The following is a 57671-nucleotide window of genomic DNA, read 5'->3' as shown; positions in this document are numbered from 1 at the left end:
GTGAGCGCGGGATGGCTGGCCGGCCCGCGGCTGGGCAAGGAGGCCCAGGGCATCTACGACGCGGTGAGCGAGAAGTTCGCCCAGCGGTGATGAAGTTCGCCCAGCGGTGATGTCGGGCACGCGGTGACGGCCGTGTGCGACGACGGTTCGGCGGCTGTCGGAAGGCAGCCGCCGACGTGTTGTGGAGGAGGCGCGCGGAAATATCGGCCGCGCGCCCTGCGTGCGTCCCCCAGCGCCCCCGCATAGTGGGCGTGACACAAGGAGCAGTTCCGACGGGGGTCGAGAACCATGCGCTTCTCATATCGGCGGCAGCCCCTCCTCGCCGCCACCGCAGTGATCGCGGTGCTCGCGCTGACGGCGACCGCCTGCGGCTCGGCCGACCAGGGGACGAGCGACAAACCCGACGTCGCCGCGTCCCGCACCGCCGACAGGGACGGCGACGGGGTCCCCGATGTCATCGCCGACAGGCTCGAGGAGCACGGCGTCGATGTCGACGACTGGCAGGACGGCGGCTGGAAGGACTGGGACGAGGAACAGTGGCTCGGTGAGGCCGAGGAGTTCTTCAACCCGGTGATCGAGGACCTGTGGGACGCGGAGCGGATGCGCGAGGCCGAGGACCCGGCGAAGACGGTCACCTCGCAGGACGCCTCCGTCGACCAGGGCGTCAGTGACCCGCCTCCGGCACCGGTCGAGGCCACGCCCGAGAAGACGCCGTACCACGTGAACGCCGGTCCAGTCGGCAAGATCTTCTTCGACTCGCCCGAAGGCGTGATGGTCTGTTCGGGCACGGTCGTCTCGGACGACAACCGTCCGGGGAGGTCGAACCTGGTGTGGACGGCCGGCCACTGTGTGCACGCGGGCAGCGGCGGCGGCTGGTACCGCAACATCGTCTTCGTCCCGGCCTACAACGACTTCGGCAGGTCCGAGGAGGAGCTGGCCGCGGGTGCCCCCGCGGAGGAGGTCGCCCCGTTCGGCCAGTGGTGGGCGGACTGGGCCGCGACCTCGGACGAGTGGATCGCGGGCGGCTCCCAGGAGGGCGGCGCCGGCGCGGCGTACGACTACGCGGTCCTGCATGTGAAGCCGGAGGCGGGCTCCAAGTCGCTGGAGGAGACCGTCGGTTCGGCCCTGGACGTGGACTTCTCGGCGCCCGCCGCGGCCGGGATCGACTCGCTCGGCGCCTGGGGCTACCCGGCGGCACCGCCGTACAACGGCCTGACCATGTTCCGTTGCATCGACAGGCCCGGGCGGCTCTCCCTCGACGCGTCGCTGCCGACGATGTACCGCATCGGCTGCACGATGACGGGCGGTTCGTCGGGCGGCGGCTGGTTCCGGATGGTCGACGGCGCGCCCCGGCTCGTCTCGAACACGTCGATCGGCCCGGCCGACAACACCTGGCTGGCCGGACCCCGACTGGGCAAGGGCGCCAAGGCACTGTACGACGACCTGAGCATGTCGTACGGCGATCAGTGAGCGATGTCCGCAGGCCCCCGGTGAACGATCGTCGAAGGCCCGCCCCTCGGCCGAGGGGCGGGCCTTCCTGGCGTGACGGGTCAGGCCGTCGGCGCCGGTACGTACGGTGCCAGGTCCGCCGCCAGTTCCTCGTGCACCCGGGCCTTGAGCAGGGTGCCCTCCGGGGTGTGCTCCTCGGAGATCACCTCGCCCTCGGTGTGGGCGCGGGCGACGAGCTTGCCGTGCGTGTACGGCACGAGCGCCTCGATCTCGACCGACGGGCGAGGCAGTTCGTTGTCGATCAGGGCGAGCAGTTCCTCGATGCCCTGGCCGGAGCGGGCCGAGACCGCGATGGAGCGCTTCTCGATCCGCAGCAGGCGCTGCAACGTCAGCGGGTCGGCCGCGTCCGCCTTGTTGATCACCACGATCTCGGGGACGTTCGTCGCGCCCACGTCGCGGATGACCTCGCGCACGGCGGCCAGCTGCTCCTCCGGCGCCGGGTGCGAACCGTCGACCACGTGGAGGATCAGGTCGGAGTCGCCGACCTCCTCCATCGTGGAGCGGAACGCCTCGACGAGGTGGTGCGGCAGATGCCGTACGAAGCCGACGGTGTCCGCCAGCGTGTACAGCCGCCCGCTCGGGGTCTCGGCCCGGCGCACGGTCGGGTCGAGGGTCGCGAACAGGGCGTTCTCCACCAGGACGCCCGCGCCGGTGAGCCGGTTGAGCAGGGAGGACTTGCCCGCGTTGGTGTAACCGGCGATGGCGACCGACGGGACCTTGTTCCGCCTGCGCTCCTGGCGCTTGATCTCGCGGCCGGTCTTCATGTCCGCGATCTCCCGGCGCATCTTCGCCATCTTCTCGCGGATCCGTCGCCGGTCCGTCTCGATCTTGGTCTCACCGGGACCACGGGTGGCGAGGCCGCCGCCCTTGCCGCCGCCCATCTGCCGGGACAGCGACTGACCCCAGCCGCGCAGTCGCGGCAGCATGTACTGCATCTGCGCGAGCGCGACCTGGGCCTTGCCCTCTCGGGACTTGGCGTGCTGGGCGAAGATGTCGAGGATCAGGGCCGTACGGTCGATGACCTTGACCTTGACGACGTCTTCGAGGTGGATGAGCTGCCCCGGGCTCAGCTCACCGTCGCAGATGACAGTGTCGGCACCCGATTCGAGGACGATGTCCCGCAGCTCGCCGGCCTTGCCGGAACCGATGTAGGTGGCCGCGTCCGGCTTGTCGCGGCGCTGGATCACACCGTCGAGCACGAGCGCGCCCGCCGTCTCCGCGAGGGCGGCCAGCTCGGCCAGGGAGTTCTCCGCGTCCTGCGAGGTTCCCGTGGTCCAGACACCGACGAGCACGACCCGCTCCAGGCGGAGCTGGCGGTACTCGACCTCGGTGACGTCCTCGAGCTCGGTGGACAGGCCCGCGACGCGGCGCAGTGCCGCACGCTCGGAGCGGTCGAACTGGTCGCCGTCCCGCTCGCCGTCGATCTCGAAGCTCCAGGCGACGTCCTCTTCCATCAGGGCATCGGCCCGAAGACCCTCGGGGTTGTTCTGCGCGAAGGCGCGCTGTGCGGCCTGGGAAGGGGATGAAGAGGAGGTCATTGGATCCTTACGTCGATGGGGGTACCGAAGGGGTGACGGATCTCGATCCGTCCATGGCGACAACGCCCGGGCCTGCCCGGAGATTCCCGGATGCGGCCTCGGCCGACCCCGGACCAGCCCCTGGGGGCCGGTCCACGGCTGACCGGGAGTGGGCCGCGCCGCCGACTCGAAGATGGTCGCACGGCACGCCTCGTCTCGTCACGCGGGTTATTTTCCCTTCTACCCCTTCGCCGAAGCCTCGGCGGGGGCCGCCTTCCAGTCGCGGTGCCCCGGCATGGGAGGGGTCCGCTCGCTGTAGAGCCAGCCCTGGAAGAAGGCGTCCAGGTCGCGTCCGGCGATCTGGGTCGCGAGCTCCTGGAAGTCGGCGGTGGAGGCGACGCCGTCGCGGTGGACGGCGACCCAGGCGCGCTGGAGCCGTTCGAAGGCGGGGCGGCCGATCTCCTCGCGCAGGGCGTACAGGACGAGTGCGGCCCCGTCGTAGACGTTCGGCCGGAAGATGCCGATCTTGTGGTCGTCCTCGGGCACCTTGGGCGCCGCCGGCGGCCCCCCTGCGGCCCGCCAGCGGTCGGAGGCGCTGTAGGCGGCTTTCATACGGGCCTCCATGGGTCGGCCGGCCGTCTCCTCGGCGTAGAGGGCCTCGTACCAGGTGGCGTGCCCCTCGTTGAGCCACAGGTCGGACCAGGCGCGGGGGCTGACGCTGTTGCCGAACCACTGGTGGGCCAGTTCGTGCACCATGACCGACTCGGTGTACCACTTCGGGTACTCGGTGCCGACGAACAGCGCCCTCTCGAAGAGGGAGAGGGTCTGCGTCTCCAGCTCGAAACCGGTCTGGGCCTCGGCGATGAGGACCCCGTACGTCTCGAACGGGTAGCGGCCGATCTTGCCCTCCATCCACTCGATCTGGGCCGGGGTCTTCGCGAGCCACGGTTCGAGACGCTCGCGGTCCTTGGCGGGGACCACGTCGCGGACGGGCAGACCGTCCGGTCCCGAGCGGCGTACGACGGCGGAGCGGCCGATGGACACCTGGGCCAGTTCGGTGGCCATGGGGTGTTCGGTGCGGTACGTCCAGGTGGTGGTGCCGGGGTCGCGGCGCGTCCCGGTGTCCAGCCCGTTGGAGACGGCCGTGTAGCCGTCGGGCACGGTGACGCGGACGGTGAACAGGGCCTTGTCGGAGGGGTGGTCGTTGCAGGGGAACACGACGTGGGCGGCGTCGGCCTGGTTGGCCATGGCGAGTCCGTCGGCGGTCCGCACCCAGCCGCCCTCCTCGCCCTCGGCGTACACGGGGTCACTGGTGTGCCGCACGGTGATGCGTGTCCGGCTGCCCGCGGGGAGCGGCTGCCGGGGCGTGATCACCAGGTCCTCGCCCGCGGTGGTGAAGGTGGCGGGCGTCCCGTCGACCTCGACGGAGCTGACCTTGCCGTGGGTGAAGTCGAGGTTGACCAGGTCCAGGGAGGAGGTCGTGAGGGCGTCGATCGTGGTGACGGCCGTCAGGGGCTTGAGGTTGTCGCCGGGGTAGGTGAAGGCGAGGTCGTACGACTGCACGTCGTAGCCGGGGTTGCCGAGGTGCGGGAAGAGACGGTCACCGACGCCGAGCGGGACGGCGGGCGAGGGGGCGCTCGCGGCGATCAGGCAGACGGAGACGGCGGAGGTGAGCAGCGCCTTGGTACGGCGGGCCCTGAGGCGTGGGGTGAGCGGCATGGACCACCGCTACCAGCGCGCCGCCTGTCCGCGCCGCCGACGCGCAGCCGTCCCACCCGAACGAGCGGCCCGGCGGTCCGCCGAGCCGCCCGGCACGCCGGTGGCTACTGGGCGGCCGCCTGGTGCTGGGGCCGCGCCACGTCGTAGACGCCCGCCACGTCGCGCATGGCGCGCATCAGGTTCGGGAGGAGGGCGGCGTCCGGGAGCTGCACCGTGTACGTGTGCCGGACGCGCTGCTGGGTCGGGGGTTCGACGGTGGCGGAGACGATGGCGACGCCCTCCAGCGCGATGGCCTCGGTGAGGTCGGCGAGGAGGTGGGGGCGCTGGAACGACTCGGCGACGAGGGTGACCCGGAACTCGGTGGTGTCCCCCCAGTGCACGGCGATCTCCGCGCGCCCGAGGCCCTTCATGCGTGTCACGGCGGCGCACTCGACCCGGTGCACGGTCACCACTCCCCCGCGGACGGCGAAGCCGGTGACCTCGTCGGGCGGTACGGGGGTGCAGCAGCCGGCGAGGCGGACGTTGGCGTCGGGCTGGTCGGCGACGACCACGGCGTTCGCGGTGTCCGAGGGCGCGGCGGGTTCGTCGTGGGCGGGGCGGGGGGCCGGCGCCCCTTCCTTGCGTTCGGCGTCGAGGGCGTCCGGCTCGTCTGCGGCGGACGAGGGGTGGGTGGCGAGCCAGCGCTGGATGGCGATGCGCGCGGCGGGGGTGTGGGCGTGCTCCAGCCACTCCCTGGAGGGCTCGGAGGCGGGGTCCTGGCCCATGAGGAGCTGGACGGTGTCGCCGTCCCTCAGGACCGTGCTGAGTGTCGCCAGACGGCCGTTGACGCGGGCGCCGATGCAGGCGTGCGCGTCCTCGCCGTACTGGGCGTAGGCGGCGTCCACGCAACTGGCGCCCTCGGGGAGGCCCAGGGTGCCGCCGTCGGGCCGGAAGACGGTGATCTCGCGGTCCTGGGCGAGGTCCTCGCGCAGGGTGGACCAGAACATGTCGGCGTCGGGCGCGGCCTGCTGCCAGTCGAGGAGGCGGGAGAGCCAGCCGGGACGGGTGGGGTCGACGCGCTCGCCGTCGCCGTCGGCCCGCTCGCCGTCGGTCTGGTCCTCGGCGGGGGCGGCGTAGGGGTTGCCGAGCGCGACGACTCCGGCCTCGGCGACCTTGTGCATCTGGTGGGTGCGGATGAGCACTTCGGCGACCTGCCCGTCGCCGCGGGCGACGGCCGTGTGCAGCGACTGGTACAGGTTGAACTTCGGTACGGCGATGAAGTCCTTGAACTCCGAGACCACCGGGGTGAGACAGGTGTGCAGTTCGCCGAGGACGGCGTAGCAGTCGGCGTCCTCGTTGACGAGGACGAGGAGCCGTCCGAAGTCGGTGCCGCGCAGCTGGCCGCGTTTTCGCGAGACCCGGTGCAGGGAGACGAAGTGGCGGGGCCGGATGAGGACTTCGGCCTGGATGCCGGCCTCACGCAGCACCCCGCGCACCTCTTCGGCGATCTCGGCGAGCGGGTCGCTCTCCCGGGCGTCGTTGTCCGCGATCAGTTCACGGGTGTGGGCGTACTCCTCGGGGTGGAGGATCGCGAAGACGAGGTCCTCCAGTTCGGTCTTGAGTGCCTGGACGCCGAGGCGTTCGGCGAGCGGGATCAGCACGTCCCGGGTGACCTTGGCGATGCGTTCCTGCTTCTCGGGGCGCATCACGCCGAGGGTGCGCATGTTGTGCAGCCGGTCGGCGAGTTTGATCGACATCACACGGACGTCGTTGCCGGTGGCGACGAGCATCTTGCGGAAGGTCTCGGACTCGGCGGCGGCGCCGTAGTCGACCTTCTCCAACTTGGTCACGCCGTCGACGAGGTAGCGCACCTCCTCGCCGAACTGCTCGCGCACCTGATCGAGCGTCACGTCCGTGTCCTCGACGGTGTCGTGCAGCAGAGAGGCCGTCAGGGTCGTCGTCTCCGCGCCGAGTTCGGCGAGGATCAGGGTCACGGCGAGCGGGTGGGTGATGTACGGCTCGCCGCTCTTGCGCATCTGGCCGCGGTGCGAGGACTCGGCGAGGACGTACGCCCGGCGCAGCGGTTCCAGGTCGGCGTCGGGGTGGTGGGCGCGGTGGGCCTCGGCGACATGGCTGATGGCGTCGGGCAACCGGTCACGGGTGGCCGGCCCCAGCAGTGCGGCACGGCCCAGACGGCGCAGGTCGATACGAGGCCGGCCCTTCCTGCGGTGCGCTGCGGGCGGCGCAGGGGCGGGCGATACGGCGGGGTTCGTGGCCTCCGCGCTCATGGGCACCTCCGGCTGCGTGGACCGGCGGACGGGTGCCCCATGGCGTGCGGCGGCTCAGGGATCGTGTCGTTCCCCCGTCCGTGCCGGTGCTTGATGCTACCGAGCCCATCACGCCCACCTGACCGCCTCTCGGCGAGCGTGAAACGGATCACCCATTAGAGCGAAGGGTCCGGCGTTTGCGGTTTCGAGCCACGCGACCCCGGCCCTGCCTGGGATTCGCACCTCTCAGCAGGGGTTCGGCTCGCACACCAGCGGCATCCGGGACCCTCATACCACTGTGTCGAGCCTCACATGACTCAACGCGCGGCGTTTTCGAGCCAGTTGGCGTCGAGCTCGCCTTCGGCGACGATCACGGCGGGGCCGGTCATCTCGATCTCCCCGTCGGGCCGTTCGGTGATGACCAGGGTCCCGCCGGGCACGTCGACCGTGTACGTGGCGGGGGCGCCGGTGACGGCCGGGTCGGCGCCGTCGCGGCGGGCCGTGGCGACGGCGACGGCGCACGCGCCCGTGCCGCACGACCGGGTCTCGCCGGAGCCGCGCTCATGGACGCGCATCGCCACATGGCGCGGGCCCCGGTCGACGACGAACTCGACGTTGACCCCGTCCGGGTAGGCGGCGGCCGGGCTGAACGGGGGCGGGGCGTACAGGTCGCCGGCGTCGGAGAGGTCGTCGACGAAGGCCACGGCGTGCGGGTTGCCCATGTTCACGTTGCGCGCGGGCCAGCTGCGGTCGCCGACGCTCACGGTGACGTCCCCCTCGGGGAGGCGTGCCGTGCCCATGCCGACGGTGACGTCGCCGTCCTTGGCGATGTGGACGCTCTTGACGCCCCCGCGTGTGGCGACGGCGAGGTCGCCCTCGGTGACGTGACCGGCGTGCTGGAGGTAGCGGGCGAAGACCCGCACGCCGTTCCCGCACATCTCGGCGATCGATCCGTCGCCGTTGCGGTAGTCCATGAACCACTCGGCCTCGGCGGCCAGCCCCGCGGCCTCCGGGTGCGCGGCCGACCGTACGACGTGCAGCACGCCGTCGCCCCCGATGCCCGCGCGGCGGTCGCACAGCGCGGCGACGGCGGCGGGAGTGAGGTCGATGAGGTTCTCGGGGTCGGGGACGATCACGAAGTCGTTCTCGGTCCCGTGCCCCTTGAGGAAGGCGATCCGCGTGCTCATTCCTCGATCGTACGGGGTGGAGGGGGCCTCCCCGCCGGTCACCGGCTCCGGGGGCGCCCGTCCGTCGGCCTGCGGGCCCTACTAGCGCAGCCGGGCCACGCGCCAGACGGCCAGGACGACCACGGCGGCGAGCACCAGGGCGTACCCGAGGACGACCCGCCAGTCCGGGCGGCGTCCGGAGCCCCGCGCGGGCAGGCCTGGCCACGTGTAACCCACGCGGCGTGCGGCCATCATGCCCCAGCCGCCGGCGGTGGAGCAGATCAGCAGACCGAGCATGGCGACCACGGCGCCGCCGTCGCCGAACTCGAAGGCGAGGGGGAAGGCGAACATCAGGGAGCCGACCGCGCCGAGGCCCACGATGGGCGCCAGCTGCCACAGACGGAGCCTGCGCTGGGGGCGCAGCTCGACCTCGACCTCCGGTGCGGACATCTCGTCCGGTTCCGGTCCGTCGTCGGTCACGCCGTCCGGAGCCTGGTCGTCCGGCCCGTCGGGGCTCAGCGGACCGCTGTCGAGGTCCAGTGCGTACCCCTCGGTAACCAGCTGGTCCGCGTCGTCCGCGGTGCCGTGCTCCGCGCCTTGTGCGGTGTCGCGAGGGCCGGCCTCCATCGCCACGCGCCCTCCCAACTCGGACTCCACTTGGTCGATCGAAGCTCGATGATGGCACGCTCCCGGAGGCCGGGATGACCGCCGGGGCGACCCGATGCCATGACGTGATCAGGCTGTGACCGGTCGTTCGATCAACGCCACTGCGAGCTGCGGGAGTTCCGCCCGGTCCGCGACACCCCCCTTGAGCCAATGCACCCGCGGGTCGCGCCTGAACCATGAATCCTGACGGCGCGCGAAGCGCTTGGTGGCACGGACCGTCTCGGCACGCGCCTCGTCCATGGTGCACTGTCCGGCGAGGGCCGCGAGGACCTGCTGGTAGCCGAGCGCCCGCGACGCCGTACGCCCCTCGCGCAACCCCTGCGCCTCCAGTGCGCGCACTTCGTCGACCAGTCCGGCGTCCCACATGCGGTCGACGCGGGCCGCGATGCGCTCGTCGAGTTCGGGGCGGGCCACGTCGACACCGATCTGCACGGTGTCGTAGACCGAGTCGTGGCCCGGCAGGTTGGCGGTGAAGGGCTTCCCGGTGAGCTCGATCACCTCGAGGGCCCGGACGATACGGCGGCCGTTGCTGGGCAGGATGGCGTGGGCGGCCCCGGGGTCGGCGGCGGCGAGCCGGGCGTGCAGGGCGCCGGAGCCGCGCAGGGTCAGCTCCTCCTCCAGACGGGCCCTGACCTCGGGATCCGTGCCGGGGAACTCCAGGTTGTCGACGGCGCCCCGTACGTACAGGCCGGAACCGCCCACCAGGATGGGCCAGCGCCCCTCGGCGAGGAGCGCGTCCATGCGGGCCCTGGCGAGCCGCTGGTACTCGGCGACGCTGGCGGCGACCGTGACGTCCCAGATGTCCAGGAGATGGTGCGGGACTCCGTCGCGCTCCTCGGGGGTCAGCTTGGCGGTGCCGATGTCCATCCCCCGGTAGAGCTGCATGGAATCGGCGTTGACGACCTCGCCGCCGAGGCGCTGGGCCAGAAAGACACCCAGATCGGATTTGCCCGCCGCGGTCGGGCCGACGACGGCGATGACCCGAGGTGCGGGAACTGCGCTACTCACTTCCCCAGTCTCGCAAACCTCGGGGCCTCATCTCGAATGAGCTACGTGACGCGAGGCGGGCGGGGTCGTTGCGTGTTGCGTGTTCTGAGCGCCGGTTTCAAGTGCCGGCGACCCGGTTGACGCAATCGGACGCTCCGGGAAGGCGCGGCAATTAGTCCGCATGAGTAGCATTGAGGTTGATATGGGCGTTTTTTCGCTGTTCCGTCGCAAGGCGAAGGGCTCGGAGGAGGCCGTCGAGGCGACCCCCGCGGCGACCACCGGGGCCGGGACGGAAGAGTCGGACGAGGCGAAGGGATCTGCTGAGGCCGCCCAGCCGCAAGCCGACACCGAGGACGAGGCGAAGGACGCCGTGGCGGAGGTGGTCGACGCGGCGGACGACGTCGAGATCCCCCAGCAGCAGACCGCCGAGAAGGCCGCCGACAACGAGGCCAGCGAGGGCGCCCGCAAGTGATGATCCGCGCGGGAAGGTGAACCATGGGTCTTCTGCACAGCATGAAAACCAGACTCTCCCCGGCCAAGGAGAAGGTCTCGCACCTCGCACAGAAGCACGAGGGCAGGATCCACCACGGTCTCGACAAGGCCGCACACGCGGTCGACAGGAAGACCAAGGGCAAGTACAGCCACAAGATCCAGTCGGGCACGGGCAAGGCGAAGCACGCCATGGACCGACTCGCGCACAAGGAAGACGGCGGCGGCACCCCGCCCCCGGCCGGCGGGGCCACGCCACCACCGCCTCCGACTTCCTGACCACCTTCACCTCGACGGACGGCCGCGGAGCACCTCGCTCCCGGCCGTCCGCCGTGTCACGACCAGGTCGCCACGAGGTAGCCCACGCCGTAGGGCGCGTCGTCGTACAGCAGGCTGCCGCTCAGGTCCGCCTCCTCGGCGGCGCCGGCCAGCACCTGCCAGGGGGCGCGGCCGGAGACCAGCAGTTCCCCGGCGAGCCCGGCGTCCAGTGCCTTCAGGGCGGCGATGTCCACCGTGGCGAGGGCGCGGGCGACCGCCGCGTCGAAACCGGCGGCGCGCTCGTCCAGATACCCGGGCGCCTTGAGGGTCCGGCAGGCGCTGGCGTCGCCCATCACCAGCAGGGCCACGCGCTCGGCCGCCCCGGCGATGTCCCGTCCGAGGGAGATGCACGGCTCGGCGGCGAGCGGTTCCGCCACGGCCGCGGCTTCCACGGGGACGGACCGCTCGGCGCGGTCGAGCAGCCAGGCGGCCACCGCGAGGGACGCCGGCAGCGCACCCTCCGGCGCCTCCCGCTCGGCCCCGCCCTGCCCGAGCCGGACGTCGAGATCCACGCCGAAGCCGCGGAACGATCCGCGGGCGCCCTGCGGGTACCGGCCGCCCCGGTCGGCGGGCCCGACGACCACCAGGCGTCCGGGCCGGGCCGCCGCGAGCACCCCGAGCGCGTCCGCGCAGGCCTCCCGCGCACGGTCCAACTCGGGCGCGGCCCCCGCGGCAACCTCGGGCACGATCAGCGGAGGACAGGGACAGACAGCGGCGGCGACAAGCATGATCCGCAGGGTAACCGCCACGTCTGCGCGAAGCACGAAGTGGACCGGGGAGGCATGCGGCGGATCAGAGATGCCTGCCGGGGGCCCGAGAGGCACGCGGTGGGCCGAAGAACCGCACAGCCGGGCCGGGAGAGACCCGTGCGGGCTCCCCCACCGTCGGACAGCGGGCTGGGGTCAGTGCCCTCCGCAGCCGCCCGTCGTCGCCACCGGCAGAGGCTCCGGGACGCCGATCCTCGGCAGCCCGAGCAGCACCCCGGCCGGCTTGGCCTCGGGGGCGGCGTTCCGCTTCTCCCAGGCGTCACCGGCGCGCGTCCGGCGCACCTCGAGGACGGCGCCCTCGGCGAGGAGGTGGTGCGGGGCGGCGTACGTGATCTCGACGGTCACGACGTCACCGGGGCGCACCCCCTGGTCCGGCTTGGTGAAGTGGACGAGGCGGTTGTCGGGGGCACGGCCGGACAGCCGGCGGGTGGCGCCGTCCTTGCGGCCCTCGCCCTCGGCGACCATCAGCTCCAGGGTGCGCCCGACCTGCTTCTTGTTCTCCTCCCAGGAGATCTCCTCCTGGAGGGCGACGAGACGCTCGTAGCGCTTCTGCACGACCGCCTTGGGGATCTGGTCCTCCATGGTGGCCGCGGGGGTGCCGGGGCGCTTGGAGTACTGGAAGGTGAACGCCTGTGCGAAGCGGGCCTCACGCACCACGTGCAGCGTCTGCTCGAAGTCCTCCTCGGTCTCGCCGGGGAAGCCCACGATGATGTCGGTGGTGATCGCCGCGTGCGGGATGGCGGCGCGGACCTTCTCGATGATGCCCAGGTAGCGCTCCTGCCGGTACGAGCGGCGCATCGCCTTGAGGACGGTGTCCGAGCCGGACTGGAGCGGCATGTGCAGCTGCGGCATCACGTTCGGCGTCTCGGCCATGGCGGCGATCACGTCGTCGGTGAAGTCACGGGGGTGCGGCGAGGTGAACCGGACGCGCTCCAGGCCCTCGATCGTCCCGCAGGCCCGCAGCAGCTTGCTGAACGCCTCACGGTCGCCGATGTCGGAGCCGTACGCGTTGACGTTCTGGCCGAGGAGCGTGATCTCGGAGACGCCCTCGCCGACCAGCGCCTCGATCTCGGCGAGGATGTCGCCGGTACGGCGGTCCTTCTCCTTGCCGCGCAGCGCCGGGACGATGCAGAAGGTGCAGGTGTTGTTGCAGCCGACGGAGATCGAGACCCACGCGGCGTAGGCGCTCTCGCGGCGGGTGGGCAGGGTGGAGGGGAACGCCTCCAGGGACTCGGCGATCTCGACCTGCGCCTCGTCCTGGATCCGGGCGCGCTCCAGCAGGACCGGCAGCTTGCCGATGTTGTGCGTGCCGAAGACGACGTCCACCCAGGGCGCCTTCTTGACGATGGTGTCGCGGTCCTTCTGCGCGAGACAGCCACCGACTGCGATCTGCATGCCGGGCCGGGACGCCTTCATGGGGGCGAGGCGGCCGAGGTTGCCGTAGAGGCGGTTGTCGGCGTTCTCACGTACGGCGCAGGTGTTGAAGACGACGACGTCGGCGTCGCCCTCGCCGGCGTCCTCGGGCGCGCGCACGTAGCCGGCCTCCTCCAGGAGACCGGACAGGCGCTCGGAGTCGTGGACGTTCATCTGACACCCGTAGGTGCGTACTTCGTATGTCTTGACGCCCACTGCCTGGCTCCGGTCGCTGCTGGTCATGTCACCAGGGTAGGCGCTCCGCGCAGTACGTCCCGCCCCTCACCCCGTGCACGCCCGTCTCAGCCGGTCCAGCCCTGCTCACGCAGGACGGCGGCGACGTCGGGCGCCCGGTAGTGGTCGCCCTTGAGGACCTTGCCGTCGGCGCGGCGGGCGACGCGGCCGTCGGGGCCCAGCTTGGTCATGTTGGAGCGGTGGATCTCGGCGATCACCGCGTCGAGGTCGATGCCGTGGACGAGGGCGGTGCCGTACGCCACGTACACGACGTCGGCGAGTTCGTGCGCCAGCCGGTCGAGCGGGCCGCCGACCGCCACCTCGGCGACCTCGGCCGCCTCCTCCGCCAGCAGTTCGCCGCGGTGCGCGGCCAGCTCGGGTGAGACCTCGGTCGGCTCGGTACGGACATCGAGCCCGAAGGCGCGATGGAACTCACGGACGAGACGGGCGGGAGAGGAACTCATCCGCCGACCCTACCGACCACCGGCCGACGCCTCCGCACGTCCGGCACCCGGGCCACCATCGGCGACTGGTCATACCCGTCCGGCTCCGCACGTCGGCGCCGCCGTAACGACGCCCGGCCCCGGTGTCACAGGGCTGGGCGGCCCGCGCGAGGTGGTCCTCGGGGGCGCGCTCGCATCACCCCCCGTGTCACGAGCTCGCACCGGATGGTCCCGATCCTGGCCGCCCGTCCGGTGACCTGGCAGGATCTCGCGCATGGTCCAGGTATTCCCCCGCATCGGCGGGCGTCGCGCGCTACTGGGCTCGGCGGCCTCGTTGGTGGTCCTCGGGCTGCTGGCGTGGTGGCTCTGGCCGCGCGAGACGCCCCCGAGCGGGACGATCACCCTCAGTACGGGAGCCCCGCAGGGCGTCTACCAGGAGTACGGCAAGCTGCTGCGGGACTCGGTCGGCGGGGACATGCCCGACCTGAGGATCGATCTGGAGGACAGCAACGGGTCCCAGACGAACGTCACCCGCGTCGCCACCGGGGAGAGCGACTTCGCCATCGCCGCCGCCGACGCCGTGCAGACCTATGTGGACCAGGGGAAGCCCGGTGCCGACAAGCTGCGCGGCCTCGCCCGGCTGTACGACGACTATGTGCAGCTGATCGTCCCCGCCACCTCGACCGTCCAGCGGGTCGCCGACCTGAAGGGCAAGCGGGTCGCCGTCGGACCCCAGGGCTCGGGGGTACGGCTGATAGCCGGGCGCGTGCTCTCCGCCGACGGACTGGACATCGACAAGGACATCGACGCGCGCAGCGACACCATCCGCACGGGCCCCGACGCCCTGCGCGAGGGCAGGCTCGACGCCTTCTTCTGGTCGGGCGGGCTGCCCACGAAGGGCATCACCGACCTGGCGAAGAAGTACCACTACGACTTCCGCTTCGTGCCGATCGAGAGCGACCTCGTGGCGAAGCTGCACGAACAGGGCTCCGTCTACAGCCACTACCGCGCGTCCGTGATGCCGGCCGACGCCTACCCGACCATCCTCAGGGGCTCCACCGTGCCCACGATCACCGTGGCGAACCTGCTGATCACCCGTGAGGACATGGACCCCCGGCTGACCCAGTGGCTGACCCGCATGGTCATCAAGAGCCGGGACAGGATCGGCAAGAAGGTCCACGCGGCCCAGCTGGTGGACCTGCGCACGGCGATCTACACGGACCCGCTGCCGCTGCACGAGGGCGCGGCACAGTACTACCAGTCCGTCAAGCCGTAGCCGCCGGTCGAGGGGCCCCTGCCGGGCCGGTCAGTTCTGCGGGCGGGTCCTCGGCACCGTCACCGTCACCCTGAGGCCGTGCGGCTTGTGGTGGGCGTACGCGATGGAGCCGCCGCCCGCGGCTATCAGGGCCCGGGAGATGGAGAGCCCGAGGCCCGAGCCCTTGATGTTCTGGTGCGCGGTGCTGCGCCAGAAGCGGTCGCCGACGCGCTCCAGCTCCTCGTCGCTGAGGCCGGGGCCTCCGTCGGTGACGACGACCGTGCAGTCCGGTCCGTTCGGGGCGACCTCGACCTCGACGCGCTCCCCGGCGGGCGTGAACTTGAGCGCGTTGTCGATCACCGCGTCCAGCGCGCTGGACAGGGCGACCGGGTCGACCCAGGCCGTGGTGGCCGGGCAGGTGCCGACCAGCGTCACGCCCTTGTCCTCGGCGAGCGGTGACCAGGAGGCGACCCGCTCCGCGGTCAGCTCCCCCACGTCGGTGAGCCGGAGATCGGACTCGGCGTGCTCGGCGAGCGCGAGGTCGAGCAGATCGTCGAGGACCTGCGCGAGGCGCTTGCCCTCGGTGCGGACGGACGCGATCTCCTCATTGCCCTCGGGCAGTTCCAGGGCCAGCAGGTCGATGCGCAGCAGCAGCGCGGCGAGCGGGTTGCGCAGTTGATGGGAGGCGTCGGCGACGAAGGCGCGCTGCTGTTCCAGGACGTCCTCGACGTTGTCGGCCATCTCGTTGAACGACCGTGCGAGGCGCCTGAGTTCGGGCGGTCCGCTGGCGACGGCGACCCGTGACTTCAGCCGTCCGGAGGCGATGGCGTGGGTGGTGGTGTCGAGGACGCGCACGGGCTTGAGGACCCAGCCCGTCAGCCGCAGGGCGGCGCCGAGGGCGAGGAGCATCGCGGCGATCTCGCCGGCGCCGATGATCAGCCAGCCGCGCAGGATCTTGGAGCGCATCTGGCCGGTGGGCGAGTCGGTGACGACGACGGCGACGACATCACCGTCGTGGATGACCGGGGAGGCGACCACGAGACGACCGCGCTGCCACGGCCACACCTGCTCCGGGTCGTGCGGGCGCCGCCCCAGCAGCGCCTCGTCGAACGCGTCCTTGCCCTCACCGGACTCGGGCACGTCCCAGCCGACGGGGGCGTTGGCCATGGGGCCCCGCTTGTCGTCGCGGTAGAAGACGCCGGCCTTGATCCCGTACACGCTGTGGTACTGCGCCAGCTCCCGCTGGAGGGTGTCCCGGCGGCCGTCGCCCGAGAGGTCGTCCGTCCGGGACCGGGTCGGGGACTCGGTGACGAACTGGGCGAGGGCCGCGAAGCGCGCGGTGTCGTCGATGCGGTCGACGACGACCTCCTGTTGGCGCGCCGCCGCCAGGCTCACCGCCAACGGGATGCCGAGGGCCAGCAGCACGGCGGCCATCAGGACGATGAGCAGCGGAAGAAGACGAGTGCGCACGCGGGAACGCTACGGCGTCGGGGTCACCAGCCGGTAGCCGACCCCGCGCACGGTCTCGATCAGGGCGGGCATGCGCAGCTTCGACCGCAGCGAGGCGACGTGTACTTCGAGGGTGCGTCCGGTCCCCTCCCAGCTGGTCCGCCACACCTCGCTGATGATCTGTTCCCGGCGGAACACGACGCCCGGGCGCTGGGCCAGCAACGCGAGGAGATCGAACTCCTTGCGGGTCAGCTGGACGACCGCGCCGTCCACACTTACCTGCCGGGTGGGCAGTTCGATGATCACGGGTCCGAGGCGCAGCCCGGTGTCGCCGGGGGTGGCGGACTCGTCGGGGACGCGGCGCCGGGCGACGGCGTGGATACGCGCGAGCAGTTCGCCGGTGTCGTACGGCTTGACCACGTAGTCGTCGGCCCCGAGGTTGAGGCCGTGGATGCGGGAGCGCACGTCGGAGCGGGCGGTCACCATGATCACGGGGATGCTGGTGCGCTTGCGGATCTTGCCGCAGACCTCGTAGCCGTCCTGGTCGGGCAGGCCGAGGTCGAGCAGGACGACGCCGAAGCCAGCGCCTTCCGGGACGAGTGCCTGGAGGGCCTCCTCGCCGCTGCGGGCATGGGTGACGTCGAAGCCGTGCCTGGCCAGGACCGCAGACAGCGCGGCCGCGACGTGGTTGTCGTCCTCGACGAGGAGCAGCCTCATTCCGGCCCCCTCCGGTTCGATCGGGCATACGTTTGTCGGGCGTACGTTCGGTCGTACATACGGTCTCGGCTGGCACACCTTACGCGCACCCAGGTCCCGCGTCGGGTTTCCGCACGCTCAGGGGTATGACGGGAACGCAAGCGGGGACCCGGCTGCCGTGGCCCGCCCACCTGGGCAGTGACACCAATGACTGAGGACGCCGTCAAGGCCGTACAGGTTCCGCGAGGGTTCCGTTACCCAGCCGAAAGACCCCCGCGCGGGTCCGCTACGCGCAGTGTCCGACTGCTACCAGATCGTTATGCTCAATTTCCCCTCAGATGTAATGACGCTGGTCGTCGCCGGTCACTACTGTCCTCCGAAACCGAGGAGGACGGAGCCAGAAAGCGATGACCGAAGTTTCGGTGGTCAAGGACGCGGTGCCCGCGGCCGACGACCTGGTCGTCCTGAAGAGCGTCAACAAGCACTTCGGCGCGTTGCACGTACTCCAGGACATCGATCTGACGATCACCAGGGGCGAGGTCGTCGTGGTGATCGGACCCTCCGGGTCCGGTAAGTCCACCCTGTGCCGCACCATCAACCGGCTGGAGTCGATCGACTCCGGCGACATTCTGATCGACGGCAAGCCGCTGCCCGCCGAGGGCAAGGCGCTCGCGCGACTGCGGGCCGACGTCGGCATGGTGTTCCAGTCTTTCAATCTCTTCGCGCACAAGACCGTGCTCGAGAACGTGATGCTGGGACAGCTCAAGGTCCGCAAGACCGACAAGAAGCAGGCCGAGGAGAAGGCGCGGACCCTGCTCGACCGGGTCGGTGTGGGCACGCAGGCGGACAAGTACCCCGCGCAGCTCTCCGGTGGTCAGCAGCAGCGCGTGGCGATCGCCCGGGCACTGGCGATGGACCCGAAGGTCATGCTGTTCGACGAGCCGACCTCGGCCCTCGACCCCGAGATGATCAACGAGGTCCTGGAGGTCATGCAGCAGCTCGCCCGCGACGGCATGACCATGGTCGTGGTCACCCACGAGATGGGCTTCGCCCGTTCGGCCGCCAACCGGGTGGTGTTCATGGCGGACGGCCGAATCGTCGAAGAGGCTGTGCCGGACCAGTTCTTCAGCAACCCCCGCAGCGACCGGGCCAAGGACTTCCTTTCCAAGATCCTGCACCACTGACCGCCCGACGAGGCCGGTCCCGGCCACAGGCACCCGCACCACGACGGTCCGCATCTTCACCAGTCAAAGGATGTTCACCATGAAGCTTCGCAAGGTCTCCGCCGCAGCGGCCACCGCCCTCGTCCTCGCCCTGACGGCCACCGCCTGCGGCGGCGGCGACAAGGACGACAACGGTTCGGACGGCGGTTCGGGCGGCGGCAAGACGATCAAGATCGGCATCAAGTACGACCAGCCCGGTCTCGGCCTGAAGGAGCCCGACGGCACGTTCTCCGGCTTCGACGTGGACGTGGCCACCTACGTAGCCAAGGAGCTCGGCTACAAGCCGAACCAGATCGAGTTCGTCGAGACCAAGAGCGCCGACCGCGAGAACGCGCTGGCCCGCGGCGACGTCAAGTTCATCGCGGCGACGTACTCGATCAACGACGAGCGCAAGAAGCTCGTCGACTTCGCCGGTCCCTACCTGCTGGCCCACCAGGACCTGCTGGTCAAGGCTGACTCGAAGATCGCCAAGGGTACGGACCTCAACGGCAAGACGCTCTGCTCGGTGACCGGTTCCACCTCGGCGGAGAACGTCAAGAAGGACATCGCTCCGAAGGCCCAGCTGAAGGAGTACGGCGGCTACTCGGAGTGCATCGCCGGTCTGCAGAGCGGTGCCGTGGACGCGGTCACCACCGACGACTCGATCCTCGCGGGCTTCGCCGCCCAGGAGAACTACAAGGGTCAGTTCAAGCTCGCGGGCCTGAAGCTCAGCAACGAGAACTACGGCATCGGTGTCAAGAAGGGCGACACCGCGACCGTGGACAAGATCAACGCCGCCCTGGAGAAGATGGTCAGCGACGGCGCCTGGGAGACCGCGGTCAAGGAGAACTTCGGCCCGGCCAACTACAAGAACGAGCCCGCCCCGAAGATCGGCAACATCGTCCAGTAAGCGGATATCCGCGAGCAGCGCCGAGATCCGCAAGCGCGCCGCCGCCCGCCGCAAGGCTCGGTGAGGGCGGCGGCGCGCCGCGCCTGCCACGTACGCCACACACCCGGAAGCGCGGGAGACAGTGTTCGACTTCCTTTCAAACTACAACGACCCAACCTTCTTGGGTGCGTTCTGGATGACGGTCAAACTCACCGTCTTCTCAGCCATCGGCTCCCTGGTCTGGGGAACCCTGCTGGCCGCGATGCGCGTCAGCCCCGTCCCCCTGATGCGCGGCTTCGGCACCGTCTACGTGAACGTCGTGCGGAACATCCCGCTGACCGTCATCATCGTCTTCACCTCGCTCGGCCTCGCCGACATCTTCCGGGTCACGATGGGCGCGGGCAACGACGTCAAGGCCACGGCCTTTCGGCTCGCCATTCTCGGTTTCGTGGCCTACACAGCGGCATTCGTCTGCGAGGCGCTGCGCTCGGGCATCAACACCGTGCCCGTCGGCCAGGCGGAGGCGGCTCGCGCCATCGGACTGAGTTTCACCCAGGTCCTCGGCCTCATCGTGCTGCCGCAGGCGTTCCGGGCCGTCATCGGACCGCTGGCCAACGTACTGATCGCGCTGACCAAGAACACGACCGTGGCGGCCGCGATCGGCGTCGCGGAGGCCGCCTACCTCATGAAGGGCATGATCGAGAAGGAGGCACAGACGCTGCTCATCGGCGCGATCTTCGCCTTCGGGTTCGTGGTACTGACCCTGCCCACCGGCCTGTTCCTCGGCTGGCTGAGCAAGCGACTGGCGGTGAAGCGATGAGTTCCGTTCTCTACGACGCCCCCGGCCCCCGGGCCAAACGGCGCAACGTCATCCTCACCGTGGTCTTCGTCGTACTGCTGGCCCTCCTCGCGTGGTGGCTCTGGCGGGCGCTGGACAGCAAGAACCAGCTGGAGTGGAAGCTGTGGGAGCCGTTCTTCACCTCCCAGGCCTGGACGACGTACCTGCTGCCCGGTCTCGCCAACACGCTCAAGGCCATGGGGCTCTCCATCGTGATCGCCCTGCCCCTCGGTGCGCTCTTCGGCATCGCGCGCCTCTCCGACCACGTGTGGGTCCGCATCCCGGCCGGTGCGGTGGTCGAGTTCTTCCGGGCCATCCCGGTCCTGCTGCTGATGCTGTTCGCCAACGAGGTCATCGCTCGTTCGTTTGAAGTCACCACCGATCAAAGGCGGTTCTACGCGGTCGTCACCGGTCTGGTGCTGTACAACGCCTCGGTCCTCGCCGAAGTCGTGCGCGCCGGTATCCTCGCCCTCCCCAAGGGCCAGACGGAGGCCGCCCAGGCGATCGGTCTGCGCAAGGGCCAGACGATGTCCTCCATCCTGCTGCCGCAGGCCGTCACGGTGATGCTGCCGGCCATCGTCAGCCAGCTCGTGGTCATCGTGAAGGACACCGCGCTCGGCGGCGTGATGATCGGGTTCACCGAACTGCTCAGCGGACGCGCGACGCTGGCGGCTGTCTACGCCAATCCCGTTCCCAGCTTCGTCGTCGTCGCGATCATCTACATCATCCTGAACTTCATCATCACCAGCTTCGCCGGCTGGCTGGAGCAGCGGCTGCGGCGAGGCAAGAAGTCGACCGGTGCGGTCATCCCGGCCGCCGCTGTCGGTGGCACGACGGCCACCGGCGGGGAAGGCGGCGGCCTTCCCGGCCTCGGCACCTACGTCGACAAGAAGGACACCTGACGCTTGATCAGGTGACATCCGCTCCGGATGCCACCCGAGTCGGGACGAGGGGAGGCAGTGGCATGAACAGCCACTGCCTCCCCTCACGTCCGAGACGGGAGGCGACGACGTCCGGCCTCCCGCTCCCGGGCGGGCGTCGACGCATCACCACAGGCCGACGGCCCTGAGCGATCCGAGTACACCTCGCCCCTCCCCACTTCGCCGTCACTTGACGCAAGCACCGGCAATGGGTTGCATACGTTCTGTGATCGTGCACCCTGCTCCAACTTCTTGTTCACCTACGTCCTCCGGGACGCCGCTGCGGGCAGGGGGCGCCGCGCCGTGGACCCGGTGATCATTGTCGGGGCGGGGCCCGTGGGGCTTGCGCTCGCTCTGGCGTTGGCTCGTCAGGAAGTGCCCTCCGTGGTCCTCGACGAGGGGCCGGGCAAGGACGAGCAGCGGCTCGCGCGAACGGTCGTGCTGCAGGAGGACACGGCCGCTCTGCTGGAACGATTGTCCGGCGTCCCCCTCACGGAAGGGGGATATCGCTGGACCGGATGGCGGTCCATGCGGCGCAAGCAGACGGTGCGTCAGGTCCGGTTCGGGGAGATCGGCCCCGACGAGCCGGACGGCTCCGCCCGGGACGCGGCGAGGGGCCCCCGCGGCGCCGCCGAGGACACCGTCGAGGGCTCCGCCGGCCTCCCCCCGCTCCACATCCCGCAGCACGTCCTGACCACCGCGCTGCGCGACGCGATCGCCGAGGAACGGCTCGTCAAGATCGCTGTGGAAAGCCGTGTGGACGCCATCGAGCAGGAGGCGTCCGGGGTCACGGCTCATACGCGCGGGCCCAAGAGCACCTGGTGGCGGGGCAGTTACCTGGTGGGGTGCGACGGACCGCGTTCCACCGTGCGCAAGCTCCAGGACATCCGCTTCCCGGGCCGTACGGCCGTGGAGCGGCATGCCGTGGCGGCACTGCGCGTGGAACTCCCCTGGCCGGGCGAAGCGTTGCTGCACCGTATGCCGCCCTGGCGGACGTCGGGTCCCTCCGGCGGTGAGGTCACCGCCCGGCCGCTCGACGACGGGGTCTGGCGCCTGGACTGGCTGTTGCCGCCGGGCAAGGATCTCGTCACCCCCGAACTCCTCGTGACCCGCGTCCGGGAGACCCTCGCGGGCTGGTCGGGGGGCGCCACACCGCCGTACGACCTGTTGGACACCGGTGTGCACACCGTTCACCACCGGCTCGCCCGGCGGTGGCGCGTCGGTCGGGTCTTCCTCGCCGGGGACGCCGCCCATCTGCTCGGCGCGCTCGGTACCCAGGGCCTCGACGAAGGGCTGCGCGACGCCGACAACCTCGCCTGGAAACTGGCACTGGCATGGCACCACGGCCCGCACGAGGCACTCCTCAACAGTTACCAGGCGGAGCGCCGCGCGGTCGTCGCCGCCCGGCTGCGCGCCGCCGACCAGGCGTTGCCCCTGCTGCGCGGCGGCAAGGGGCTGCGCTCCTACGTCCCCGGTTCGGGCCGGGGCCACGACGCGCTGCTCGCCGACGGACACCTGGGGCGCGGCCCGCTGGGCGCGCCGGGGGCGTACACCGACTCGCCGCTCATGGCTCCGCCCACCGCCTCCGAGGCCCCCATCGACACGCTTCCGGGTGCGCAGGTCGTCGATGTCCAGGTGACCGCCGAGGACGGCACGTTCGTACCGCTGCGGGACCGGCTGGGACGGGGGGCTCTACTGGTGGTGCTGATCGCGCCGGGTACCGGGGTGTGGGAGCGCAAGCACTGGGTGAGCGCCGGGATCATGCCCCGGCTCGCGGCGGCGGTGTCCGCCCTGCCGCACTCCGCCGAGCTACTGGTGGCCGAGAGCTACCCGGGCGCGGCCGCCCACACCGTGCTCCTCGTACGCCCCGACGGCCACCTCGTCACAGCCCTGAACGGCGTACGCCCAGCCGATCTGTATACCGCGGCGGAGGCGGCCCTGGGCGGGGCGAAGCAGCAGCCCGAGTCCACGGAGGCGACCGCGGCATCGCGTTGAGCCGGTGCGCCAATTACGCCGGGGGGCCGGTGCAGGCTCGTGTCAGGCCGCTTCTCGCGTGACGACCGTCACTGTGTGTCCACATAGTGACGGTCGGTTGACCGGTCCGCACGGTCGTGGTGTACTCCGGACCGTGACCGACACCTCTACGCGCCTGTGGCGGAGGGTCCACATGGACCTCGTCCGCTACGCGGGCTGCGTGTGTCGTCCGTCCTGCTGATTCGCATCTCTCTTCCCCGCGCGCGCCGCCGTTGTGCCGGCGTGCGTTCCCGCGAACCATTCGCCAGGACGGTCCCCGTGTCTGTGTCTCCCGCTGTCTCTTCCTCTGTGCCCTCTGCCTCCGCGACGTCCGCCTCCAGCACCTCCCCTGTTCCAGGTTCCTCCGCTCCCACGCAGGCCGAGCTGCTCGACTTCGCGCGCCGGGCCGCTGCCGACGCCGAGCTGGTCGCCTCGCTTCCGCTCGATCCCGAAGGGCGCACCTGGGTGCGGCTCGAAGGGCCCGGAGGTAGCGAGGCGTGGCTCATCGGGTGGCCGCCCGGCTCCGGAACCGGCTGGCACGATCACGCCGAATCAGTGGGCGCGTTCGTCACCGCCGCGGGTGAGCTGAAGGAGTACTCCCTCGCCGCCCGGCTGCCCACCGACGGCTGGAAGACCCTCGAACTCACCGATGGTGTCGACCGCGAACGCCGGTTGCCCAGCGGCAAGGGCCGTTCCTTCGGCCGCCATCATGTGCACGAGGTGCTCAACGAGTCCGCCGAGGAGCACGCCATCTCGGTGCACGCCTACTACCCGCCTCTGCCCCGCATCCGCCGCTACAGCCGCACGGGCCAGGTGCTGCGTCTCGAGCACGTCGAACGCCCGGAGGACTGGCAGTGAGCGCCCGCGGCCCCAGGTGCTGAGCGATCACCGGCCGCCCTCGCTCAGTACTCCTCCTCCAGCCCCTCCGTGTCCTCGCCCTCCTCCTCAAGCGCCTGTCGGACCACCCGGAGGGCCATCCCCTCGGGGTAGCCCTTACGGGCGAGCATGCCCGCCAGGCGGCGGAGGCGTTTGTCACGGTCGAGGCCCCGGGTGGAGCGCAGCTTGCGGGCCACGAGCTCGCGCGCGGTGGCCTCCTCCTGGTCGGAGTCGAGCTGGGCGACGGCCTCGTCGATGAGGGCGGAGTCGACGCCCTTGGTGCGCAGCTCCCGGGCGAGGGCCCGCCGGGCCAGGCCCCGGCCATGGTGGCGGGACTCCACCCAGGCGTCCGCGAACGCGCTGTCGTTGATCAGCCCGACCTCCTCGAACCGGGACAGCACCTCGTCCGCCACGTCGTCGGGTATCTCGCGCTTGCGCAGGGCGTCGGCGAGTTGCTTGCGGGTCCGCGGGGTCCCGGTGAGCAGGCGCAGGCAGATCGCCCGTGCCCGCTCAGCCGGGTCCCCTGAGGACTCCCCTTTCTCGGCCCTCGACGAGAAAGACGAACCCCCGTCCTGTGGCCCCCCGTCGTCATAGGGATCGCCGGCCGACTCCCCGAAGCCGCGCCGTCGCCCCCCGCGGCCTCGTCGGCCACGTGTCTCGCCGACCGCGCTGTCCGGTGAGACACCGCCGCCACGGTTACCGCCACCACGGCCACGGCCACCGCGCGGCGCGCCGCCCCCGGAGGTTCCGCCCTCCTCCGGGGGGCCGGCGACATGTTCCTCGTCGGCGTCGCCGGCGTACGGTCCGAACTCCTCTGCGGCGGATCCCCCGGTACCCCCACGCCCCCGGCTCTCAGGGGCACTGGGGTATGCGTAGTCGCCCCAGTCCATTCTGCGTGTCACGGACTAGCTCTTGGCCGCCGCGGCCTTGGTCTTGGCGGTCTTGGCAGCGGGGGCCGGCACCGCCTTCGCGTCGTCGGCGGGTGCTGCGGCGGCCGCGGCGTCCGCACTCGGTTCCGCGGCGGGTTCCTCGGGCCGTACACCGACGCCCAGCTTCACCTTGATCTTCTTCTCGATCTCGTTGGCGAGGTCGGGGTTGTCCTTGAGGAAGTTGCGGGCGTTCTCCTTGCCCTGGCCGAGCTGGTCGCCCTCGTACGTGTACCAGGCGCCGGCCTTGCGGACGAAGCCGTGCTCCACGCCCATGTCGATCAGACCGCCCTCGCGGCTGATGCCCTGGCCGTAGAGGATGTCGAACTCGGCCTGCTTGAAGGGCGGCGCGACCTTGTTCTTGACGACCTTGCAGCGGGTGCGGTTGCCGACCGCCTCCGTGCCGTCCTTCAGGGTCTCGATGCGGCGGATGTCGATACGCACCGAGGCGTAGAACTTCAGCGCGCGGCCACCGGTCGTGGTCTCCGGCGAGCCGAACATCACGCCGATCTTCTCGCGGAGCTGGTTGATGAAGATGGCGGTGGTCTTGGACTGGTTGAGCGCGCTGGTGATCTTCCGCAGGGCCTGGCTCATCAGTCGGGCCTGCAGACCCACGTGGCTGTCGCCCATCTCGCCCTCGATCTCCGCGCGCGGGACGAGCGCGGCGACGGAGTCGATGACGATGAGGTCGAGGGCACCGGAGCGGACCAGCATGTCCACGATCTCCAGGGCCTGCTCGCCGTTGTCCGGCTGCGACAGGATCAGGTTGTCGATGTCGACGCCGAGCTTCTTCGCGTACTCGGGGTCGAGGGCATGCTCGGCGTCCACGAACGCGACCTGGCCGCCGGCCTTCTGTGCGTTCGCCACCGCGTGGAGGGTCAGGGTCGTCTTACCGGAGGACTCGGGGCCGTAGATCTCCACCACTCGGCCACGCGGCAGGCCGCCGACACCGAGGGCCACGTCCAGCGCGGTCGACCCGGTCGGGATGACCTCGATGGGCTCCTGCGACCGCTCGCCCATGCGCATGACCGCGCCCTTGCCGAATTGTCGTTCAATCTGTGCGAGCGCGGCGTCGAGCGCCTTCTCGCGGTCGGTTCCTGCCATGGGTTCCACCCGATTTGCTTGAGTCGATCGCTTCACGTGAAAGACGCTAACGCCTGCCACTGACAATGGGCCCCGACGCCCGTCCGGCCTGTGGATAACTCGGGTACTTCTCCACCCAAACCCTGTCGAACTCCCCGTCGAGAGGCTCGCCGGAGCCTCCATAAGAATGGATGTTCGATTTTGGTGTCAAGCGCACCACGCGGTCCCCCAGGGTCTTCCGGAAGGGGGGATTCAGTTCGTCGGCGATGGCGATGGCCACGACCATGGCCGGGCACCCGAGCCGGCCGCCGCGCCCGCGAAGGGGGCGGAGCCAGGCCGCCCGGGCGTCAGTCCCTCGGAGTGCTGCCTTCGGACCCGGTGCTTCCCTAGGGGCCCGTGTCACGGCGCGGCCCCCGCGAACCGTCCTCCCCCTCGGGACCGCCCTCGTCCTGGGGACCGTCTCCCTCCTGCGGCTCGGCCTTCCCTTGCGGCCAGGCCTCCTCCTGCGTGGCGTCGTCCGACGGCCGCTTCGTGCCCCACTTGTGCTCCAGCCGCTCACGCACGCGCGTGAGGACGTCGCTTCCGGAGCCGTCCTCGCCCCGCTCCGTGCGTGGCCGGTTCCGGAGACGGGCGAGGAGGCTTCCGGAGCCGCCTCTGCGGTGGCCGTGGACGCGCGGGTCGTCCGTGACGGCGTACCGCTTCACGTACGCCCCGAGGAACGCCTGGAGGGTGGCGACGGCGGGGATGGCGATGAGCGCGCCGACGGCGCCGAGGAGCGCGGTGCCCGCGACGACCGATCCGAAGGCGACGGCCGGGTGGATGTCCACGGTCTTGGCGGTCAGCTTGGGCTGCAGCACGTAGTTCTCGAACTGCTGGTAGATGACCACGAAGACCAGGACCCACAGCGCGTACCAGGGGTTGACCGTGAAGGCGATCAGCATCGGCAGGGCGCCCGCGAGGTAGGTGCCGATCGTGGGGATGAACTGGGAGACCAGGCCCACCCAGACCGCGAGGGCGGGGGCGTAGGGCACGTTCAGGTACTCCAGCAGGACGTAATGGGCTATGCCGGAAATCATGGCCATCAGACCGCGGGAGTACAGGTAGCCGCCGGTCTTGTCGACGGCGATCTCCCACGCGCGCAGCACCTCGGCCTGCTTGGCGGGCGGCAGCACGGAGCACAGGGCGCGCCGCAGGCGGGGGCCGTCGGCCGCGAAGTAGAACGAGAACAGGCCGATCGTCAGCAGCTGGAAGAGGCCGCCGAGGACCTGCGCGGAGATGTCCAGGACGCCGGTGGCGCTGTTCTGGACGTACCTCTTCAGCCAGTCGGAGCGGAGCAGCCCCTCCTGGATGTCGACGCGCCTCAGCTCGGTGTGGAAGGTGGTGTTGATCCAGCTGATGACCGAGTCGAGGTAGGCCGGGAAGTCCTCGACCATCTTGACGATCTGGCCGGCGAGCATCGAGCCGAGGAGGGTGACGAAGCCCGCGACCGCGATCAGTGTGAACAGGAAGACGAGGAAGGTGGCAAAGCCCCTGCGCAGCCCCTTCGAGGCCATCCAGCTGACCGCGGGCTCGATCGCGAGGGCCAGGAAGAACGCGATGAGGATGTTGACCAACAACCCGATGAGCTGGTGGAACGCCCAACTGCCCAGTTGGAAGACGGCGACCAGCGACAGCGCGAGCACCATGGCGCGCGGCAGCCAGCGCGGCATGCCCGAACTCGGCCTGGTGCCGACCGGGGGCCCGGTGGGCGGCGCCGTACCGGAGGGGGATGCCTGGGGCTCGACCTGCGCGGTCTCGTCTGATGGGGCCACGGAACAAGTCTCGCCCACACCACCGACAATCGGCCCCCGCCCCCCTGCACCTTCCGGCCCCGAGGCGACGAGCACGCGACCGATACGGCAGCTTTTCAGCGGTTCTCGGCCGGAACGCCCATCGTCGTGCACACCACGCGCCACACGTCCTTGGCCTCCCAGCCGGAGTCCAGCGCCTCGTGCACCGTCCGCCCACCGAGTTCGGACATCACATGATCGCGCGCGAAGGTTTCGGCGTACCCCTCACCGAAGTGTTCCGCCATCCGCTGCCAGAAGACCGTCAACCGCATGACTCCAGTATCCCGCCCCAGGGGGTGGGCCGGGCCAGGACGGCCTGCCGATACCGCTTTCCGCCCTACGGTCTGACGCATGGCCGAACCCGGAGCATCCCCCCGCCCCTCATCGCCCCCGGCGCACACCCCGCTCGCCCGCGCCGAGCAGTTCGTCTGGCTGACCGCGCGGGTACTGGAGCAGCGCCGCTTCGCGTACCACTTCCTGGACGGGAGCGCCGACGCGGTGGAGACCGCGCTGGCCGCCTACCGCACCGCCGACGAAGGGTACGGGCACGCGCTCGAACCCGATCTGCGTGGGCCGGTGAGCCAGCCCCTGCACACCGGGCACGCGCTGCGGGTCCTGGACTCGATCGGGCGGTGCGCAGGACAGCTGGTGGAGCGCGTGTGCCGCTATCTGACGTCGGTGTCGAACCCGGACGGCGCCCTGCCCGCCGTGCATCCCGGTCAGCGCGGATATCCGGCGGCCCCGTTCGTGCCGATCGTCGACACCCCGCCCAGTGAGCTGCTGGCCACCGGGCCCGTTGTGGGCTTGCTGCACCGCAACCAGGTGTGGCACGCGTGGCTGTTCCGGGCGACCGACTTCTGCTGGCACGCGGTCGAGACGCTGGAGAAGTCGCACCCGTACGAGGTCCAGGCCGCCGTGGCGTTCCTGGATTCCGTGCCGGACCGTCCGCGCGCGCAGGCGGCCGCCGACCGGCTCGGCCGGCTGGTGCGCGAACAGCGGCTGGCCGTGCTTGATCCCGGGAAGCTGGAGGCGTATCCCGTGGCATCCGGTTATGCGCCGGGCGAGCACCATTTCCCGTTCGACTTCGCGCGTACGCCGGAGTCGCTCGCGCGCGCGTGGTTCACCGACGAGGAGATGTCCCGTTCGCTCGACTTCCTGGGGAGCGAGCAGCGCGAAGACGGCGGGTGGCCGATCCGCTGGCGCCAGTGGGCCCCGGGAACCGCCCTGGAGAGCCGCCCGATCGTGACGATCGAGGCACTGCGCACCCTGCGCGCGTACGAGCGGTCGATCGGCTGAGGGGTGCGGGCATGAACGTACGCGCGCGTACGGCCATGCCCGTGTACACGCGCGTACGCGCACGCGTACCTCTGTCTCTCAGCCTGTGATCGCCCGCACCCCCGCCGTCACGATCACCGCCGCTGCCACCACGAGCAGGAAGGGCGCGCGCAGGAGGAGCGCGACGGCGGCCGCGGCGACTCCCGCTGCCCTCGCGTCCAGCACGAGCGCACGCCCGTCGGCGAAGGTCTGCTGCGCCGTGAGGGCGGCGAGCAGCGCGACGGGGAGGAGGGCGGCCAGGCGTTGGACGAGCGGGCGTTCCAGGACGCCCTCGGGGACCAGCAGACCGATGAGCTTGACGGCGTAGCAGCCGACGGCGGTCACGGCGATCGCGATCCAGACGTTCATCGGTCCTCCTCCTGTGGGCCGTACTGGTCGCGCTGCGGATCGTGGGGGTCGTGTGAGTCGTTCACCGCACGGTCGCCGGTCGCACGGTTGCCGGTCGCCCGGTCGCCGGTCTTGCGGCGCCCCTCCGCCCAGAGGACGAGGGGAGCGGCCGCCGCGGCCACGAGCACCGGCACCCCTGCGGGCAGGACGGGCAGCAGCCCCAGGCCGAGGAGGACCGCGACGCCGGCCACGGCCCTTTCCCTGGTGGTCTTGAGCATGGGCGCGAGGAGCGCCAGGAAGACGGCGGGCCCGGCCGCGTCCAGCCCCCATGCCTCGGTGTCGCCGATGGCCTCCGCGCCGAGCGCGCCGAGGAGCGTGGTGAGGTTCCACAGCAGATACAGGCTCAGACCGGTGACGGTGAAGCCGATCCGGGCGGCCCGGCGCGTGGGCTGGGCGAGCGCGACGACCGTGGTCTCGTCGATCACCCACTGCGCGGCGAACGGCCGCACCGCGCGCGGGAGGGCCAGCAACTGAGACAGACGCAGCCCGTAGAACGCGTTGCGCACCCCCAGGAAGAAGGCCCCGGCCGCCGCCGTGAACGGATTGCCACCGGCCGCGAGCGCGCCCACCAGGGCGAACTGGGAGGCACCGGTGAACACCAGAAGGCTCAACGCACAGGTCTGCGGCAGGCTGAGCCCGCTGCCGGCCGAGGTCACCCCGAAGGCGAACCCGGACAGTCCGACGGCGACCCCGACCGCCAGGGCGTCCCGGACCACGGCCCGATCGGGCTTGACGCCCCCTGTGTCGTGCGTGCCCGCGAAAGCTGTCTGTTCTGCCACACCTCGGACGGTAGGACCATCAGCACTCAGGAATCTTGTACGTTCTTGCGCCCGCGTCCGCCGCGCTGGGTCTCCCGGTCGTGTCCGGTGCTCCTGTCGCCCTTGTGTTCCCTAACGTCCTTGGGTTCCCCACCGCGCCCGTGTGCCCTGCCCTCGTTGCGTCCCCGCAGGTCGTCGGGGCCGCCTCTGCGTTCCCGCTGGTACGCGCCCGGGGGGACGCCCACGATCCGGCTGAAGTGACGGTTGAGGTGCGGCTGGTCCGTGAAGCCGACGGCGACGGCCGCCTCGGCGGGGGCCGTGCCCGCGTCCAACAAGGCCCTGGCCCGACGGACGCGGGCGTCGGTCAGCCAGGTGTGCGGGGGCATGCCGTACGCGGCGCGGAAGGCCCGCAGGAGGGCGAACGGGCTGGTGCCGAGATCCGCGGCGAGTCGCTCCAAGGTGGGCGGGTCGGCCATCCGCTCCTGGAGCACCGCACGCGCGCGTGCCGCCGCCGAGGAACCGGCAGCGCGGGCGGTACGGCGGGGCAGTGGGCCGCCGTTGAGGCGCAGCAGCCGGGTCACGGCGACGCGGAGCAGGGTGTCGGCGACGAGCGCGTTGCCCTCGTCGGCGGCCCGCAGCACCTGGTGGACCAGACCGACGGCGTAGGGATCGAAGAGTACGGGGCTGGTGAAGCCAGGGGTGCCGCGGATCACGGTGGTCTCGGCGGCTATCTCGGCCACGACGTCCGGCGACGGGTAGACCGCGCCGTACCGCCAGCCCTCGGGTCCGCCCGCCCGGCCCGTGTGGGGGGTGTCGGGGTTGACCAGGGCCAGCATGCCCGGGCCCGCGTACCGGTCGGCACCGCCGTGATGGAAGACATCGACCCCGTCGGCGATGGCGGCGATCACGAAGTTCTCGTGGGTGTGCCGGACGAACCTCTTTTGCACGTATCTGGCCCGCAGCAGGTCGACACCGGGCAGCTCCTCGTAGTGCCAGTGCCGTGCCCGCTCCGTCGAACCCGCCATGCCTCCATTCTGCGTCCTTCGACGACCGGCCCCTGTCGACATGTGCAGGTCAGGCGGGGGGGGGGCGGCCCGGCCCGCTCACGAGGTGAACAGGGAATCACTCACCTCGTCACCCCCTCGCCTCTTCGTCCCCTGACCCCTTCGCCCCTTCGCCCCCTCGTCCCTTCGCCCCGCGCCCGGCCGACACCGTTCACCCGCCCTGCCGGGCCGCCGTCTCCGCAGGTCACGGCCGTTGTCAGTGGGCGGGTGCAGGATGGGGGCATGGTCAGCTCCGCAGATCGAGCCCTCGACGGCTTCTCCCCCGCGACCCGCGGCTGGTTCACGGGGGCCTTCTCCGCGCCCACCGCGGCCCAGGCCGGGGCGTGGCGGGCGATCGGCGAGGGCTCGGACGTGCTGGTGGTCGCCCCGACCGGCTCCGGCAAGACGCTGGCCGCGTTCCTCGCCGCGTTGGACCAGCTGACGTCGACCCCGCCCCCGGCGGACCCGAGGCAGCGCTGCCGGGTGCTGTACGTGTCACCGCTGAAGGCCCTCGCGGTGGACGTGGAGCGGAACCTGCGCAGTCCGCTGACCGGTATCCGCCAGGAGTCCGTCCGCCTGGGCCTGCCCGAGCCCGAGGTGAAGGTGGGCATCCGCTCGGGCGACACCCCGGCCGCCGAGCGCCGTGCCCTGGCCACCCGTCCGCCCGACATCCTCATCACCACCCCCGAGTCGCTGTTCCTCATGCTGACGTCGGCCACGCGCGACGCGCTGACGGGCGTGGAGACGGTGATCCTCGACGAGGTGCACGCGGTCGCGGGCACCAAGCGCGGCGCGCATCTCGCGCTCTCCCTGGAGCGGCTCGACGAGCTGTTGCCGAAGCCCGCGCGCCGCATCGGCCTGTCCGCCACCGTGCGTCCCGTCGACGAGGTGGCGCGCTATCTCTCCCCGCGCCGCAGGGTGGAGATCGTCCAACCCCCGTCCGGCAAGGAGTTCGACCTCTCCGTGGTCGTCCCGGTCGAGGATCTGGGCGAGCTGGGCGGCTCCCCGGTGGCGGACGGCAACGAGGGGGCGGAACGCCCGTCGATCTGGCCCCATGTCGAGGAGCGGATCGCCGACCTGGTCCAGGCGCACCGCTCCACGATCGTGTTCGCCAACTCCCGCCGTCTCGCGGAGCGCCTGTGCAACCGGCTGAACGAGATCGCGTACGAGCGGGCCACCGGTGAGCCCTTGGACGAACACCACGCCCCGGCCGAGCTGATGGGCGGATCAGGTGCCGCTCAGGGAGCTCCCCCGGTCCTCGCCCGCGCCCACCACGGCTCGGTCTCCAAGGAACAGCGTGCCCTGGTCGAGGAGGACCTCAAGGCGGGTCGGCTGCCGGCCGTGGTCGCCACGTCCAGTCTCGAACTGGGCATCGACATGGGTGCCGTGGACCTCGTGGTCCAGGTGGAGTCGCCGCCGTCGGTCGCGTCCGGGCTGCAGCGTGTGGGACGCGCGGGACACCAGGTGGGAGCGGTTTCCACGGGCGTGGTCTTCCCCAAGTACCGCGGTGACCTGGTGCAGGCGGCCGTGGTCACGGAGCGGATGCGCACCGGTTCCATCGAATCCCTGAGGGTTCCGGGCAATCCCCTGGACGTGCTGGCGCAGCAGCTCGTCGCCATGACGTCGATGGACACCTGGCAGGTCGACGACCTGCTCGCCATGGTCCGGCGGGCCGCGCCCTTCGCCTCGCTCCCCGAGTCGGCGTTCACGGCGGTCCTCGACATGCTCGCCGGCCGCTATCCGTCCGACGCCTTCGCGGAACTGCGCCCGCGCGTGGTGTGGGACCGGGTCACCGGCACCGTCACCGGCCGCCCCGGCGCCCAGCGCCTCGCGGTCACCTCCGGGGGCACCATCCCGGACCGCGGCCTCTTCGGGGTCTTCCTCGCCGGCTCCGACCCCAAGAAGGGCGGCGGCCGGGTCGGGGAGCTGGACGAGGAGATGGTGTACGAGTCGCGCGTCGGCGACGTCTTCACGCTGGGCACCAGCTCGTGGCGTATCGAGGACATCACACGCGACCGGGTTCTGGTCTCCCCCGCACCGGGTGTTCCGGGCCGTCTGCCGTTCTGGAAGGGCGACCAGCTCGGCCGCCCGCTCGAACTGGGCCGCGCGGTGGGCGCGTTCCTGCGCGAGGTGGGCTCCCTGTCCCAGGAGGACGCCCGCCTGCGCATGCTGGCCGCCGGCCTCGACGCCTGGGCCGCGGACAACGTCCTCTCCTACCTCGCCGAGCAACGCGAGGCGTGCGGCCATGTCCCGGACGACCGCACGATCGTCGTCGAGCGCTTCCGGGACGAACTGGGCGACTGGCGGGTCGTCGTCCACTCGCCCTTCGGAGCCCAGGTCCACGCGCCGTGGGCACTCGCCCTCGGGGCCCGCCTGTCCGAGCGGTACGGCATGGACGCCCAGGTCATGCACGCCGACGACGGCATCGTGCTGCGGCTGCCGGACGCCGACCTCATGGGCCTGGACCTCCTCGACATGGAGCCCACGAAGGCCGGCACGGAGTACGACGCCGAGCAGGCGCCGGTCGGCGCGGGGGATGTCGCCTTCGACAAGGGCGAGGTCGACCAGATCGTCACCGACCAGGTGGGCGGCTCGGCACTGTTCGCGTCGCGCTTCCGCGAGTGCGCCGCCCGCGCGCTCCTGCTGCCCCGCCGCAACCCCGGCAGGCGCACCCCGCTGTGGCAGCAGCGGCAGCGGGCGGCCCAGCTGCTCCAGGTGGCGAGCGAGTTCGGCTCGTTCCCGATCGTCCTGGAAGCGGTCCGTGAATGCCTCCAGGACGTCTTCGACGTGCCCGGTCTCGCCGAACTGATGGGTGACATCGAGTCCCGCAAGGTCCGCCTCGTCGAGGTCACCACCCCGGAGCCGTCGCCGTTCGCCCGCTCGCTCCTCTTCGGCTATGTGGCCCAGTTCCTGTACGAGGGCGACTCGCCGCTCGCCGAGCGCCGCGCCGCCGCCCTGTCGCTGGACTCGCGACTGCTGGCGGAGCTGCTGGGCCAGGCGGAGTTGCGCGAGCTGCTCGACGCCGAGGTGCTGACCGAGCTGGAGCAGGAGCTCCAGTGGCTCACGGAGGACCGGCGGGTCAAGGACGTGGAGGGCGTCGCGGATCTGCTCCGTCTGCTCGGGCCGCTGCAGGACGCCGAGTTGGCGGAGCGAGGTGCGGAGCCGCAGTGGGCGCGGGAGCTGGCCGGGGCCCGGCGTGCCATCCGGGTCCGGATCGCGGGCACCGACCACTGGGCCGCGATCGAGGACGCCGGCCGCCTGCGGGACGCGCTCGGCACGGCTCTGCCCGTCGGTGTGCCGGAGGCGTTCACCGAACCGGTCAAGGACCCGCTCGGCGACCTCCTCGCCCGGTACGCGCGCACTCATGGCCCGTTCACCTCGGCCACGGCGGCCGCCCGGTTCGGCCTCGGTGTGGCCGTCACGGAAGGCGCCCTGCACCGGCTCGCCGCGAACGGCCGGGTCGTGCAGGGCGAGTTCCACCCGGCGGGCATCGGCCAGGAATGGTGCGACGCGGCCGTGCTGCGCCGACTGCGCCGCCGTTCCCTCGCCGCGTTGCGGCACGAACTGGAGCCGGTTCCGCCCGCCGCGCTCGCCCAGTTCCTGCCCCAGTGGCAGCACGTGGGCGGCGGACACGGGCTGCGCGGCATCGACGGCCTGGTGCGGGCGGTCGAACAGTTGCAGGGCGCCTCCGTGCCCGCGTCCGCCCTGGAGAAGCTGGTCCTGCCGTCCCGGGTCGCCCAGTACACCCCCGCGATGCTCGACGAGCTGACGGCCGCGGGAGAGGTCGTGTGGGCGGGCGCGGGTGCCCTCCCCGGCAAGGACGGCTGGGTCTCGCTGTACCTGGCGGACACGGCCCCGCTGCTCCTCCCGCCCCCGCACCCGCTGGAGCTGACCGCACTCCACCAGTCCGTCCTGGACGCCCTGTCCGGCGGCTACGGCCTGTTCTTCCGTCAGATCGCCGACCAGGTCCGCGCCACGACCCATCCCGACGCCACCGATCCCCAACTGGCCGACGCCATCTGGGACCTGGCCTGGTCGGGCCGCCTCACCAACGACACACTCACCCCCATGCGCTCCCTGCTCGGTTCGGGCCGCACAGCGGGTTCCACGGCCCACCGCGCCAAGCGCACCGTCCCGCGAGGCCGCTACGGCTCCCTGACCGCCGCGGCACGCACCCAGTCCCGTACGGGGCCGCCCACGGTCGCGGGCCGCTGGTCCCTGCTCCCCGCCCATGAACCCGACGCCACCGTCCGCGCCCACGCCGTCGCCCGCACGCTTCTCGACCGGCACGGCGTGGTCACCCGGGGTGCCGTCTCCGCCGAAGGCGTCGAGGGCGGGTTCTCGGCTGCGTACCGCGTCCTGTCCGTGTTCGAGGAGAGCGGCCAGGCCCGCCGCGGCTACGTGGTCGAGGGACTCGGCGCGGCCCAGTTCGCCATGGACGGCGCGGTGGACCGTCTGCGCGCGGTGGCCAACGCCCGCGAGAGGGGCGAGACCGCCCCGGGCATGGACCCGAACGGCCACGCCCAGGCCCCTGCCCCGACACCCGGCTCCCCCACCAGCTCCGGCGACCTGGACCTCCCCGACTGGCTCACCGACGACGCCTCCCCCGCCATGGACGAAACCTTCGGGACCGCGACGCCCCCCACCGGGACGGCCCCCTCCGAGTCCACGCCACCCCCGAACTGGCCCTCCGGTTTCCCGTCGTCCGACGGCCATGACGGCCATGACGACCATGACGGCTACGGCGGCAAGAGCGGTCACAGCGGCTACGGCGGCTACGGCCTCCAAGGACCTCCGGGTGCCCGAGGCCGGAACGGCCCACCGAACCGCTCCCGCACCACCCCCACCAACCGAGCCGTGGTCCTGGCCGCCGCCGACCCCGCCAACGCCTACGGGGCCGCCCTCTCCTGGCCCGACCCGCCCACCGAAGCCGGGCACAAACCGGGCCGCAAGGCGGGGTCGCTGGTCGTCCTGGTCGACGGCGAGCTCACCCTCTACATGGAACGCGGTGGCAAGACCCTCCTGGCCTGGCCCGCCGACCCGGACGCCAGACCCCAGGACGACCCACGCCTCCGCCCGGCAGCCGAGGCCCTGGCCGCCGCCGCCCGCGCCGGCTCCCTCGGCACGGTCACCGTGGAACGCGTCAACGGCGCCTCCGCCCTCACCTCCCCCCACGGCCCCCTCCTGGAAGGAGCAGGCTTCATCGCGACCCCCCGCGGCCTACGCATCCGTGCCTGAGCCACCACGCAACGCCCCCACCCCCTCACTCATGCCACCCTTGACCCATGCCCGAAGGTGACACCGTCTGGCAGACGGCGAAACGGCTGCACGCCGCCCTCGCCGGCAAGGTGCTGTACCGCTCCGACCTCCGCGTGCCGAAGTACGCGACGGCCGACCTCACGGGCCGCACCGTCCTCGACGTCACCCCCCGGGGCAAGCACCTGCTGACCCGCATCGAGGGCGGTCTCACACTGCACTCGCACCTGCGGATGGACGGCTCCTGGAAGGTGTACGGAAACGCCGAACGCTGGACCGGCGGCCCGGCGCATCAGATCCGCGCGATCCTGGGCACCCTCGACCGCACGGCCGTCGGCTACCGCCTCCCCGTCCTGGAACTACTGCGCACCACCGACGAACACCGAGCCGTCGGCCACCTCGGCCCCGATCTGCTCGGCCCCGACTGGGACCCCGACCTGGCCCTCGCCAATCTCCAGAACGACCCCGCGCGCCCCCTCGGCGAGGCCCTCCTCGACCAGCGCAATCTCGCCGGCATCGGCAACGTCTACAAGAGCGAGCTCTGCTTCCTGCTCCGCGTCACCCCGTGGCTCCCCGTCGGCGCACTCCCGCAGGACCGCGCCGCCCTGCTTCCGGCCCTCGCCAAGAAGCTCCTCGAAGCCAACCGTGACCGCCCGATCCGCAGCACCACCGGTCTCCGCCTCCACGACCTGTTCGTGTACGGCCGCGCCCCACGCCCCTGTCTGCGCTGCAACACCCCCATCCGGGCCGGTGACCAGGGCGACGGCTCCCGCGAACGCCCCACCTACTGGTGCCCCACCTGCCAACAGGGCCCGGCCCCGGCCCCGGGCACCCCCAGAGCGACCCGCCCCCGCCCCCAGCGCCGTACCCCGAACTGACCACGCCTCCCGTCCCGCTCTCCGGCACCCTGCGGCTTACGGTTCACGGCTCGCGGCTCGCGGCTTGCGACTTGCGGCTCAGGGCTTGCGACTTGCGACTCACGGCTTGAGGCGTCACGGCCCCACTAATTGACGACCCGTCAGAAACACTCGTACGGTCACTGCATGCCCATCAAGGCGTACGACCTGTCCGGCCGCACCGCGTTCGTCACGGGAGCCGCTGGTGGCATCGGCCGCGCCTCGGCCGTCCTGCTCGCCGAGGCAGGGGCGACCGTGCACTGCGCGGACCTCGACGTGCGGGGCCTGCACGAGACGGCCACATTGATCAAGGAGACGGGCGGCATCGCCCACATCCACCAGGTCGACGTCACCGACCGCGCCCGGCTCACGCAGGCGGTGGCCGCCTGCGAGGGCGGCCTCCATGTGATGGCGGCGATCGCCGGGATCATGCACAGCAGCCCGGTGCTGGAGACTCGGGACGAGGACCTCGACCGGGTGTGGAGGGTCAACTTCAAGGGCGTGCTGTACGCGTGCCAGGAGGCGGCCCGCCACATGATCGCCAGCGGGACGCGGGGCAGCATCGTCACCATGGCCTCCGGCGCGGTGGACACCGGTGGGCCCGGGCTTCTCTGCTACGGCGTGACCAAGGCCGCCGTGGTCCAGCTGACGAAGACCCTGGCCACCGAGGTCGGCCCGCACGGCATCCGGGTCAACGCCGTGGCACCGGGGTGGACCCGTACCCCCATGACCGACCGCCACGACAGTGAGGCACAGGCACGGACCGAGTCGTTCATGGCCCGTCTGTCACCGCTGGGCCGGGTCGGCGACCCCGACGACATCGCGCACGCCGTACTGCATCTCGCCTCCGACGCCTCGTCATTCACCACGGGCCAGATCATCCGCCCGAACGGCGGCGTAGCCATGCCGTGGTGACCCCGAGAAGCCGCCCCCAAAGACGGTGTCACACCCCCCTGCGCGCGCGCTCCCTCTGAACCTGAGCGCCCCCAGCCAACGCCTCGCCCCGCTCCCCACGCCGTCCGCCCCGCACCTCTCCCCCGCATCCCTTCGGCACGCAATGCACGGGCAGGAGGCTCAGCCCCCACCCCCCGGCCACGACCGCCCCCTCCACCGCGCCGGCATCCGGCGCGACAGCGAGTCGCAGCACTCCCCACCACCACAGCGCACCGAGCCCCAGAGTCGCCCCCCAGCGCACTATCCGCATAGCCGCCACCTCCAGGCCTTCGGGCCTCACCAAAACGACGCTAGACGGCCCTCGACACGGCCGGGAGGGCGCACCACCGGCACAGGGACGCACGGCTCACTCACGGGGACGGCACCCACACGGCGCCCGACGCGCCCCACAGCCTCACACCGCTCTGGACACGCACCCGGCGCACCCACCGGCCGCATCGGAGCGCACCGTCCACCCACCGGCGCCCGCCCCAGTCGTAGCCTCGACCGCGGCGTCTCTCGTCACAGCGCCCCGAGCCGCAGCGCCCGACCCTGCGGAACCACACCGCACCCACCCGGCCCGACGCCCCCACCGCAGCCACAGCCACAGCCACAGCCACAGCCACAGCCACAGCCACAGCCACAGCCACAGCCACAGCCAGGTGCTATCCGTTCTCCGCCTGGAACATCCAGTGGTGTTTCTCGAGATCCGCCGTGATCTCGATGAAGATGTCCTGGCTCACCGGATCCGCCTCCGCGGTGCTCTCCACCCGCGTCCGCATTCGAGTGATCACCGCACCGAGCGCGTCCACCAGCGTCCCCACGGCGTCCGTGTCCTTGACCCAGCCGTCGGGCACCTTGCCGATGCCGCTGCTCCCGGCCACCGTCGGGGCCCGCCCGTCCGGCGAGACGCCGAGCGTGGCCGCTCGCTCGGCGACCGTGTCGGAGTGCAGTCGCGCGGTGTCCACGACCTCGTCGAGTTGCAGATGGACCGTGCGGAAGCGGGGTCCGACGACATTCCAGTGGATCTGCTTGGCCACGAGGGACAGGTCCACGAGATCGACCAGGGCGCCTTGCAGCGCCTCGGAGACGGTCTTGAGGTCGGCGTCGGACAGCGGGCTCTTGACGACGTACATCGGCGCGCTCCGGTTCTCGAGGGGACGTACGGACGTACGACCGGGCCGGCCCTACGCCCTTGACGACGGTGTGCGAACGCACGAACTCCTCGCGCGCACGCCCCCGAGCCCGCCCCTCCACCATGACCTCACACCCCCACCCGGGCAAACGGGAACCCCCACCGCCCGCCCCGCTCACCCCCACGCACAAGCCCCCACGCAAAAGCCCCGGCCGACACCCCCAGGTTTCCCTGGAGGCCCCGACCGGGGCTCCCATCGCGCTTCTCCTTCTACTTCAGCGGCGTGCGCCGAACCTCACGCATACACGTGCGGCTGTCACGCCGCCACGACGTCCACCGCTTCGGTGGGCGCCTTGATCGTGACCCGCTCCGGTGGCACACCGGCCACCGACACGGAGTTGAGCATGGGTCGACGCACTGGTGCTGGCACCGGCTCGGTGGCCGCTGCGGACTGGGCCAGCTCGGCAAGGGCGAGCTCGTCACTCACTTCCCGCATGAGCTCGGACATCCGTACGTCCAGCGCGTCGCAAATGGCGGAGAGCAGCTCGGAGGAAGCCTCCTTCTGCCCCCGCTCCACCTCGGAGAGATAGCCGAGTGAGACTCGGGCGGACGAGGAGACTTCGCGCAGAGTACGGCCCTGGCGCTGGCGCTGCCGACGCAGCACGTCACCCAGCAGGCGACGGAGCAGAATCATCGGTGGCTCCCTCCTCGGACCGTGTAGCCGCATCCTTCACGCCCCACCGTACCGCCTCGCGCTGCGGCCGTGCGGGGAGCGCTGTTGTGTTCACTCAGGGCTGCAAACATCAAGTCCCCCCGTTCTGTTCCGTATCCTGTGCCCGCTCATTCCCGGTCTGTTCGCCCACGAGCTCCTGGAGGAGGAGTCCGAGCACGCTCCGTACACTCTCCATACGAATTTCCGCCCGGCCGCCGTTCAACCTCAACGACGCCACTTTCCCGCCATCGAATGTGCCGGAATCCGCGCCGAGAGGTCCGGCGACAGCGACATGGACCGTGCCGACGGGCTGCCCGTCCTGCGGGTCGGGGCCCGCGACCCCGGTGGTCGAAATTCCCCAGTCGGCGCCGAGCGCCTTGCGGACACCGTCCGCCATCTGGGCCGCGACCTGCGGATCCACCGCTCCGCGCTGGTCCAGGAGGGTGGCGTCGACACCCAGCAACTGGTGCTTCACCTCGGTCGCGTACGCGGTGACCGAGCCCCGGAAGGCCTGGGAGGCGCCGGGGACGTCCGTGATCGCGGCCGCGACCAGACCGCCGGTGAGCGACTCGGCGACGGCGAGCGTCTCGCCCCTCACCTTCAGTAGTCGCAGCACGTCAGCGGCTGTGGACGTCACCGTTCCGCTCCCTCCGCCGCGGCCTGGCGCTCGGCGATTCCATGCCGGCGCAACACAATGGCCTGTCTCACATAGTCGAGTCCGGTGACCACGGTGAGAATGACCGCCACGGCCATCACCCAGAACCTCAGGGTGGCCAGCGGTCCCTCCAGTACCAGGACGTACATCCCGACGGCGGTGCCCTGGGCGAGGGTCTTCAGCTTGCCGCCGCGGCTCGCCGGGATCACCCCGTACCGGATGACGACGAAACGCAGCAGGGTGATGCCGAGTTCTCGGCCGAGGATGACCGCCGTCACCCACCAGGGCAGATCACCGAGGTAGGACAGGCAGATCAGCGCCGAGCCCATGATCGCCTTGTCGGCGATGGGGTCGGCGATCTTCCCGAAGTCGGTGACGAGGTTGTAGGTCCGGGCCAGATGACCGTCGAAGATGTCGGTGATCATGGCGACCGCGAAGGCGGCCCAGGCCCAGGCCCGCCACACGGGGTCGTACCCGCCGTCCATGAGCATCAGCATGACGAAGCCCGGGACAAGGACCAGGCGGACCATGGTCAGGATGTTCGCGATGTTCCAGAGGCTGGCCTGGTTGACCGCGGCAGCGCCGAGCTTCCCGCCCCGCACGGGCCTGGCGTCTCCGGGAGCGCTCGGGGCGCCGGGAGCGCCGGGGGCACTCGCGGCGCTCTTGGCACCGGGGGAGCCGCCCGCCGCGGATGCCGGGACACCCGTCATCTGGCCGCCTCCTCAGTACACGCGAGGGAGCCCGGAAGCGCCTCGGCCACCAGGTCGACGCCTTCGGTGCCGACCACCTTCGCGTCGACCATAAGGCCGACCGTCAGGTTCTCGCCGTTCGTGAACAGCACCTGGCCATCCGTCTCGGGCGCCTGGTGGGCGGCGCGGCCGTAGGCGCCCTCGTCGCCGTCGACCGACTCGACCAGGACGCGGACCGTCTGCCCGACGCGCTCCTCGGCGCGCTGGGAGACCAGTTCCTCGGCCAGCCGGGAGACGCGCGCGAGACGCTCGGCGACCACGTCCTCGTCGAGCTTGTTGTCATAGGTGGCCGCTTCGGTGCCCTCCTCGTCGGAGTATCCGAAGACACCGATGGCGTCCAGCCGCGCGCCGTTCAGGAAACGCTCCAGCTCCGCGAGGTCGGCCTCGGTCTCGCCGGGGAAGCCGACGATGAAGTTGGACCGGACACCGGCCTCGGGGGCCTTGCCGCGGATGGTGTCGAGCAGCTCCAGGAAGCGGTCGGTGTCACCGAAGCGGCGCATCGAGCGCAGCACGGCGGGCGCGGAGTGCTGGAAGGAGAGGTCGAAGTAGGGCACGACCTTGGGGGTCGAGGTGAGCACGTCGATCAGGCCGGGCCGCATCTCGGCGGGCTGGAGGTAGCTGACGCGCACCCGCTCGATGCCGTCGACCTCGGCGAGCTCGGGCAGCAGCGACTCCAGCAGCCGGATGTCGCCGAGGTCCTTGCCGTACGAGGTGTTGTTCTCGGAGACCAGCATGATCTCCTTGACGCCCTGCTCGGCGAGCCAGCGGGTCTCGTTGAGCACGTCCGAGGGGCGGCGGGAGATGAAGGAGCCGCGGAAGGACGGGATGGCGCAGAAGGAGCAGCGGCGGTCGCAGCCGGAGGCGAGCTTCACGGAGGCGACGGGCGAGCCGTCGAGCCGGCGGCGCAGTGGTGCGCGCGGGCCGGAGGCCGGGGCGAGTCCGTCCGGGAGATCGGCGGGGGCGTGCCCGGGGAGCGCGACCTCGGCCGCGGAGTCCTGGCGCTCGGCCGGGCTGATCGGCAGCAGCTTGCGGCGGTCGCGCGGGGTGTGCGAGGCGTGGACGCCGCCGCTCAGGATGGTCTGGAGGCGGTCGGAGATGTCCGCGTAGTCGTCGAAGCCGAGCACGCCGTCGGCCTCGGGCAGGGCCTCAGCGAGCTCCTTGCCGTACCGCTCGGCCATGCAGCCCACGGCCACGACGGCCTGGGTTCTGCCGTGGCCCTTGAGGTCGTTGGCCTCCAGGAGGGCGTCGACGGAGTCCTTCTTGGCGGCCTCGACGAAGCCACAGGTGTTGACGACCGCGACGTCCGCGTCCTCGGCGTCCTCGACGAGCTCCCAGCCGTCCGCCTCCAAACGGCCTGCGAGCTCCTCCGAGTCCACCTCGTTGCGGGCGCAGCCAAGAGTGACGAGTGCGACGGTACGGCGTTCAGGCATGGGCTCAAGACTACTTCGTCCCACTGACGGCCTACGTCGACGGGGTTGGCCGATCTTGGCCAACCCCGTGCGTACGTTTCCCTGTGCGTCTTCTGTGCGGGCCGCCCGCCCCTGGCCGGGGGCCTCACGGCCCCCGCACGGCGGACCTTCCGGTCAGCCGACCTCCGGGTCGCCCTTCGTGTACGTCAGGCGTTCGACCTGGCCGGGACGGAACTCGTCCTTGATCTTCTTGCCGTTGACGTAGAGCTGGACGGCCCCGGCGTCGCCGAGTACGAGGTCGATCTTGGAGCTGTCCTGGAAGGTCTTGGACTGGCCCTGCTGGAGGAGACCGTCCCACAGCAGCTGGCCGCTGTGGTCCTTGGCGGAGATCCAGCTGCGGCCGTTGGACGCGGTGACCCGGACGGTGACCTTGTCACGGGGAGCGGCCGCGATGGCGCTGTCGGACGGCTCCGGCTTGGGGTCGGCCTCGGGCTTGTCGGCCTTGGGCGTGGGTGAGGGGGACTTGCCGGCGGTCGGCGTGGACCCCTCGACGGCCTGGCTTGAGGTGTCGCCGTCCTGTCCGCCGTCGAACGCGGTGAAGCCGACGAAGCCGATCACCGCGACGATCGCGGCGACCATGGCGGCGGTCCAGTTGGGTCCGCGGCGCTCGGGGCGGATGCGTTCCGCCTCGAACAGGGGCGCCGCCGGGGTCGGTGCGGGACGCCCGCCGTGCGCCTCGTCGTACTGGGCGAGCAGCGGGGCGGGGTCGATGCGTACCGCGCGCGCGACGGAGCGGATGTGACCGCGCGCGTAGACGTCGCCGCCGCAAGGCGCGAAGTCGTCCCGCTCGATCGCGTGCACGATGGCGATGCGGACCCGGGTGGCGTTACTGACGTCGTCGACGGTCAGCCCGGCGTCGATGCGCGCCTGCCTGAGGGCATGGCCGATCGAGGGGCGTTCCGCCGCGCGTTCGTCTCGGTCGTATTCGAACGGACGCTCGTCTTCGGGGAAGTTGCCGTCAGGGGAGTTGCCGATGGACACGGGGGCGCCTTTCGAGCGTGTAGCCACCTGTGCTGGAGGTTCAGTCTAGGGGGGGTACGAAAGGGTGGGGCAACCGGGCGGTGGGTCTTTGTACGCCATCAGAATGGCCGGTCATCCTGCTGGTGGTGAGGGTCAGGCACGTGGCTTTCCCTTCCTCCAACTTGACGTACGCCGCAGGGAAACGGTTGCTCACCATTTCCTTACGGCTGGGTCACGTTCGAATACCCGGATGCCGTAGGTCCACCCGTGCTCCCGACGTGTTCCACCCGCCCGGAGGCCCTCCCGCGCGGCCCCCTACTCCCCAGTTTCCCCCCTGATCACCGCCAGCACTCCGTCCAGCTCGTCGGGTTTCACGAGAACGTCACGCGCCTTGGAGCCCTCGCTCGGTCCCACGACGCCCCGCGACTCCATGAGGTCCATCAGCCGTCCGGCCTTGGCGAAGCCGACGCGCAGCTTGCGCTGGAGCATGGAGGTCGAGCCGAACTGCGTGGAGACGACGAGTTCGGCCGCCTGGCACAGCAGGTCGAGGTCGTCGCCGATCTCCTCGTCGATCTCCTTCTTCTGCTTGGTGCCCACGGTGACGTCGTCGCGGAAGACGGGCGCCATCTGGTCCTTGCAGTGCTGGACGACCGCCGCGACCTCGTCCTCGGTCACGAACGCGCCCTGCATTCGGGTGGGTTTGTTCGCACCCATCGGGAGGAACAGCCCGTCACCCTTGCCGATGAGCTTCTCTGCGCCGGGCTGGTCGAGGATGACGCGCGAGTCGGCGAGCGACGAGGTGGCGAAGGCGAGCCGTGAGGGCACGTTGGCCTTGATGAGACCGGTGACGACGTCGACCGACGGCCGCTGCGTGGCGAGCACCAGGTGGATGCCGGCCGCTCGGGCGAGCTGTGTGATGCGGACGATCGCGTCCTCGACGTCCCTCGGCGCGACCATCATCAGGTCGGCCAGCTCGTCCACGATGACCAGCAGATACGGGTATGGCTGGAGCTCGCGCTCGCTGCCCTCGGGCAGCTTGACCTTGCCGTTCCTGATGGCCTCGTTGAAGTCGTCGATGTGCCGGTAGCCGAACGCCGCGAGGTCGTCGTAGCGCAGGTCCATCTCGCGCACGACCCACTGGAGCGCCTCGGCGGCCCGCTTGGGGTTGGTGATGATCGGCGTGATGAGGTGCGGGATGCCCTCGTACGCGGTGAGTTCGACGCGCTTGGGGTCGACGAGGACCATGCGCACGTCCTCGGGGGTCGCGCGGACCATGACCGACGTGATGAGGCAGTTGATGCACGACGATTTACCGGAGCCGGTCGCACCCGCGACGAGCACATGCGGCATCTTCGCCAGGTTGGCCATCACATAGCCGCCCTCGACGTCCTTGCCGAGCGCCACCAGCATCGGGTGGTCGTCCTCGGCCGCGTCCGCGAGGCGCAGGACGTCGCCGAGGTTGACCATCTCGCGGTCGGTGTTGGGGATCTCGATGCCCACCGCCGACTTGCCGGGGATCGGGCTGATGATCCGGACGTCCGGACTCGCGACGGCGTAGGCGATGTTCTTGGTCAGTGCGGTGATCCGCTCGACCTTCACGGCGGGGCCCAGCTCGACCTCGTAGCGCGTGACCGTCGGCCCGCGCGTGAAGCCGGTGACGGAGGCGTCGACCTTGAACTCGGTGAAGACGTTGGTGAGCGAGGCGACGACGGCATCGTTGGCGGCGCTGCGGGTCTTGCCGGGGCCGCCCCGCTCCAGCAGGTCGAGCGAGGGCAGCGCGTACGTGATGTCGCCGGAGAGCTGGAGCTGCTCGGCGCGCGCCGGCAGGTCACGCGGCTCGTCGGGGGCCTTCTTGGTGAGGTCCGGCACCAGGGCTTCCTGCTGCGGGGCCTTGGCCGTCCTGGCGGCCGGGGCTTCCTGCTTGGGCGTTCTGGTGCGCGCGGCGGGGACGGGGGTGGTGTCCTCGCGGTCCCCGGCGCTCACGCCATGGGTGAGGTCGGCGACCACCGGCGAGGGCGGCATCCCGTGGAGCACGGCCCCGTCGAGGGCTGCGGCGGCCGCGGCGGCGACGTCCACGGCGTCCATCGGCCGGTCGGGGTCGGGCTGGCGCACGGCGGAACGCCGGGGGCGGCGCCTGGAGAGGGCCTCCTGCTCGGCGCCGTCGGCGTCGTACTCCTGGGAGGCGGATCCGCCGCGGCGGGGGCGCGCGGGCAGTGCTTCACGCCACTGTTCGTCGTAGCGCGCGTCGTCGTCGCCGTACGCCTCGTCCACGTCGGCCGCGACGATGCCCAGCTTCTGCCCGAGGAGCCGCAGCCGCTGCGGGATCGCGTTGACCGGTGTCGCGGTGACGACGAGGAGCCCGAAGACGGTGAGCAGCACGAGCATGGCGACGGCGAGCGCCTCGCCCATGGTGTACGTCAGCGGGGTGGCCGTGCCCCAGCCGATGAGCCCGCCGGCGTCCCTTATGGGCTGCATTCCGGCGCTGCGGGCGGGCGAGCCGCAGGCGATGTGGACCTGTCCGAGCACACCGATGACGAGCGCCGACAGACCGATGACGATGCGGCCGTTGGCGTCGGGCTTCTCGGGATGCCGGATGAACCGTACGGCGATGATCGCGAGCAGTATCGGCACGAGCAGGTCGAGTCGGCCGAAGGCGCCGGTCACGAGCATCTCGACGAGGTCGCCGACAGGGCCGCGCAGATGGGACCAGGTGCCGGCGGCGACGATCAGCGCGAGGGCGAGCAGCAGCAGCGCGACGCCGTCCTTGCGGTGCGCCGGGTCGAGGTTCTTCGCGCCCTGCCCTATGCCGCGGAAGACGGCGCCGACGGCGTGCGCGGCACCGAGCCAGACGGCGCGTACGAGCCTGTACACGCCCCCGGTCGGATTGGGCGCCGGCTTCGGAGGGGCCGTCTTCTTCGCCGCCGCCTTCTTGGCGGCGGCTTTCTTCGCGGGGGCCTTCTTCGCCGGAGCCTTCGTCGGAGCGGCCGCCTTCTTCGCGGGCGACTTCTTCGCAGCGGACTGACGTGAGGCCATGAGTGTGAGGTTACCGGTGGAGGCCACAGCCGACACGTGTGCCTACTGCTTCACCCGTTCGTGTCGCGTGTCCGGCACCCCGAAGCTGACGGCCCCTGACGACCCCTCAGCACCGACGCCGTCAGGCACAGCCACCAAGACTCGGACACGAGCTGCCGAGGCCGTCAGAGCACGGCTGCCGCTGCCGTCCGGCACGGCCCTCACGCCGTCAGGGCACAACTGCGGCCGGGTCCCGGCCACTTACCGCGGCATGGACCCGTGCACTTCCCCGGCGGGACTCCGCTCAGTTCTGCGAGGGCACCGAGGCGGGTCCGCCCGTGCCCGGCTCCAGCGCGTCCAGCGCCCTGCGCAGCCCGGTGAGTTTCCGTTCGAGATGGGCCGCGGTGGCCACCGCCGCCGCGTCCGCCGAGTCGTCGTCGAGCTGCTTGGAGAGGGCCTCCGCCTGCTCCTCCACGGCCGCGAGGCGCGCGGAGAGTTCGGCGAGGATGCCGCCGGAGGGCTCCTTGGAGCCGCCCGCCGCGCCCTTGCCGCCGCCCTCCAACTGGAGTCGCAGCAGCGCCGCCTGCTCCCTGAGCTGGCAGTTCTTCATGTACAGCTCGACGAAGACGGAGACCTTCGCCCGCAGCACCCACGGGTCGAACGGCTTGGAGATGTAGTCGACCGCGCCCGCCGCGTACCCCCGGAAGGTGTGGTGCGGGCCGTGGTTGATGGCGGTGAGGAAGATGATCGGGATGTCCCGTGTCCGCTCACGCCGCTTGATGTGCGCGGCCGTCTCGAATCCGTCCATGCCCGGCATCTGGACGTCCAACAGAATGACCGCGAAGTCGTCCGTCAGCAGCGCCTTGAGCGCTTCCTCCCCGGACGATGCCCGCACCAGCGTCTGATCGAGCGCGGAGAGGATGGCCTCCAGCGCCAGCAGATTCTCCGGCCGGTCATCGACCAGGAGGATCTTGGCCTTCTGCACCATGGCCCGCCCTCCTCGCCCCGGCTTGGGGCCTCCCCTGTCCTCAGGATCCGAGGTGACACCGCCGGGTGTCACCTCAGGGGACGACTCCCTTGCGCCGCCCGTCCTTGTGCCGGTCATCGTAGCCGCACCCAGCCCGTCGCCACACCCTGTCACCGTGATGTCACTGTGCTCGTAGCAGAAACGCGGCGGGGGACCAGAAGGTTCCCCGAATCCCGCGTTTCTACACGGCCTCGGCCACACTCAGTCAGCAAGTGGGCTTTCCACTCATCCGGTTGTGACCGCACGCCTCCCGCCCGTCACTCGCTCCGCATCCATTGCTCCATCACCGCCAGCAGATGATCCGGATCGACCGGCTTGGTCACATAGTCGGATGCGCCCGAGTCGATCGCCTTCTCCCGGTCGCCCTTCATCGCCTTGGCCGTCAGCGCGATGATCGGCAGTCCGGCGAACTGCGGCATCCGGCGGATCGCCGTGGTCGTCGCGTACCCGTCCATCTCGGGCATCATGATGTCCATCAGGACGACTGTCACATCGTCGTGCTGCTCCAGGACCTCGATGCCCTCGCGGCCGTTCTCCGCGTACAGCACGGACAGGCCGTGCTGCTCCAGGACGCTGGTGAGCGCGAAGACGTTGCGGATGTCGTCGTCGACGATCAGCACCTTCTCGCCGTCGAACCGGGCGGCACGGCGCGCCTGTGGCGCCTCCTGCGCCCAGTGCTCCGGCGCCTGCCCGTTGCCCTGCCCGGGCATCCCGGACGACGGACCGGCCGGCACGGCCCTGCGGCGGCGCCTGAACAGCGCGGCGGCCCCGTTCTGCGTCTCCTGGTACGACTTCACCTCGGCCGGCGTCTCCGCGGGTTCGCTCAGCTCGGCCTCGGAGGCCAGCAGCTCCCCCGCTTCCAGCGAGGACGGGGTGTTGCTCGCGTAGCCCTGCGGAGGCAGTTCACTCGGGTGCAGCGGCAGGTAGAGGGTGAAGGTGGAGCCGCGTCCGGGCTCGCTCTGGGCGTGGATCTCGCCGCCCAACAGCCGGGCGATCTCCCGCGAGATCGACAGCCCCAGGCCCGTACCGCCGTACTTGCGGCTCGTGGTGCCGTCGGCCTGCTTGAACGCCTCGAAGATCACCCGCATCTTGCTGGCCGCGATACCGATGCCGGTGTCGGTCACCGAGAACGCGATCATGTCCGCGTCCGGGTCGCTCAGCGAGCCCGCCTCCAGCAGCTGCTCCCTGATGGCCACCGGCACATCCGCGCCGGCCGGCCGGATGACCAGCTCCACGGCCCCCGAGTCGGTGAACTTCACCGCGTTCGACAGAAGGTTGCGCAGCACCTGCAGCAGCCGCTGTTCGTCCGTGTGCAGCGTGGCCGGCAGCTCCGGCGAGACGCGCACGGAGAAGTCCAGGCCCTTCTCGGCGGTCAGCGGCCGGAAGGTGGCCTCCACGTAGTCGACGAGCTGGACGAGCGCGATCCGGGTCGGCGAGACGTCCATCTTGCCCGCCTCGACCTTCGACAGGTCCAGGATGTCGTTGATCAGCTGGAGCAGGTCGGAGCCCGCCCCGTGGATCGTCTCGGCGAACTCGACCTGCTTGGGCGTCAGGTTCGACTCGGCGTTGTCCGCGAGCAGCTTGGCGAGGATCAGCAGCGAGTTGAGCGGCGTACGCAGCTCGTGCGACATGTTCGCCAGGAACTCGCTCTTGTAGCGCATCGAGACGGCGAGCTGCTCGGCCCGCTCCTCCAGGACCTGCCGCGCCTCCTCGATCTCGGTGTTCTTGACCTCGATGTCGCGGTTCTGCCGGGCCAGCAGCTCGGCCTTCTCCTCCAGTTCGGCGTTGGACGCCTGGAGGGCCTTCTGCCGGTTCTCCAACTCGTCCGACCGCTCCCGCAGTTGCTCGGTCAGCTCCTGCGACTGCTTCAGCAGCACCTCCGTCTTGGTGTTGACGGAGATGGTGTTGACGCTCGTCGCGATCATCTCGGCGATCTGGTTGAGGAAGTCCTTCTGGATCTGCGTGAACGGCGTGAACGACGCCAGCTCGATCACACCGAGCACGGTCCCCTCGAAGAGCACCGGAAGCACGATGACCTGCGCCGGGGGCGCCTCACCGAGCCCGGAGGAGATCTTCAGATAACCGCTCGGCGCGTTCTCCACCAGGATGGTGCGCTTCTCCTGCGCGGCCGTGCCGACCAGCGCCTCCCCCGGCCCGAACGACGTCGGCATCGAGCCCATCGAGTAGCCGTACGAACCGAGCATCCGCAGCTCGTACTCGTCGTCGTTGTCCGGGCCCAGGTCCTTGCCGTCGACCAACGGCATCGCCAGGAAGAACGCCCCGTGCTGCGCGGAGACCACCGGAGTCAGCTCGCTCATGATCAGCGACGCCACGTCGTCCAGGTCCCGGCGGCCCTGCATCAGGGCGGAGATGCGGGCCAGATTGCCCTTGAGCCAGTCCTGCTCCTGGTTGGCGATCGTGGTGTCGCGCAGGTTGGCGATCATCTTGTTGATGTAGTCCTGCAACTCCTTGATCTCGCCCGACGCGTCCACGTCGATCTTGAGATTCAGGTCGCCCCGGGTCACCGCGGTGGCCACGCGCGCGATGGCGCGCACCTGCCGGGTGAGGTTCCCGGCCATCTCGTTCACCGACTCGGTGAGATCCCGCCAGGTGCCGTCGACGTCCCGCACCCGTGCCAGACCGCCCAGCTGCCCCTCGGTGCCCACCTCGCGGGCCACCCGGGTGACCTCCTCGGCGAAGGACGACAGCTGGTCGACCATCGTGTTGATGGTGGTCTTCAGCTCCAGGATCTCGCCGCGCGCGTCGATGTCGATCTTCTTGGTGAGATCACCCTTGGCGATGGCGGTCGTGACCATCGCGATGTTGCGGACCTGCCCGGTCAGGTTCGACGCCATCGAGTTCACGGACTCGGTGAGGTCCTTCCATGTACCCGCCACACCCGGTACGTGCGCCTGGCCGCCCAGGATGCCGTCCGTGCCCACCTCGCGGGCCACCTTGGTGACCTGGTCCGCGAAGGAGCTCAGCGTCTTGACCATGCTGTTGAAGGTGTCGGCGAGCTGCGCGACCTCTCCGCGCGCCTCGATCGTCACCGTGCGGGTGAGGTCGCCGTTGGCGACGGCCGCGGCCACCTGGGAGATGTTCCGCACCTGCATGGTCAGGTTCTTGGCCATCAGGTTCACATTGCCGCTGAGGTCCTTCCAGATGCCGGTGACGCCCGGCACGTGCGCCTGGCCCCCGAGGATGCCCTCGGTGCCCACCTCACGGGCCACCCGGGTCACCTGCTCGGCGAAGGACGACAGCTGGTCGACCATCGTGTTCACCGTGGTGACGAGCTCGAGGATCTCGCCCTTGGCGTCCACGGTGATCTTCTTCGACAGGTCGCCCTTGGCGACCGCGGTCGTGACCTCGGCGATCTGGCGCACCTGGATGGTCAGGTTGTTCGCCATGAAGTTCACCGACTGGGTGAGGTCCTTCCAGGTGCCGGAGACGCCCTGCACCTCGGCCTGACCGCCGAGCTGGCCCTCCGTGCCCACCTCACGGGCGACCCTGGTGACCTCCTCCGCGAACGACGACAGCTGGTCCACCATCGTGTTCAGCGTGTTCTTCAGCTCCAGGATCTCGCCGCGCGCGTCCACGGTGATCTTCTGGGAGAGGTCACCGCGGGCGACCGCCGTGGCGACCTGCGCGATGTTGCGGACCTGTCCGGTCAGGTTGCCGGCCATGCCGTTCACGGACTCGGTGAGGTCGCGCCACACACCGGCGACACCCGGCACGTGCGCCTGACCGCCGAGGCGGCCCTCCGTGCCCACGTCACGGGCCACCCTGGTCACCTGGTCGGCGAAGGACGACAGCTGGTCCACCATCGTGTTGATGGTGTTCTTCAGCTCCAGGATCTCGCCGCGCGCGTCGACGTCGATCTTCTGCGAGAGGTCACCTCGGGCGACCGCCGTCGTCACCTGGGCGATGTTGCGCACCTGGGAGGTGAGGTTGCCGGCCATCGAGTTGACGGAGTCGGTGAGCTCCTTCCAGGTGCCCGACACACCGTCCACGCGCGCCTGGCCGCCGAGGCGGCCCTCCGTGCCCACGTCGCGGGCCATGCGGGTCACCTGGTCGGCGAACGACGACAGCTGGTCCACCATCGTGTTCACGGTGTTCTTCAGTTCGAGCATCTCGCCCGCGACATCGACGGTGACCTTCTGCGAAAGGTCGCCGTTGGCCACGGCCGTGGTGACCGCCGCGATGTTCCTCACCTGTCCGGTGAGATTCCGGAACGCCGTGTTGACGGAGTCCGTGAGGTCCTTCCACGTACCGGCCGCGCCCGGCACCTTCGCCTGACCGCCGAGACGCCCCTCGGCACCCACCTCGTTGGCCACGCGGGTGACCTCGGCACCGAAGTAGGACAGCTGGTCGACCATCCCGTTGACGGTGTTCTTCAGCTCCAGCATCTCGCCGGCCACGTCGACGGTGACCTTCTGCGAGAGGTCGCCGTTGGCCACGGCGGTGGTCACGGCCGCGATGTCCCGCACCTGGATCGTGAGGTTCCGGAAGACCGTGTTCACCGAATCGGTGAGGTCCTTCCACGTACCCGCCGCACCCGGCACCTGCGCCTGACCGCCGAGACGCCCCTCGGCACCCACCTCGTTCGCCACACGGGTGACCTCGTCGGCGAAGATCCGCAGCGTCTCGGTCATCTGGTTGATCGTCTCGGCGAGCTTGGCGACCTCACCACGTGCCGGGACCGTCACCTTCTGCGACAGATCACCATTGGCGACGGCGGTGGTGACCTGGGCGATCCCCCGCACCTGCGCCGTCAGATTGCCGGCCATGGTGTTCACCGAATCGGTGAGTTCTTTCCACACCCCGGCCACACCGGGCACCTCGGCCTGACCGCCGAGCTGGCCCTCCGTGCCCACCTCACGGGCGACTCGCGTCACCTCTGAGGAGAACGCGGACAGCTGGTCGACCATCGTGTTGACGGTCTCCTTCAGCTCCAGCATCTCGCCGGCGACATGAACCGTGACCTTCCGGGACAGATCACCCTTGGCGACCGCGGTCGTCACCAGCGCGATGTCCCTCACCTGCGCGGTGAGCCGGTACGCCATCGTGTTGACGGACTCGGTCAGGTCCTTCCACGAACCGGACATCCCACGCACCCGGGCCTGTCCGCCCAGCTTGCCCTCGGTGCCCACCTCGCTGGCCACACGCGTGACCTCGTCGGTGAACGTCGACAGCTGGTCGACCAGGTTGTTGACGGTCCGCCCGACCTTCAGGAACTCCCCTCGCAGCGGATGCCCGCTCCCGTCCGGGGCGTGCGTCCGCAGCTCCATCCGCGGCGACAGGTCACCCTCGGCGACGGCCGACAACACCCGGCTGACCTCGGAGACCGGCCGCACGAGATCGTCGACCAGGGCGTTCGACGCATCGATCGCGGCCGCCCAGGACCCCTCGGTCGCGCCCGTCTCCAGCCGCTCGGTGAGCTTCCCCTCACGGCCGACCATCCGCCGCACCCGCGACAACTCACCGGTCAGATGCAGATTGCGGTCCGCCACCTCGTTGAACACGGCAGCGATCTCGGCCATGACACCGTCACCCGAGACGGTGAGCCGCTTGCGGAAGTTGCCGTCCCGCATGGCCTCCAGCGCCGTCAACAGCCGATCCAGGGCAGCCGTGTCCACGGTGGTGGTCCCGCCTCGCGGTTTGCGCTGCTTGTTCAGGGACTGTCCGCCTTTCGCGCGCGCCTTAGTGCCTCGCGTCGCTGCGCCAGACTCCACTGTGTCCCTCCCGCAAGGGTCGACCGTTCCTGCTGGACGTACTGCGCCCCACTGGGCCGCTTCGCACTGCTCGTACCACTCGTACTACTTCGTACGCGGGTACGTCTGATCGGTGAGTCGGACACCACTCCCCGGTACACCTGGCAGAACGCGGTCCGACCCGGCCTTCTCCTGGAATCCTGCCCAGTGTTTCACCATGGCTGAACCAGGCCATAACAGTTCGGCAGCTTCGCACACGGTCCGCACACCTCCGGGCGGAAACACAGACGACCGGCATCCGCATGGACGGCGAAGGTAAGTAACCTTGCATGCGGCTGTCCAGCCATGCCGGTCCCGTCCGGCCTGGGCGGTGGCGCACGAGCACGAGCGGGCAGGCATCGGAGGGGCGGCCGCACCATGACCACCGGACTGCATCCTGGGGAGGCCCCCCAGGAACCCAGGCCGACGGATGATCAGCCTCTGCCTCGGCAGGAGGTCGGTCGTGGGTCCTCGCACGACGAGAACCGGACAAGGAGTTCTGTGATCACCGCGCGCGCGGCCGCCAGTTTCGACCCCGTCTCGCGATCCGTCGCGACGGCCCGCTCGTTCGTCCGCGACACCCTCCAGGGCTGGGGTTTCGCCGACATCGTCGACGACGCCGTGGTCCTCACCAGCGAACTGGTCACCAACGCGGTCGTCCACGCGGGCACCTCCGCCGACGTGCTGTGCCTGCGCTCGGAGGACGGGGTCCGCATCGAGGTCGCCGACAGATACCCCGAGCGTGAGATCCCCCTCCAGTCCAGCCCCGTCAACATGGGCAGCCCCGACCGCGAGGGAGGCCGCGGCCTCCAGCTGTGCGCGGCGATGGCCGGCCGCTGGGGCGTCGAGTACACCCCCACCCACAAGCAGGTCTGGTTCCAACTCGTCCTCCCCGACCGCCCCGTGGGCACCCGCACAGCGGGCCCTTCCCTCCCCGCCGACCTGCTGCCCCTGGCCGACGGCCGGGTCCGCGTCGCCGTCGTCCAGATCGACCGCACGGGCGCGATCAACGCGTGGAACGAGGACGCCGAGGAACTGTTCGGCTACGCCCCGGACCAGGTCATCGGCAAGCCGCTCACCGACCTCGCCGCCTGGCCGCACACCCCCGGCACCAGCACCGGGGTCGCGGAGGCCCTGCAACTCTCCCGCTGGGAGGGCAGTTACGGCATCCGCGACGCGGGCGGCCGGGTGATCCCCGTGTACGCCTCCCACCTCCGGGTCCGCGACACGGCCGGCGAACCGTCCACGGTCTGCCTTCTCGTCCGGGACCACGAGCGCGCCGTCCTGCAGACCCCGATCCGCGTCCCCACCGGCGATTCGAGCGGCTCCGGCGAGGGGGGCCAGGCCACGGACCCCTTCGAGGTCTTCATCGGCTCCCCCGCCCCGGACGACCTCGACGGCCTCCTGCAGCGCACGGTGGAGCGCGCCCGCGACATGCTCGACGGGGACTCCGCGTTCCTGCTCCTCGCCACCGACGACGAGACCGAGCTGGAGGTACGGGCCTCCACCGGCCTTCCCTCGGCCCGCCAGCGCTTCGCACGCGTCCCCGTGGAGGCCGGCCCCGGCCGCTACGGCTCGGCCCGCATGCCGGCCGTCCATGACGATCTCGCGGCCGTCCCCGGCGCGGTCCCCCTGCTCAGCGGCACGGGCATGCGCTCGGTCGTCACGGTCCCGCTGAAGGTCGAGGGCCGCCTCACGGGTTCCCTCGGCGTCGCCGCGGAGGCCGCGAGCCGCTATTCCAACGAGGAGGCCCTGCGCCTCCAGTTCGCCGCCGACCGCATCGCTCTCGCCGTCGAGTCGGCACGCCTGGGTGAGCTGGAGCGGCTGCGCCGCGGCTCCCTGTCGTTCCTCGTCGAGGCCTCCGACCTCCTCGCGGGCACCCTGGACCGCGACCAGACCCTGGCTCTGATGGCCCAGATGACGATCCCGACCCTCGCCACCTGGTGCGCGGTGTACACGATCGCCGACCAGGCCTCCGACCCGTACCTCTCGTACGTGCTCCACGAGGACGAGGACCTCATCGACGGCCTCAAGGCCCTCCTGTCCAAGATCGCGCCGCCCGAGCCGATCCCGACTCCGGGCGCCCGCGTCTGGACGGCCCCCGCGGAAGCGGCCCACCGCGCGGCGCTGCGCACCTCGATGCGCAGCCTGGGCCTCGGCGAGCCCGCCACGGTCAGCTCGGGCATCGGCACGACTCTGGCGACGGCCTCGGCGGTGGGCGGGGAGACGGTCGTCCTGCCCCTGGTGGCCCGTAACCGCGTCATCGGCATGCTCACGCTCGGCAAGCCGACGGACGAGCACTTCCGCCAGGAGATCCTGGAGCTCGCGGAGGACCTGTCCCGCAGGGCCGCCCTGGCCCTGGACAACGCCCGCCTGTACTCGGAGCGCATGGCCATCAGCCAGTCCCTCCAGCGCAGCCTCCTCCCGCCGGAGCTTCCGGACATCGAGGGCGTCGAGGTCGAGGTCATCTACCGCGCGGCCGGCGAGGGCAACGAGGTGGGCGGCGACTTCTACGACCTCTTCCCGATCCGCGACGGCGCGTACGGCTTCGCCATCGGCGATGTCTGCGGTACGGGCCCGGAGGCCGCCGCGGTGACCGGCCTGGCCCGTCACGCCCTGCGCCTGCTGGCCCGCGAGGGTTACGGCGGCCCGGCCGTACTGGAGCGCTTGAACTCCGCCATCATCGACGAGGGCGCCCGCAGTCGTTTCCTGACCCTCCTGTACGGCGAGTTGTGGCCTCAGGAGGACGGCAGCGCCGTCCTGAAGGTCGTCTGTGCCGGGCACCCGCTGCCGCTCCGCCTGCGCCAGGACGGCACGGTGGAGCCGGCCGCCGAACCGCAGCCCCTCCTCGGTGTCATGGAGGATCTGGAGCTGTACGAGCAGACGGTCACCCTCGATCCCGGTGACGTGCTCCTCTGTGTCACGGACGGCGTCACCGAACGCCGTGAGGGCACCCGCATGTTGGGCGACGACGGCCTGACGGAGGTCCTCACGACCTGTACGGGTCTCACGGCCGGCGCTGTGGCGGCCCGTGTGATGCGCGCGGTCGAGCGCTTCGCGTCGGACGCCCCGTCGGACGACATGGCCATCCTCGCGATGCGTGTTCCGGGCCTGCACAAGGACTGAGCGGGCGACGATCGGAAAAGGGCATGAGAAAGGCCCCGCCCGGATGGGCGGGGCCTTTTGGCTGAGCCCCCAAACGGAATCGAACCGTTGACCTTCTCCTTACCATGGAGACGCTCTGCCGACTGAGCTATAGGGGCTTGTCGCTTTCGAGGTTTCCCTCGCGGCAACGGAATAGATCATACCCCGAACAGAGCCGTGCTCCCAAACCAAGCTTGTGCACGTGACGACCGTTCTCAGAACGCCGGCTGCAGCAGCCCGCCGAGCGCGTTGCAGGCGGACACCAGCCGGTGCAGTTCGCGCCGCGACATGTCTCCGCCGATGGGCAGCGCGAGCGTCTCGTCGGCGGCTCGTTCGGTCTCGGGGAGACATATGTCCCGCCGGAACTCCGGCATGCGGTGCACCGGCGTCTTCACCGGCACGCTGCATGCAACTCCCTTGGCCTTGACGGCCCGTGCGAACGCGTCCCGATCCGGCCGCCCGTTGCCCGGCACCCGTACGACGTACTGCTGGAAGGTGTGCCCGTCGCATCCGACCGGGGCCCGTACGCCTTTCAGTTTGGTGCTGAGGTACGCGGCGCGTTCCCTGCGCACTCCGACCTCGCTGTACGGCGCCTCGGACTCCCCTTGTTCCAGCACCAACAGGCCGTGCCGTTGCCCTATTTGGTGCAGTGCCGCGATGTCCGCCGACCGGCCGAAGCGGTGCACGGCGACGACCGCCACGGTCCGCGTGGTCACCGCGGCCTCCACGGCCGCCGCGTCCAGGCAGTACGACAGCGGGTCTATGTCCGCGAAGACCGGCACTGCCCCTGTCAGGCTCACGGCCTGGGCGACCTCGGGGTTCCCGAACGCCGGCACGACCACCTCGTCACCGACGCCGACACCTGCGGCCTTGAGCATTCCAACGGTACCCATAGCGCGGATCCTCGTCGCGCAATGTGAACGCGAAGTGACGCACAACAAAAAAGAGCTGGTCCCCGAACCGAAATTCGGGGACCAGCTCTATCAATGATTGTTCGGCA

General features: G+C 70.8%; 45 protein-coding genes and 1 tRNA gene (1 of these 46 running past the window's edge). 17 read left to right on the top strand and 29 right to left on the bottom strand.

Going from position 1 to position 57671, the window contains the following annotated elements; all coding sequences use genetic code 11:
- Together SMA5143A_RS00235 and SMA5143A_RS00230 are read left to right on the top strand one after the other, a co-directional pair.
- Positions 1–90, top strand: the 3' end of a protein-coding gene (locus SMA5143A_RS00235; RefSeq protein WP_181361657.1) for a trypsin-like serine peptidase. The gene continues 1137 nt to the left of window position 1, outside the view; 90 of the gene's 1227 nt are visible here — the last part of the coding sequence; its start codon lies beyond the left edge, outside the window; its stop codon occupies positions 88–90.
- A 198-nt stretch (positions 91–288) separates the two neighbouring features.
- Positions 289–1470 carry a trypsin-like serine peptidase gene (locus tag SMA5143A_RS00230; protein WP_107460778.1) on the top strand — a complete coding sequence of 394 codons (1182 nt, stop codon included), beginning with the start codon at positions 289–291 and terminating at the stop codon, positions 1468–1470.
- 80 nt (positions 1471–1550) lie between these two features.
- Here SMA5143A_RS00230 and hflX read toward each other — a convergent pair whose 3' ends face one another.
- From hflX to miaA, 6 genes are all read right to left on the bottom strand, one after another.
- Complete coding sequence (gene hflX / locus SMA5143A_RS00225; RefSeq protein ID WP_107460777.1) at positions 1551–3047, bottom strand: GTPase HflX; 1497 nt, start codon at positions 3045–3047, stop codon at positions 1551–1553.
- A 219-nt stretch (positions 3048–3266) separates the two neighbouring features.
- Entirely contained in the window at positions 3267–4745 is a 1479-nt protein-coding gene (locus SMA5143A_RS00220; protein ID WP_107460776.1) for a M1 family metallopeptidase, read from the bottom strand.
- A gap of 104 nt (positions 4746–4849) precedes the next feature.
- A complete protein-coding gene (locus SMA5143A_RS00215) occupies positions 4850–7012 on the bottom strand; it encodes a RelA/SpoT family protein (protein ID WP_181361656.1) in 2163 nt (720 codons plus the stop codon).
- A gap of 296 nt (positions 7013–7308) precedes the next feature.
- Positions 7309–8178: a diaminopimelate epimerase gene (dapF, locus tag SMA5143A_RS00205; RefSeq protein ID WP_099968145.1), complete on the bottom strand. Its 870-nt coding sequence runs from the start codon at positions 8176–8178 to the stop codon at positions 7309–7311.
- 81 nt (positions 8179–8259) lie between these two features.
- Positions 8260–8790 carry a hypothetical protein gene (locus SMA5143A_RS00200; RefSeq protein WP_079049787.1) on the bottom strand — a complete coding sequence of 177 codons (531 nt, stop codon included), beginning with the start codon at positions 8788–8790 and terminating at the stop codon, positions 8260–8262.
- Positions 8791–8892: 102 nt separating this feature from the next.
- Entirely contained in the window at positions 8893–9831 is a 939-nt protein-coding gene (gene miaA / locus SMA5143A_RS00195; RefSeq protein ID WP_107460775.1) for a tRNA (adenosine(37)-N6)-dimethylallyltransferase MiaA, read from the bottom strand.
- Between the two features lie 160 nt (positions 9832–9991).
- Between miaA and SMA5143A_RS00190 the strand changes: the two genes are divergently transcribed.
- On the top strand, positions 9992–10282 hold the full coding sequence (locus SMA5143A_RS00190) for a hypothetical protein (protein ID WP_258193180.1): 291 nt from the start codon (positions 9992–9994) through the stop codon (positions 10280–10282).
- Between the two features lie 23 nt (positions 10283–10305).
- On the top strand, positions 10306–10578 hold the full coding sequence (locus SMA5143A_RS00185; RefSeq protein ID WP_107460773.1) for an antitoxin: 273 nt from the start codon (positions 10306–10308) through the stop codon (positions 10576–10578).
- Positions 10579–10634: 56 nt separating this feature from the next.
- Here SMA5143A_RS00185 and SMA5143A_RS00180 read toward each other — a convergent pair whose 3' ends face one another.
- The 3 genes from SMA5143A_RS00180 to SMA5143A_RS00170 form a co-directional block, all read right to left on the bottom strand.
- Positions 10635–11345 carry a class III extradiol dioxygenase subunit B-like domain-containing protein gene (locus SMA5143A_RS00180; RefSeq protein ID WP_107460772.1) on the bottom strand — a complete coding sequence of 237 codons (711 nt, stop codon included), beginning with the start codon at positions 11343–11345 and terminating at the stop codon, positions 10635–10637.
- Between the two features lie 174 nt (positions 11346–11519).
- A complete protein-coding gene (gene miaB / locus SMA5143A_RS00175) occupies positions 11520–13040 on the bottom strand; it encodes a tRNA (N6-isopentenyl adenosine(37)-C2)-methylthiotransferase MiaB (protein ID WP_107460771.1) in 1521 nt (506 codons plus the stop codon).
- A gap of 59 nt (positions 13041–13099) precedes the next feature.
- On the bottom strand, positions 13100–13495 hold the full coding sequence (locus tag SMA5143A_RS00170) for a MazG nucleotide pyrophosphohydrolase domain-containing protein (RefSeq protein WP_107460770.1): 396 nt from the start codon (positions 13493–13495) through the stop codon (positions 13100–13102).
- Positions 13496–13748: 253 nt separating this feature from the next.
- Here SMA5143A_RS00170 and SMA5143A_RS00165 point away from each other — a divergent pair, with 253 nt between their 5' ends.
- Positions 13749–14750: a TAXI family TRAP transporter solute-binding subunit gene (locus tag SMA5143A_RS00165; protein WP_107460769.1), complete on the top strand. Its 1002-nt coding sequence runs from the start codon at positions 13749–13751 to the stop codon at positions 14748–14750.
- A gap of 30 nt (positions 14751–14780) precedes the next feature.
- Here the strand turns inward: SMA5143A_RS00165 and SMA5143A_RS00160 are convergent, their stop codons facing one another.
- Together SMA5143A_RS00160 and SMA5143A_RS00155 are read right to left on the bottom strand one after the other, a co-directional pair.
- On the bottom strand, positions 14781–16199 hold the full coding sequence (locus tag SMA5143A_RS00160; protein WP_107460768.1) for a sensor histidine kinase: 1419 nt from the start codon (positions 16197–16199) through the stop codon (positions 14781–14783).
- A 9-nt stretch (positions 16200–16208) separates the two neighbouring features.
- A complete protein-coding gene (locus tag SMA5143A_RS00155) occupies positions 16209–16895 on the bottom strand; it encodes a response regulator transcription factor (protein ID WP_107460767.1) in 687 nt (228 codons plus the stop codon).
- Between the two features lie 386 nt (positions 16896–17281).
- Between SMA5143A_RS00155 and SMA5143A_RS00150 the strand changes: the two genes are divergently transcribed.
- From SMA5143A_RS00150 to SMA5143A_RS00125, 7 genes are all read left to right on the top strand, one after another.
- Positions 17282–18058 (top strand): amino acid ABC transporter ATP-binding protein, encoded by a 777-nt coding sequence (locus SMA5143A_RS00150; RefSeq protein ID WP_107460766.1) that lies wholly within the window; start codon positions 17282–17284, stop codon positions 18056–18058.
- Between the two features lie 79 nt (positions 18059–18137).
- Positions 18138–18986: a glutamate ABC transporter substrate-binding protein gene (locus tag SMA5143A_RS00145; RefSeq protein WP_181361655.1), complete on the top strand. Its 849-nt coding sequence runs from the start codon at positions 18138–18140 to the stop codon at positions 18984–18986.
- Positions 18987–19107: 121 nt separating this feature from the next.
- Positions 19108–19785, top strand: coding sequence for an amino acid ABC transporter permease (locus SMA5143A_RS00140; protein ID WP_107460764.1), 678 nt, complete (start codon positions 19108–19110; stop codon positions 19783–19785).
- Positions 19782–20705: an amino acid ABC transporter permease gene (locus tag SMA5143A_RS00135; protein ID WP_107460763.1), complete on the top strand. Its 924-nt coding sequence runs from the start codon at positions 19782–19784 to the stop codon at positions 20703–20705. The genes SMA5143A_RS00140 and SMA5143A_RS00135 overlap by 4 nt, the downstream gene beginning before the upstream one ends.
- A 321-nt stretch (positions 20706–21026) precedes the next feature.
- Complete coding sequence (locus tag SMA5143A_RS00130) at positions 21027–22718, top strand: FAD-dependent monooxygenase (RefSeq protein WP_107460762.1); 1692 nt, start codon at positions 21027–21029, stop codon at positions 22716–22718.
- Positions 22719–22890: 172 nt separating this feature from the next.
- Positions 22891–22938, top strand: a complete 48-nt coding sequence (locus SMA5143A_RS44655) for a hypothetical protein (protein WP_309506048.1) — start codon at positions 22891–22893, stop codon at positions 22936–22938.
- Positions 22939–23045: 107 nt separating this feature from the next.
- Positions 23046–23594 (top strand): cysteine dioxygenase, encoded by a 549-nt coding sequence (locus SMA5143A_RS00125; protein ID WP_107460761.1) that lies wholly within the window; start codon positions 23046–23048, stop codon positions 23592–23594.
- A 44-nt stretch (positions 23595–23638) separates the two neighbouring features.
- Here SMA5143A_RS00125 and recX read toward each other — a convergent pair whose 3' ends face one another.
- From recX to SMA5143A_RS00105, 4 genes are all read right to left on the bottom strand, one after another.
- On the bottom strand, positions 23639–24514 hold the full coding sequence (gene recX, locus SMA5143A_RS00120; protein ID WP_107460760.1) for a recombination regulator RecX: 876 nt from the start codon (positions 24512–24514) through the stop codon (positions 23639–23641).
- 3 nt (positions 24515–24517) lie between these two features.
- Positions 24518–25642, bottom strand: a complete 1125-nt coding sequence (gene recA, locus SMA5143A_RS00115; RefSeq protein ID WP_107460759.1) for a recombinase RecA — start codon at positions 25640–25642, stop codon at positions 24518–24520.
- Between the two features lie 365 nt (positions 25643–26007).
- A complete protein-coding gene (locus SMA5143A_RS00110) occupies positions 26008–27330 on the bottom strand; it encodes an AI-2E family transporter (protein WP_107460758.1) in 1323 nt (440 codons plus the stop codon).
- Positions 27331–27527: 197 nt separating this feature from the next.
- Positions 27528–27722: a DUF3046 domain-containing protein gene (locus SMA5143A_RS00105; RefSeq protein ID WP_107460757.1), complete on the bottom strand. Its 195-nt coding sequence runs from the start codon at positions 27720–27722 to the stop codon at positions 27528–27530.
- 79 nt (positions 27723–27801) lie between these two features.
- On the opposite strand from SMA5143A_RS00105, the gene SMA5143A_RS00100 reads away from it, so the two are divergent.
- Complete coding sequence (locus tag SMA5143A_RS00100) at positions 27802–28746, top strand: hypothetical protein (RefSeq protein WP_107460756.1); 945 nt, start codon at positions 27802–27804, stop codon at positions 28744–28746.
- A 78-nt stretch (positions 28747–28824) separates the two neighbouring features.
- Here SMA5143A_RS00100 and SMA5143A_RS00095 read toward each other — a convergent pair whose 3' ends face one another.
- The 3 genes from SMA5143A_RS00095 to SMA5143A_RS00085 are packed head-to-tail and all read right to left on the bottom strand — an operon-like array spanning position 28825 to position 30955.
- Entirely contained in the window at positions 28825–29133 is a 309-nt protein-coding gene (locus tag SMA5143A_RS00095; protein WP_099968168.1) for an AzlD domain-containing protein, read from the bottom strand.
- The gene (locus SMA5143A_RS00090; protein WP_258193178.1) at positions 29130–29951 is read right to left on the bottom strand and encodes an AzlC family ABC transporter permease; all 822 of its coding nucleotides are present in this window, start codon (positions 29949–29951) and stop codon (positions 29130–29132) included. The genes SMA5143A_RS00095 and SMA5143A_RS00090 overlap by 4 nt, the downstream gene beginning before the upstream one ends.
- A gap of 26 nt (positions 29952–29977) precedes the next feature.
- Positions 29978–30955 (bottom strand): AraC family transcriptional regulator, encoded by a 978-nt coding sequence (locus tag SMA5143A_RS00085; RefSeq protein WP_107460755.1) that lies wholly within the window; start codon positions 30953–30955, stop codon positions 29978–29980.
- A 261-nt stretch (positions 30956–31216) separates the two neighbouring features.
- Here SMA5143A_RS00085 and SMA5143A_RS00080 point away from each other — a divergent pair, with 261 nt between their 5' ends.
- The 3 genes from SMA5143A_RS00080 to SMA5143A_RS00070 all read left to right on the top strand — a co-directional run bounded on the left by SMA5143A_RS00080 (position 31217) and on the right by SMA5143A_RS00070 (position 38040).
- A complete protein-coding gene (locus tag SMA5143A_RS00080) occupies positions 31217–36211 on the top strand; it encodes an ATP-dependent helicase (protein WP_107460754.1) in 4995 nt (1664 codons plus the stop codon).
- A 47-nt stretch (positions 36212–36258) separates the two neighbouring features.
- Entirely contained in the window at positions 36259–37107 is an 849-nt protein-coding gene (locus tag SMA5143A_RS00075; protein WP_107460753.1) for a DNA-formamidopyrimidine glycosylase family protein, read from the top strand.
- Positions 37108–37272: 165 nt separating this feature from the next.
- Positions 37273–38040 carry an SDR family NAD(P)-dependent oxidoreductase gene (locus SMA5143A_RS00070; RefSeq protein WP_107460752.1) on the top strand — a complete coding sequence of 256 codons (768 nt, stop codon included), beginning with the start codon at positions 37273–37275 and terminating at the stop codon, positions 38038–38040.
- A 683-nt stretch (positions 38041–38723) separates the two neighbouring features.
- Here SMA5143A_RS00070 and SMA5143A_RS00060 read toward each other — a convergent pair.
- The 9 genes from SMA5143A_RS00060 to SMA5143A_RS00020 form a co-directional block, all read right to left on the bottom strand.
- Positions 38724–39194 carry a Dps family protein gene (locus tag SMA5143A_RS00060; protein WP_107460750.1) on the bottom strand — a complete coding sequence of 157 codons (471 nt, stop codon included), beginning with the start codon at positions 39192–39194 and terminating at the stop codon, positions 38724–38726.
- A 315-nt stretch (positions 39195–39509) separates the two neighbouring features.
- A complete protein-coding gene (locus SMA5143A_RS00055; protein ID WP_055511872.1) occupies positions 39510–39887 on the bottom strand; it encodes a helix-turn-helix domain-containing protein in 378 nt (125 codons plus the stop codon).
- Positions 39888–39996: 109 nt separating this feature from the next.
- Complete coding sequence (locus SMA5143A_RS00050; RefSeq protein ID WP_107460749.1) at positions 39997–40542, bottom strand: CinA family protein; 546 nt, start codon at positions 40540–40542, stop codon at positions 39997–39999.
- A complete protein-coding gene (gene pgsA / locus SMA5143A_RS00045; protein WP_107460748.1) occupies positions 40539–41270 on the bottom strand; it encodes a CDP-diacylglycerol--glycerol-3-phosphate 3-phosphatidyltransferase in 732 nt (243 codons plus the stop codon). The genes SMA5143A_RS00050 and pgsA overlap by 4 nt, the downstream gene beginning before the upstream one ends.
- Positions 41267–42739, bottom strand: a complete 1473-nt coding sequence (gene rimO / locus SMA5143A_RS00040) for a 30S ribosomal protein S12 methylthiotransferase RimO (RefSeq protein ID WP_055714358.1) — start codon at positions 42737–42739, stop codon at positions 41267–41269. The genes pgsA and rimO overlap by 4 nt, the downstream gene beginning before the upstream one ends.
- A gap of 153 nt (positions 42740–42892) precedes the next feature.
- Positions 42893–43759 carry a helix-turn-helix domain-containing protein gene (locus SMA5143A_RS00035; RefSeq protein ID WP_107460747.1) on the bottom strand — a complete coding sequence of 289 codons (867 nt, stop codon included), beginning with the start codon at positions 43757–43759 and terminating at the stop codon, positions 42893–42895.
- Between the two features lie 294 nt (positions 43760–44053).
- Positions 44054–46771 (bottom strand): FtsK/SpoIIIE family DNA translocase, encoded by a 2718-nt coding sequence (locus tag SMA5143A_RS00030; RefSeq protein WP_258193174.1) that lies wholly within the window; start codon positions 46769–46771, stop codon positions 44054–44056.
- A gap of 283 nt (positions 46772–47054) precedes the next feature.
- The gene (locus SMA5143A_RS00025) at positions 47055–47738 is read right to left on the bottom strand and encodes a response regulator (protein WP_055538482.1); all 684 of its coding nucleotides are present in this window, start codon (positions 47736–47738) and stop codon (positions 47055–47057) included.
- 296 nt (positions 47739–48034) lie between these two features.
- Entirely contained in the window at positions 48035–53509 is a 5475-nt protein-coding gene (locus SMA5143A_RS00020) for a HAMP domain-containing protein (protein WP_107460745.1), read from the bottom strand.
- 396 nt (positions 53510–53905) lie between these two features.
- Between SMA5143A_RS00020 and SMA5143A_RS00015 the strand changes: the two genes are divergently transcribed.
- Positions 53906–56653 carry a SpoIIE family protein phosphatase gene (locus SMA5143A_RS00015; protein ID WP_107460744.1) on the top strand — a complete coding sequence of 916 codons (2748 nt, stop codon included), beginning with the start codon at positions 53906–53908 and terminating at the stop codon, positions 56651–56653.
- Positions 56654–56717: 64 nt separating this feature from the next.
- Here the strand turns inward: SMA5143A_RS00015 and SMA5143A_RS00010 are convergent.
- Positions 56718–56790: transfer RNA gene (locus SMA5143A_RS00010), tRNA-Thr, on the bottom strand.
- A gap of 96 nt (positions 56791–56886) precedes the next feature.
- The gene (locus SMA5143A_RS00005; RefSeq protein WP_107460743.1) at positions 56887–57549 is read right to left on the bottom strand and encodes a DegT/DnrJ/EryC1/StrS family aminotransferase; all 663 of its coding nucleotides are present in this window, start codon (positions 57547–57549) and stop codon (positions 56887–56889) included.
- Positions 57550–57671: the final 122 nt, after the last annotated feature.

The sequence above is a fragment of the Streptomyces sp. MA5143a genome (assembly GCF_900290235.1).
Classification (GTDB): Bacteria; Actinomycetota; Actinomycetes; order Streptomycetales; family Streptomycetaceae; genus Streptomyces.
Note: the sequence above shows the minus strand (reverse complement) of the source record. Positions and strands in the feature narration are given on the sequence as shown.

What these genes read in the sequence shown, in the direction of transcription:
- SMA5143A_RS00230 (WP_107460778.1), top strand. Translation starts at nt 289, where the DNA reads ATGCGCTTCTCATATCGGCGGCAGCCCCTCCTCGCCGCCACCGCAGTG.
- hflX (WP_107460777.1), bottom strand. Translation starts at nt 3,047, where the DNA reads ATGACCTCCTCTTCATCCCCTTCCCAGGCCGCACAGCGCGCCTTCGCG.
- SMA5143A_RS00220 (WP_107460776.1), bottom strand. Translation starts at nt 4,745, where the DNA reads ATGCCGCTCACCCCACGCCTCAGGGCCCGCCGTACCAAGGCGCTGCTC.
- SMA5143A_RS00215 (WP_181361656.1), bottom strand. Translation starts at nt 7,012, where the DNA reads ATGAGCGCGGAGGCCACGAACCCCGCCGTATCGCCCGCCCCTGCGCCG.
- dapF (WP_099968145.1), bottom strand. Translation starts at nt 8,178, where the DNA reads ATGAGCACGCGGATCGCCTTCCTCAAGGGGCACGGGACCGAGAACGAC.
- SMA5143A_RS00190 (WP_258193180.1), top strand. Translation starts at nt 9,992, where the DNA reads ATGAGTAGCATTGAGGTTGATATGGGCGTTTTTTCGCTGTTCCGTCGC.
- SMA5143A_RS00185 (WP_107460773.1), top strand. Translation starts at nt 10,306, where the DNA reads ATGGGTCTTCTGCACAGCATGAAAACCAGACTCTCCCCGGCCAAGGAG.
- SMA5143A_RS00180 (WP_107460772.1), bottom strand. Translation starts at nt 11,345, where the DNA reads ATGCTTGTCGCCGCCGCTGTCTGTCCCTGTCCTCCGCTGATCGTGCCC.
- miaB (WP_107460771.1), bottom strand. Translation starts at nt 13,040, where the DNA reads ATGACCAGCAGCGACCGGAGCCAGGCAGTGGGCGTCAAGACATACGAA.
- SMA5143A_RS00170 (WP_107460770.1), bottom strand. Translation starts at nt 13,495, where the DNA reads ATGAGTTCCTCTCCCGCCCGTCTCGTCCGTGAGTTCCATCGCGCCTTC.
- SMA5143A_RS00165 (WP_107460769.1), top strand. Translation starts at nt 13,749, where the DNA reads ATGGTCCAGGTATTCCCCCGCATCGGCGGGCGTCGCGCGCTACTGGGC.
- SMA5143A_RS00155 (WP_107460767.1), bottom strand. Translation starts at nt 16,895, where the DNA reads ATGAGGCTGCTCCTCGTCGAGGACGACAACCACGTCGCGGCCGCGCTG.
- SMA5143A_RS00150 (WP_107460766.1), top strand. Translation starts at nt 17,282, where the DNA reads ATGACCGAAGTTTCGGTGGTCAAGGACGCGGTGCCCGCGGCCGACGAC.
- SMA5143A_RS00145 (WP_181361655.1), top strand. Translation starts at nt 18,138, where the DNA reads ATGAAGCTTCGCAAGGTCTCCGCCGCAGCGGCCACCGCCCTCGTCCTC.
- SMA5143A_RS00135 (WP_107460763.1), top strand. Translation starts at nt 19,782, where the DNA reads ATGAGTTCCGTTCTCTACGACGCCCCCGGCCCCCGGGCCAAACGGCGC.
- recA (WP_107460759.1), bottom strand. Translation starts at nt 25,642, where the DNA reads ATGGCAGGAACCGACCGCGAGAAGGCGCTCGACGCCGCGCTCGCACAG.
- SMA5143A_RS00110 (WP_107460758.1), bottom strand. Translation starts at nt 27,330, where the DNA reads ATGCCGCGCTGGCTGCCGCGCGCCATGGTGCTCGCGCTGTCGCTGGTC.
- SMA5143A_RS00105 (WP_107460757.1), bottom strand. Translation starts at nt 27,722, where the DNA reads ATGCGGTTGACGGTCTTCTGGCAGCGGATGGCGGAACACTTCGGTGAG.
- SMA5143A_RS00100 (WP_107460756.1), top strand. Translation starts at nt 27,802, where the DNA reads ATGGCCGAACCCGGAGCATCCCCCCGCCCCTCATCGCCCCCGGCGCAC.
- SMA5143A_RS00095 (WP_099968168.1), bottom strand. Translation starts at nt 29,133, where the DNA reads ATGAACGTCTGGATCGCGATCGCCGTGACCGCCGTCGGCTGCTACGCC.
- SMA5143A_RS00085 (WP_107460755.1), bottom strand. Translation starts at nt 30,955, where the DNA reads ATGGCGGGTTCGACGGAGCGGGCACGGCACTGGCACTACGAGGAGCTG.
- SMA5143A_RS00080 (WP_107460754.1), top strand. Translation starts at nt 31,217, where the DNA reads ATGGTCAGCTCCGCAGATCGAGCCCTCGACGGCTTCTCCCCCGCGACC.
- SMA5143A_RS00075 (WP_107460753.1), top strand. Translation starts at nt 36,259, where the DNA reads ATGCCCGAAGGTGACACCGTCTGGCAGACGGCGAAACGGCTGCACGCC.
- SMA5143A_RS00070 (WP_107460752.1), top strand. Translation starts at nt 37,273, where the DNA reads ATGCCCATCAAGGCGTACGACCTGTCCGGCCGCACCGCGTTCGTCACG.
- SMA5143A_RS00060 (WP_107460750.1), bottom strand. Translation starts at nt 39,194, where the DNA reads ATGTACGTCGTCAAGAGCCCGCTGTCCGACGCCGACCTCAAGACCGTC.
- SMA5143A_RS00055 (WP_055511872.1), bottom strand. Translation starts at nt 39,887, where the DNA reads ATGATTCTGCTCCGTCGCCTGCTGGGTGACGTGCTGCGTCGGCAGCGC.
- pgsA (WP_107460748.1), bottom strand. Translation starts at nt 41,270, where the DNA reads ATGACGGGTGTCCCGGCATCCGCGGCGGGCGGCTCCCCCGGTGCCAAG.
- rimO (WP_055714358.1), bottom strand. Translation starts at nt 42,739, where the DNA reads ATGCCTGAACGCCGTACCGTCGCACTCGTCACTCTTGGCTGCGCCCGC.
- SMA5143A_RS00030 (WP_258193174.1), bottom strand. Translation starts at nt 46,771, where the DNA reads ATGGCCTCACGTCAGTCCGCTGCGAAGAAGTCGCCCGCGAAGAAGGCG.
- SMA5143A_RS00025 (WP_055538482.1), bottom strand. Translation starts at nt 47,738, where the DNA reads ATGGTGCAGAAGGCCAAGATCCTCCTGGTCGATGACCGGCCGGAGAAT.
- SMA5143A_RS00015 (WP_107460744.1), top strand. Translation starts at nt 53,906, where the DNA reads ATGACCACCGGACTGCATCCTGGGGAGGCCCCCCAGGAACCCAGGCCG.
- SMA5143A_RS00005 (WP_107460743.1), bottom strand. Translation starts at nt 57,549, where the DNA reads ATGCTCAAGGCCGCAGGTGTCGGCGTCGGTGACGAGGTGGTCGTGCCG.